The 57,671-nt window shown below is 44.1% G+C and carries 45 protein-coding genes and 2 tRNA genes (2 of these 47 only partly in view); 33 read left to right on the forward strand and 14 right to left on the reverse strand.

The window, feature by feature from the left end; genetic code table 11:
• The 5 genes in view from WIG73_RS10915 to WIG73_RS10935 are tightly spaced (at most 11 nt apart) and all read right to left on the reverse strand, a layout consistent with a single transcriptional unit that may run on beyond the window.
• On the reverse strand, positions 1–49 hold the 5' end (the start) of the coding sequence (locus WIG73_RS10915) for an HAD-IIA family hydrolase (protein WP_337400558.1). It extends 776 nt beyond the left edge of the window; 49 of the gene's 825 nt are visible here — the first part of the coding sequence; it begins with the start codon at positions 47–49; its stop codon lies off the left edge, out of view.
• Positions 50–59: 10 nt separating this feature from the next.
• Positions 60–605, reverse strand: coding sequence for a glycerol-3-phosphate responsive antiterminator (locus tag WIG73_RS10920; protein WP_337400559.1), 546 nt, complete (start codon positions 603–605; stop codon positions 60–62).
• 11 nt (positions 606–616) lie between these two features.
• On the reverse strand, positions 617–967 hold the full coding sequence (locus WIG73_RS10925; protein WP_337400560.1) for a DUF1667 domain-containing protein: 351 nt from the start codon (positions 965–967) through the stop codon (positions 617–619).
• Positions 964–2,214, reverse strand: coding sequence for an NAD(P)/FAD-dependent oxidoreductase (locus tag WIG73_RS10930; protein ID WP_337400561.1), 1,251 nt, complete (start codon positions 2,212–2,214; stop codon positions 964–966). Before WIG73_RS10930 ends, WIG73_RS10925 begins: the two co-directional genes overlap by 4 nt.
• Positions 2,211–3,647 (reverse strand): NAD(P)/FAD-dependent oxidoreductase, encoded by a 1,437-nt coding sequence (locus tag WIG73_RS10935; protein WP_337400562.1) that lies wholly within the window; start codon positions 3,645–3,647, stop codon positions 2,211–2,213. The genes WIG73_RS10930 and WIG73_RS10935 overlap by 4 nt, the downstream gene beginning before the upstream one ends.
• Positions 3,648–3,849: 202 nt before the next feature.
• Between WIG73_RS10935 and spoIIID the strand changes: the two genes are divergently transcribed.
• The 7 genes from spoIIID to WIG73_RS10970 all read left to right on the forward strand — a co-directional run bounded on the left by spoIIID (position 3,850) and on the right by WIG73_RS10970 (position 8,687).
• On the forward strand, positions 3,850–4,116 hold the full coding sequence (gene spoIIID / locus WIG73_RS10940) for a sporulation transcriptional regulator SpoIIID (RefSeq protein ID WP_177680216.1): 267 nt from the start codon (positions 3,850–3,852) through the stop codon (positions 4,114–4,116).
• A gap of 80 nt (positions 4,117–4,196) precedes the next feature.
• Positions 4,197–4,988, forward strand: a complete 792-nt coding sequence (locus WIG73_RS10945) for an HAD-IIA family hydrolase (protein WP_337400563.1) — start codon at positions 4,197–4,199, stop codon at positions 4,986–4,988.
• Positions 4,989–5,112: 124 nt separating this feature from the next.
• Positions 5,113–5,745 (forward strand): hypothetical protein, encoded by a 633-nt coding sequence (locus WIG73_RS10950; RefSeq protein WP_337400564.1) that lies wholly within the window; start codon positions 5,113–5,115, stop codon positions 5,743–5,745.
• 22 nt (positions 5,746–5,767) lie between these two features.
• Positions 5,768–7,105, forward strand: coding sequence for a chromosomal replication initiator protein DnaA (gene dnaA / locus WIG73_RS10955; RefSeq protein WP_337400565.1), 1,338 nt, complete (start codon positions 5,768–5,770; stop codon positions 7,103–7,105).
• A gap of 3 nt (positions 7,106–7,108) precedes the next feature.
• Positions 7,109–7,330: an RNA-binding S4 domain-containing protein gene (locus WIG73_RS10960; RefSeq protein ID WP_249310612.1), complete on the forward strand. Its 222-nt coding sequence runs from the start codon at positions 7,109–7,111 to the stop codon at positions 7,328–7,330.
• A gap of 4 nt (positions 7,331–7,334) precedes the next feature.
• Positions 7,335–8,408 (forward strand): DNA replication/repair protein RecF, encoded by a 1,074-nt coding sequence (gene recF, locus WIG73_RS10965; RefSeq protein ID WP_337400566.1) that lies wholly within the window; start codon positions 7,335–7,337, stop codon positions 8,406–8,408.
• 15 nt (positions 8,409–8,423) lie between these two features.
• The gene (locus WIG73_RS10970; RefSeq protein ID WP_177678633.1) at positions 8,424–8,687 is read left to right on the forward strand and encodes an extracellular matrix/biofilm biosynthesis regulator RemA family protein; all 264 of its coding nucleotides are present in this window, start codon (positions 8,424–8,426) and stop codon (positions 8,685–8,687) included.
• On the opposite strand, the gene sigG is transcribed toward WIG73_RS10970, so the two are convergent.
• The gene (gene sigG, locus WIG73_RS10975) at positions 8,684–9,454 is read right to left on the reverse strand and encodes an RNA polymerase sporulation sigma factor SigG (protein ID WP_177678631.1); all 771 of its coding nucleotides are present in this window, start codon (positions 9,452–9,454) and stop codon (positions 8,684–8,686) included. The genes WIG73_RS10970 and sigG overlap by 4 nt on opposite strands.
• A 175-nt stretch (positions 9,455–9,629) precedes the next feature.
• On the opposite strand from sigG, the gene WIG73_RS10980 reads away from it, so the two are divergent.
• The gene (locus WIG73_RS10980; protein WP_337400567.1) at positions 9,630–11,930 is read left to right on the forward strand and encodes an ATP-dependent Clp protease ATP-binding subunit; all 2,301 of its coding nucleotides are present in this window, start codon (positions 9,630–9,632) and stop codon (positions 11,928–11,930) included.
• A 49-nt stretch (positions 11,931–11,979) separates the two neighbouring features.
• Here the strand turns inward: WIG73_RS10980 and ytfJ are convergent, their stop codons facing one another.
• From ytfJ to WIG73_RS11005, 5 genes are read right to left on the reverse strand one after another with little or no spacing between them, the layout of a single operon-like run.
• Positions 11,980–12,417 carry a GerW family sporulation protein gene (gene ytfJ / locus WIG73_RS10985; protein WP_177678627.1) on the reverse strand — a complete coding sequence of 146 codons (438 nt, stop codon included), beginning with the start codon at positions 12,415–12,417 and terminating at the stop codon, positions 11,980–11,982.
• A 14-nt stretch (positions 12,418–12,431) separates the two neighbouring features.
• A complete protein-coding gene (locus tag WIG73_RS10990; RefSeq protein ID WP_337400568.1) occupies positions 12,432–13,028 on the reverse strand; it encodes a DUF2953 domain-containing protein in 597 nt (198 codons plus the stop codon).
• Between the two features lie 42 nt (positions 13,029–13,070).
• Complete coding sequence (gene scpB / locus WIG73_RS10995) at positions 13,071–13,625, reverse strand: SMC-Scp complex subunit ScpB (RefSeq protein ID WP_337400570.1); 555 nt, start codon at positions 13,623–13,625, stop codon at positions 13,071–13,073.
• Positions 13,615–14,373 carry a segregation/condensation protein A gene (locus tag WIG73_RS11000; RefSeq protein WP_249310602.1) on the reverse strand — a complete coding sequence of 253 codons (759 nt, stop codon included), beginning with the start codon at positions 14,371–14,373 and terminating at the stop codon, positions 13,615–13,617. Before WIG73_RS11000 ends, scpB begins: the two co-directional genes overlap by 11 nt.
• 3 nt (positions 14,374–14,376) lie before the next feature.
• A complete protein-coding gene (locus tag WIG73_RS11005) occupies positions 14,377–15,024 on the reverse strand; it encodes a site-2 protease family protein (protein ID WP_177678619.1) in 648 nt (215 codons plus the stop codon).
• A gap of 205 nt (positions 15,025–15,229) precedes the next feature.
• Between WIG73_RS11005 and WIG73_RS11010 the strand changes: the two genes are divergently transcribed.
• From WIG73_RS11010 to WIG73_RS11035, 6 genes are all read left to right on the forward strand, one after another.
• Complete coding sequence (locus tag WIG73_RS11010; protein WP_249310600.1) at positions 15,230–15,787, forward strand: XRE family transcriptional regulator; 558 nt, start codon at positions 15,230–15,232, stop codon at positions 15,785–15,787.
• A gap of 240 nt (positions 15,788–16,027) precedes the next feature.
• Positions 16,028–16,519, forward strand: a complete 492-nt coding sequence (locus WIG73_RS11015; protein ID WP_177678615.1) for an NAD(P)H-dependent oxidoreductase subunit E — start codon at positions 16,028–16,030, stop codon at positions 16,517–16,519.
• 15 nt (positions 16,520–16,534) lie between these two features.
• A complete protein-coding gene (locus tag WIG73_RS11020; RefSeq protein ID WP_337400573.1) occupies positions 16,535–17,080 on the forward strand; it encodes an ATP-binding protein in 546 nt (181 codons plus the stop codon).
• A 31-nt stretch (positions 17,081–17,111) separates the two neighbouring features.
• On the forward strand, positions 17,112–17,486 hold the full coding sequence (locus WIG73_RS11025) for a (2Fe-2S) ferredoxin domain-containing protein (RefSeq protein WP_177678610.1): 375 nt from the start codon (positions 17,112–17,114) through the stop codon (positions 17,484–17,486).
• A 19-nt stretch (positions 17,487–17,505) separates the two neighbouring features.
• Positions 17,506–19,302 (forward strand): NADH-quinone oxidoreductase subunit NuoF, encoded by a 1,797-nt coding sequence (gene nuoF, locus WIG73_RS11030; RefSeq protein ID WP_249310598.1) that lies wholly within the window; start codon positions 17,506–17,508, stop codon positions 19,300–19,302.
• Positions 19,303–19,323: 21 nt separating this feature from the next.
• Complete coding sequence (locus tag WIG73_RS11035; protein WP_337400574.1) at positions 19,324–21,072, forward strand: NADH-dependent [FeFe] hydrogenase, group A6; 1,749 nt, start codon at positions 19,324–19,326, stop codon at positions 21,070–21,072.
• Positions 21,073–21,136: 64 nt separating this feature from the next.
• On the opposite strand, the gene WIG73_RS11040 is transcribed toward WIG73_RS11035, so the two are convergent.
• Complete coding sequence (locus WIG73_RS11040) at positions 21,137–21,622, reverse strand: QueT transporter family protein (protein ID WP_337400575.1); 486 nt, start codon at positions 21,620–21,622, stop codon at positions 21,137–21,139.
• Positions 21,623–21,805: 183 nt separating this feature from the next.
• Here WIG73_RS11040 and WIG73_RS11045 point away from each other — a divergent pair, with 183 nt between their 5' ends.
• The 10 genes from WIG73_RS11045 to WIG73_RS11090 all read left to right on the forward strand — a co-directional run bounded on the left by WIG73_RS11045 (position 21,806) and on the right by WIG73_RS11090 (position 47,510).
• Complete coding sequence (locus WIG73_RS11045; protein ID WP_337400577.1) at positions 21,806–22,477, forward strand: hypothetical protein; 672 nt, start codon at positions 21,806–21,808, stop codon at positions 22,475–22,477.
• A 56-nt stretch (positions 22,478–22,533) separates the two neighbouring features.
• A tRNA-Leu gene (locus WIG73_RS11050) sits at positions 22,534–22,622 on the forward strand.
• Between the two features lie 363 nt (positions 22,623–22,985).
• The gene (locus WIG73_RS11055) at positions 22,986–27,290 is read left to right on the forward strand and encodes an S-layer homology domain-containing protein (RefSeq protein WP_337400578.1); all 4,305 of its coding nucleotides are present in this window, start codon (positions 22,986–22,988) and stop codon (positions 27,288–27,290) included.
• 22 nt (positions 27,291–27,312) lie between these two features.
• A complete protein-coding gene (locus WIG73_RS11060; protein ID WP_337400579.1) occupies positions 27,313–30,012 on the forward strand; it encodes an SGNH/GDSL hydrolase family protein in 2,700 nt (899 codons plus the stop codon).
• A gap of 85 nt (positions 30,013–30,097) precedes the next feature.
• A complete protein-coding gene (locus tag WIG73_RS11065) occupies positions 30,098–32,935 on the forward strand; it encodes a hypothetical protein (protein ID WP_337400580.1) in 2,838 nt (945 codons plus the stop codon).
• Between the two features lie 120 nt (positions 32,936–33,055).
• On the forward strand, positions 33,056–35,116 hold the full coding sequence (locus tag WIG73_RS11070; protein WP_337400581.1) for a carbohydrate binding domain-containing protein: 2,061 nt from the start codon (positions 33,056–33,058) through the stop codon (positions 35,114–35,116).
• 28 nt (positions 35,117–35,144) lie between these two features.
• On the forward strand, positions 35,145–39,584 hold the full coding sequence (locus WIG73_RS11075) for a carbohydrate binding domain-containing protein (protein ID WP_337400582.1): 4,440 nt from the start codon (positions 35,145–35,147) through the stop codon (positions 39,582–39,584).
• A gap of 4 nt (positions 39,585–39,588) precedes the next feature.
• The gene (locus WIG73_RS11080) at positions 39,589–41,355 is read left to right on the forward strand and encodes an S-layer homology domain-containing protein (protein WP_337400583.1); all 1,767 of its coding nucleotides are present in this window, start codon (positions 39,589–39,591) and stop codon (positions 41,353–41,355) included.
• Positions 41,356–41,396: 41 nt separating this feature from the next.
• On the forward strand, positions 41,397–44,237 hold the full coding sequence (locus WIG73_RS11085) for an S-layer homology domain-containing protein (RefSeq protein WP_337400584.1): 2,841 nt from the start codon (positions 41,397–41,399) through the stop codon (positions 44,235–44,237).
• 75 nt (positions 44,238–44,312) lie between these two features.
• On the forward strand, positions 44,313–47,510 hold the full coding sequence (locus WIG73_RS11090; RefSeq protein ID WP_337400586.1) for a polysaccharide deacetylase family protein: 3,198 nt from the start codon (positions 44,313–44,315) through the stop codon (positions 47,508–47,510).
• An 85-nt stretch (positions 47,511–47,595) separates the two neighbouring features.
• Here the strand turns inward: WIG73_RS11090 and WIG73_RS11095 are convergent, their stop codons facing one another.
• Together WIG73_RS11095 and WIG73_RS11100 are read right to left on the reverse strand one after the other, a co-directional pair.
• Positions 47,596–48,402 (reverse strand): hypothetical protein, encoded by an 807-nt coding sequence (locus WIG73_RS11095; RefSeq protein ID WP_337400587.1) that lies wholly within the window; start codon positions 48,400–48,402, stop codon positions 47,596–47,598.
• Positions 48,403–48,507: 105 nt separating this feature from the next.
• Positions 48,508–48,594: transfer RNA gene (locus tag WIG73_RS11100), tRNA-Leu, on the reverse strand.
• 344 nt (positions 48,595–48,938) lie between these two features.
• On the opposite strand from WIG73_RS11100, the gene WIG73_RS11105 reads away from it, so the two are divergent.
• From WIG73_RS11105 to WIG73_RS11145, 9 genes are all read left to right on the forward strand, one after another.
• Positions 48,939–49,211: an HU family DNA-binding protein gene (locus WIG73_RS11105; RefSeq protein ID WP_177680244.1), complete on the forward strand. Its 273-nt coding sequence runs from the start codon at positions 48,939–48,941 to the stop codon at positions 49,209–49,211.
• Between the two features lie 70 nt (positions 49,212–49,281).
• Complete coding sequence (locus WIG73_RS11110; RefSeq protein WP_337400588.1) at positions 49,282–51,378, forward strand: DNA topoisomerase; 2,097 nt, start codon at positions 49,282–49,284, stop codon at positions 51,376–51,378.
• Positions 51,379–51,557: 179 nt separating this feature from the next.
• Positions 51,558–52,427, forward strand: coding sequence for a 16S rRNA (adenine(1518)-N(6)/adenine(1519)-N(6))-dimethyltransferase RsmA (gene rsmA, locus WIG73_RS11115; RefSeq protein WP_337400589.1), 870 nt, complete (start codon positions 51,558–51,560; stop codon positions 52,425–52,427).
• A gap of 164 nt (positions 52,428–52,591) precedes the next feature.
• A complete protein-coding gene (locus tag WIG73_RS11120) occupies positions 52,592–54,361 on the forward strand; it encodes a phosphoenolpyruvate carboxykinase (GTP) (RefSeq protein WP_249310572.1) in 1,770 nt (589 codons plus the stop codon).
• 67 nt (positions 54,362–54,428) lie between these two features.
• On the forward strand, positions 54,429–54,692 hold the full coding sequence (locus WIG73_RS11125) for a hypothetical protein (protein WP_249310570.1): 264 nt from the start codon (positions 54,429–54,431) through the stop codon (positions 54,690–54,692).
• 197 nt (positions 54,693–54,889) lie between these two features.
• Positions 54,890–55,540, forward strand: a complete 651-nt coding sequence (locus tag WIG73_RS11130) for a bifunctional 2-keto-4-hydroxyglutarate aldolase/2-keto-3-deoxy-6-phosphogluconate aldolase (protein WP_177679324.1) — start codon at positions 54,890–54,892, stop codon at positions 55,538–55,540.
• Between the two features lie 16 nt (positions 55,541–55,556).
• Positions 55,557–56,579, forward strand: coding sequence for a PfkB family carbohydrate kinase (locus WIG73_RS11135; RefSeq protein WP_177679326.1), 1,023 nt, complete (start codon positions 55,557–55,559; stop codon positions 56,577–56,579).
• 67 nt (positions 56,580–56,646) lie between these two features.
• Positions 56,647–57,432: an amidohydrolase family protein gene (locus WIG73_RS11140; RefSeq protein ID WP_249310565.1), complete on the forward strand. Its 786-nt coding sequence runs from the start codon at positions 56,647–56,649 to the stop codon at positions 57,430–57,432.
• Positions 57,433–57,546: 114 nt separating this feature from the next.
• Positions 57,547–57,671 carry the 5' end (the start) of an S-layer homology domain-containing protein gene (locus WIG73_RS11145; RefSeq protein ID WP_337400590.1) on the forward strand. The gene runs 1,132 nt beyond the window's last position, so the window shows 125 of its 1,257 coding nt (coding positions 1–125); it begins with the start codon at positions 57,547–57,549; its stop codon lies off the right edge, out of view.

Genomic DNA, 57,671 nt, shown 5'->3' on the forward strand with positions numbered 1-57,671 from the left:
GTTTTAAACCGGATATTTCTTTTCTGAAAAATTTCGCATAGTTCTGCATGGGTTTCTCCTTAACTGTTCCATAGCTCCTGTTTGCCGGTTGAAATGGCTTTTGCTCCCGCGCCAAGTGCCTGGTAAATTTCATTTTTCGTCTTAATCAGCCCGCCGGCAATGATGGGAATGCCTATGTTTCGGTTAAACTCTTTTATGATTTCCGGAAGAATTCCGGGCATCATCTCCACCATGTCGGGGGCGGAGCTTTTTATGTTTTCTATGGCTGTGCCAATGGAGTGGGAATCAATTACAAAAAAGCGCATTACGGTGAGCAGACCGGCTTCTTTCGCGGCTTTAATCAGCGCCGGCCTGGTGGAAATAATGCCTGCCGCGCCAAGGGCAGCCGAAAACGCTGCGCCTTTTTTGTCTTTCCCAATGCCGTCCGCCATATCAATGTGCACAAACACTTCTTTTCTAACTGTTTTTGCCTGAAGAATTTGCTCCTTAAGGGTTAAAATGTCTGCATGGAGCAGAAAAATGGTTTTCACAGGGCTTTTTAAAGCTTCAGCAAATTCTTTTTCCGTCCGCACAGCGGCAATTACCAATGACTCGTCAAAATTCAAAATTAAACACCTTATTTCATGGATTTTGTTGCAACAACATCTGCGCCGCTGCCTCCAATATTATATATCAAAACGTCGCCGATTTCAACAGGTGTTTTCGCGGTTGTTTGATTGATAATTTCCATACATTCAAACAGCTTTGCTTTGGGAACGGGCGCAGCGGTTTTCACAGGCAGCAGCGCTCCGTTTTCGGTTTTCATGGTGGTTGTAAGTGTTCTTACGGGATTTGTCACTTCGTTTTTGCCGTAAAGTTCGCCTCTTTTACAGGCATTGCCCTGAACCGACACAGCCACGCCGCTTTCCGTGGTGACGTTTAGGGCGCATCCCCTGGGGCAGATTACACAAACTAAATTTTTTGTCATTGTTTTATCACCTCAACAATCAACTCTCTGCCGGACATTTTTTCAATGAGATCGTGCTTCAGCGTAACTGTTTCCATTTCACCCGGCGCAACCTTTTGTTTTTTACGGCTTAAAATCACCCTGCCGCCGTCTTTTATCTGAATTGTTACATCGCGGCACACGTCCGATACGCGGAAATAAAGCTTAACGTCGCATGCGCGGGTTATTTTTTGCGGCACGACGTAGCGTGCTAAACCTTGAGGAATAACGGAAATATCTGCCTGGGAAAATCCGTCTGTTTTTTTTATAAATGCCGCTGCGCTCACACCTGCGGTTTCTGCCTCTTCCGAAACAAAATCCACCAGGTCGTGAACGTGCAGCACATTGCCGCAGGCAAAAATTCCGGGAACATTCGTCTGCCTGTCCTGACCAACAACAGCTCCGCTGGTTGTGCGGTCTAACAAAATTCCTGCCTGTTTTGTCAGTTCGTTTTCAGGGATAAGTCCCACAGAAAGCAACAGGGTGTCGCAGGACAGCTCCATCTCCGTTCCGGGAATGGGTTTTCTGTTTGCATCCACCTCCATCACGGTAACACCTGTTACGCGCTCTTTCCCGTGAATTTCCGTCACCGTGTGACTTAAGTAGAGGGGAATATCAAAATCGTTTAAACACTGCACAATGTTTCGGGTCAGTCCGCCGGAATAGGGAAGAAGCTCGCACACCGCTTTCACGTGCGCGCCCTCTAAGGTCATTCTGCGGGCCATAATAAGGCCGATGTCGCCAGAGCCTAAAATAACAATTTCTTTACCGGGCATGTAGCCTTTTATGTTTACAAACCGCTGGGCCGTTCCGGCACTGTAAATGCCTGCTGGCCGCGTCCCGGCAATATTCAGCGCGCCGCGGGGCCGCTCCCTGCAGCCCATTGCCAAAATTACGGCGTCCGCCTGAATTTGAAAAATGCCTTCAGTTTCGTTTGTGGCGGTAATTACTTTCTCGCTCGTTACGTCAAGCACCGTGGTTTTTAGCACATAGGGAATTTTCAGGTCAAAAATCTGCTGTTCATACCGCGCCGCATATTCCGGGCCAGTTAATTCTTCGTTAAACTTATGCAGGCCAAATCCGTTGTGAATGCACTGGTTTAAAATACCGCCCAGCGACTCGTCCCGCTCTAAAATACACAAATTGTCAATTCCGTTTTGTTTTGCAGCGACAGCCGCACTCATTCCCGCCGGACCGCCGCCGATGATTACAAGACTGATATGCTTCATTGCCTTACCTCCTTGGTTTTGCCAAGCGACAGCTTGGATCCTTTGCCGCATTTGGTAATCTCCCCAAAATCCACGTGCTGTTCCCGGGCCAAAAGTTCCGTGATAAAGGTGGAACAAAATCCGCCCTGGCACCGCCCCATGCCGCTTCTGGTTCTTCGTTTCACACCGTCTAAATCGGCTGCGGCGGGGTTTCTGCGAATGGCTTCTAAAATTTCACCCTCCGTGACCTGCTCACAGCGGCAGATAATTCTGCCATAGGCGCTGTCCTTTTTAATTACCTTGTTCTTTTCTTCCATTGTCAGCTGACGAAATTCGTGGTATGACGGCCGATTGGGGTTAAAGCCAGAATTTTCATAAAGCGCAAGCCCCGCTTTCTTTAACAGCCCTGCAACATACTCAGCGATGGCAAAGGCGGAGGAAAGCCCCGGCGACTCAATGGCCGCGGCGTTAATGAAATTGGGAATGGGATTATTTATAATGAAATCGCCGGTGTCGCCTACTGCACGCAGTCCGCAAAAGGAGGTAATAACCGTGTTTGTCTGAACGCCGTCTACCATGTCCGGCACGCGCTTTAAAACGCTTGAAAGCCCGTTTGCAGTGGTAGCGGTGTCTGTTTTATCAAGCGCATCCTCCGATGTGGGACCTAAAATGGTATTGTTGTCCACCGTGGGAGAAACCAAAATTCCTTTTCCCATCTTGGTGGGGGTCGTAAAAATAGTGTGACTTACCTGCGGTTTTTCCGTTTTATCCAGCAGAAGATATTCCCCCTTGCGCGGATGGATATGAAAAGAGCAGTCCCCAGCCATTTTGGCAATTTCGTCTGCAAAAAGCCCGGCGGCATTTACAAGATACCGCGCCGCTGCCTGCTGCTTGCCGTCGGAAACAATAAAGCAGCCGTCACGGTGGCTAATTGCTTTCACTTCAAAATTTCGTATCAGGTGCGCACCGTTGTCCATGGCATTTCCAACGCAGGCAACCGCCAGCTCATAGGGGCACACAATGGCCCCCGTTGGAGCGTAAAGTGCGCAAGTGACGTTTTTGTTTAAGTTTGGCTCTAACGCAATTGCTTCGCTTCCTGTTAAAAGGCGCAGGTTCTGAACGCCGTTTTGAACGCCCCGCTGAAAAAGTTCTTGCAGCATTTCTTCATCTTTTTCGCTGAAACCAATTACCATAGAGCCATTGTTTTTATATTTCACATGAAGCTCTTTTGCGTTCTTTTCCATTAGATGCGACCCGCGCACATTCATTTTGGCTTTCATGGAACCTTCCTTCGCGTCGAATCCTGCGTGAACGATGGCACTGTTGGCTTTTGTTGCGCCAGTGGCCACGTCGTTCTCCTTTTCCAGTATGCATACAGAAAGCTGGTAACGCATAAGCTCCCTTGCCACGGCGCCGCCAATTATCCCAGCGCCGATAACGATAACGTCATACATGACAAAACCTCCCTAAAATTAAAAAAAGACACAACAAAACAAAGGGACAAAACCCTTGTTTTGTGCGTCTCATCATCTCTGCACTATTTTAATTTTACCACAAATTCTGCCAGTGTCAAGCAGAAAATGAAAAAAAGAAATTTTAGCATATGTGGAAAGCAGAGCACATATATTTTACCAATAGAAATTTTGGGGTGGAAGCATGAAAGCCTATATTGAAGAAAGAGCAGTGACTCTTGCAAATTATATTGTTGAAAACAAGGCTACAGTCAGAGAAGCGGCAAAGGTATTCGGCATTTCAAAATCAAGCGTACACAAGGACGTGGCCGAGCGCCTTTGGGAAATTAACCAGCCGTTGGCAAAATCAGTTCAGCTGATCCTATCCGAAAATAAAGCAGACAGGCACATAAGAGGAGGCCAGGCAACAAAACATAAATATGAGATAATTAAATCCACATTATCACACTAATTTTTATTCAATCAGCCCATTTTATTTTTACGTCGGATGTGATATACTACTTCCAACATAATGAAAAGGGGCTGACATTTTTGTCGATTGATAAAAAAAACGGATTTATCTGTGATATGGACGGTGTTATTTACCATGGAAATAAACTCCTTCCCGGCGTAAAAGAGTTTGTTACATGGCTGAATGACAGCGGGAAACGTTTTTTGTTTCTCACCAACTGCAGTGAACGCTCGCCCAAGGAGCTTTCTCAAAAGCTTGCAGGAATGGGGCTTGCGGTTGGCGAGGAGCATTTTTACACCAGCGGCTCGGTGACCGCAGACTTTATCAAAAGCCAGAACCCCAGTGCCACAGCATATGCCATCGGTGGAAACGGATTGACAGATGCACTTTGCGACGCGGGCATTGCAATTAATGACGTCAATCCCGACTATGTGGTTCTTGGTGAAACCAGTAACTACGACTACGGCAAAATTGAAAGAGCAATACAGTTGGTTTTACACGGCGCAAAGCTTTTGGGAACCAATCCGGACTTAACGCTTCCTTCGGAAAACGGTCTGATTCCCGGTTGCCGTGCGCTGCTGTCACCCATTGAGCTTACTACGGGAAAAAACGCATATTATTTAGGAAAACCAAACCCGTTGATGATGAAGGCAATTATCAATATTCTCGGCGTGAAGCCAGCGGAAACGCTTCTTATCGGCGACAGAATGGACACGGACATTATTTTCGGTATTGAATCTGGAATTGAAACGGCTCTGGTTCTTTCGGGAATTACAAAGGAAAGCGACGTGCAAAAGTTTGCATTCCGTCCTACCTATGTCTTTCAGAGCGTAGGCGACGTCCTGACAAACAGCACCGTTAAGGTGGTTTAGTAAAATAAAGTCCTTCTGCCTTTTAGCAGAAGGATTTTTTATTTGAATACAATTAACCATTTGACATTTTTCAGTTTATGTAGTATGATTAAAAATAGTCTTTAAATTTAAGTGAGGAATTTTAATGGTTGTAGATTTTAACAGAACTGTGGCATATATGTGCCCCGGCTGCGGGGATATGACGTTCGGAGAGTTTTCCCTGTTTGAGCTTTCGGGCGAACGGGGTATTTCTGTGAAATGCGACTGCGGCAAGTCGCAGCTTAAAATATTTCCGAAAACAAAAACGCTGTATTCGGTTTCGCTCCGCTGTCTGGTGTGCGACGAGGAGCACGAGTTTGACGTTCCGCTGATCGATTTTATGCGGCAGAGCTGCATTGATTTTTCCTGCCCGGACATTTTAATCGGTTTGGCCTATATTGGGAAAAAAGAAGCGGTTATGGACGCGGTGAAGGAAAACGATACATATATAGAAGAAATTGTGGCTGCCTGCGGCCTGGAGCACACAGGGAAAAACGGCATTACCATGCTGAAGGCTCTTGATAAAATTCAGGAGCTTTCTGACGACGGGAACCTGACGTGCGCGTGTGGCTCCGCCATGATTGACGTCGATGTGTTAGAAGACGAGCTGGTGTTAGAGTGCTGTATGTGCGGCGCTACGGTGTCGTTTACGGCAGATGAAATCAGGAACGGCAACTTTTCAGATATTTCAGAAATTGAAATTCAGAAAAGCCCGGAATCGGCAAAAGATAAAAATTAGTTGAAAGAGGTAGCGGAAAAATATGAAAGCGCAATTATCTTCCATTTGGAATTCGTCACTGAAACTATTGAAAGAAGCAGTTAGCGAAACGTCTTATGAGCATTGGATTGAGCCGTTAAAGCCCTTGGGTATTCACGAGGGCGTGCTGTATATTAAAATGCCCACTGAGGTGCATTTAGAAATTATTAAATCCATGCATTTAGACCATATTCAAGAAGCGGTGAACGCCGTTTCCGACAGCGACTTGAGATTAGAACTGGTAGATTATAACGAGCCGGTTCCTGCGTGTTTAGAATATAATGTATCTTACAACACCAGAAGCGACGACGCCGTTACCTTAAATCCGAAATATACGTTTTCTTCGTTTGTGGTGGGGGAGTCTAACCGACTGGCCCACGCTGCGGCAAAGGCTGTTTCTGAACGCCCGGCAGACGCGTTTAACCCCCTGTTTGTTTACGGTGGTCCTGGGCTTGGCAAAACCCATCTGGTTCATGCCATCGGCAACAAAATTAAAGAAACCAGGCCGGATTATAACATTTTGTATGTGACAAGCGAAAAGTTTATGAATGAGTTTATCAGCACTATTATCAGCGAAAACAGCACCATTGAGTTCCGCAACAAATACCGCACCTGCGACGTGCTGATCATAGACGATATTCAGTTCATCTCCAATAAAGACCAGACGCAGGTTGAATTTTTTCACACTTTTAACGCGCTGCACGAGTCTAACAAGCAAATTATCATCACGTCGGACAGGCCGCCTAAGGAAATTAAAGAGCTGGAGGAGCGCATGCGCAACCGGTTCGAGTGGGGCCTGATTGTGGACATTAAGCCGCCGGATTTGGAAACCAGGGTGGCCATTTTAAAGAAAAAAGCCAGCGAGGAAAACTTTGCTGTGTCAGACGACATCATGTTTTACATAGCAGAGCACTTAAAATCCAACATCAGAAATTTAGAGGGCGTGTTAAAACGCCTTATGGCATATAACGTTCTCATGGGCAAGCCCATTACCATGGAACTGGCAGACGAGGCAATTAAAGAATTTTTAAACAAATCTGACGACCCGCACATCAACACGGAATATATTTTATCGGTGGTCGCAAATTATTTTAACGTGACCTCAGATGAAATCTTATCGTCGAAGCGGACCCAGGAAATTGCTTATGCACGGCACATTGCCATGTATTTAATCCGCGAGTTCACCAACTTGAGCCTGCCGAAAATTGGAAAAGAGCTGGGTGGGAGAAACCACGCCACTATTTTAAATGGCATTAACAACATAAAAGCAAGCATTGAAAAAAACGAAGACACCAGAAAAATTATTGATGAGCTTGTGAAAAACCTTGAAAACAGGGAGTAAGAAATGAAAATTGAAATTTCTACGGAATTTATAAAGCTGGATTCTCTATTAAAATTTTCCGGTGTTGCAGACAGCGGAAGCGTTGCAAAGGAATTGATTGCGGAAGGGTTTGTAACCTATAACGGCACGGTTTGCCTAATGCGCGGCAAAAAGGTCTATCCGGGAGACCGGGTATGCGTGAACATACCAGATGAATGCAGCGAAGAAATTTGTGTGGAGAAATGATTTTATGTATGTAAAAGAACTAAGGCTGAGCGGTTTTCGCAACTATAAGGAAGAATCGTTTTCGTTTTGCTCCGGCACAAATATCATATACGGAAACAATGCCCAGGGCAAAACCAATGCTTTAGAGGCTGTTTATTTGTTTTCCATCGGAAAATCTTTTCGGACACAGCAGGACAGGGAGCTAATTCGCTTTGATGAAGCCTTTACGAAAATTGACGTTTGCTTTGACGACGCGCAGCGGGAAAATGAAATTGAAATCGTAGTGCGCAGAGATCGGAAAAAGCAGATTAAAATTAACGGCGTTCCCATTAATAAAATGGGCGAGCTCATTGGCTGCTTCACCGTTGTCTTGTTTTCACCGGACGAGTTGAATTTAACCAAAGGCTCGCCCAACGCAAGAAGACGGTTTTTAGACATTGCCGTAAGCCAGATGCGCCCGAAATATTACCATCTTTTAAGACGGTATAACAAGGTTTTAGAGCAGCGAAACAACTTGATTAAAAAGCTTCGTCATACCAACGACGAAACGCTGAAGGAAACCTTAGGCGTTTGGAACGAAAAGCTGTCAGACTACGGCATGGCGGTGGTAACTTACCGCAAAAAGTTTGTAGAAACCCTTAAGACCTATGCCAAAGAAATTCATTTGGAAATTTCCGGAGAAGAATTTGGCCTTGACTATAAAACCGGCTTTTCGTCAAAAGAAGAATTTTTAGAAAAATTAAACCACTCGCTGAACCGGGAACTTGAAATGGGTTTTACGCTTTACGGCCCCCACAGGGATGACTTAGATATTGACATAGGGGGAAAAGACATTAAAACCTATGGCTCCCAGGGGCAGCACCGAAGCGCAGTGCTGGCCTTAAAGCTGGCTCAGGCGGACATGATTTTTGAAGACACGGGGGAATATCCCGTTTTGCTGTTAGACGACATCATGTCGGAGCTGGACGCGGGAAGGAGAAGCTACCTTTCAGGGAAAATAAAAAACAAGCAGGTCATCATCACCTGTACGGATGCGGAAGACCTGCCTGAAAGCGCAAACGCGAAACTCATTCACATTGAGAACGGAAAAATTATTTAAAAGAGGAGAAGTTACATGTTTTTGCATCTTGGCGGCGATACGGTAGTTGCGCTAAAAGACGTAATCGCCATTTTTGACTTAGACATTACCAGCATATCCAAAATTACCAGAGAGTTTTTGCACGTCGCAGAGGAGGAAGGGTTTGTGATAAACGTTTCCGAAGATTTGCCGAAATCCTATGTCTTAGCCGAAACAAACAGAGAAAGCAGAGTTTATGTTTCTCCTATTTCCGCAGCAACGCTTTTGAAGCGCGCAGGCAGTTTTACAGTGAATTTTTAGATATATTTTTTCATGCGTTCTAAGGCGCCTTTTTCAAGGCGCGACACCTGGGCCTGGGATATGCCGATTTCATCGGCAACCTCCATCTGTGTCCTGCCGGAGAAAAAGCGCAGGTTCACAATGTGTTTTTCCCTGTCGGAAAGGTGTGTCATGGCTTCTTTTAATGCAATCTCCTCCAGCCACATTTCGTCTGAATTTTTTTCGTCTTTTACCTGATCCATAACAAACAGCGTGTCTGTGCCGTCGTTATAGGCAGGCTCAAACAGCGAAACCGGGTCTTGAATTGCCTCTAAGGCAAACACAATGTCCTCTTTGGGAATTTCTATGATTTTTGCAAGCTCCTCAACGGTGGGTTCTTTGGAATGAAGATTAATATATTCTTCCTTTGCCTTTAAAGTTTTATATGCAATGTCCCGCAGCGACCGGCTTACCCGAATTGGAGTGTTGTCCCGCAGATAGCGGCGCAGCTCGCCGATAATCATGGGCACCGCATAGGTTGAAAACTTTACGTTATGGGACGTATCAAAATTATCAACGGCCTTAATCAGGCCGATACACCCAATTTGAAAAAGGTCGTCCACATTTTCACCACGGTTGTTAAAGCGCTGAATTACGCTTAAAACAAGCCTTAAATTTCCGCCGATGAACTTGTCCCTGGCCGCCATATCACCCGCTTTAATTTTTTCAAAAAGCTCCATCTTTTCTTTATTAGACAGAAGCGGCAAATTAGCCGTGTTAACTCCACATATTTCCACTTTGTTCGTCATAGTTCATTAACCTGCCTTTTTTGGATTGTAAAAACATTATTACCAAAACAAATTTGAACTATTCAATTGCAAAGGAATTATTTCTAAGATGTTAACTTTTTGACATACCCCTTTTTAAAATAAAAATGATATGCTATAATAACCATAGGAAATCAAATAAAGTGAGATGATAAATATGTTGTGTGTAAGATGCAAAAAAAATCCGGCCATGCTTTTTGTAAATCGGCTCGACCCTGCCACAAACAAGCAGACCAATGAAGGGTACTGCTTAAACTGCGCGCGGGAACTGAATATCGGCCCGGTGGACGAGATTTTGAAAAACATGGGCATCACGCCGGAACAGTTTGATGAAATAAATAATGGTATGAACGAAATCATCACTTCCATGGGTGAATATGAGCCTGCGGGTGAAGAGGACGGGTTTGACGTTGAAAATTCTCCGTTGGCAATGATGAACGGCCTGAGTAATTTTTTTGGTAAAATGGGTTCAAATGAACCTGCCCGTCACGAAAGCCCAAAAACGGTGAAGACGGCGAAACGCCCGCCCAAAAAGGAAAAACGTATCTTAGACAGCTTTGGCACAAACCTGACGGCAAAGGCCGAAGACCAGCTAATTGACCGGATTATTGGCAGAAATCAAGAGATTGACCGGGTAATTCAGATTTTAAACAGACGGTCGAAAAATAACCCTATTTTGTTGGGCGAGCCCGGCGTGGGGAAAACTGCCATTGCAGAGGGACTTGCTGTGCGGATTAGCGAACGGCGCGTTCCAGCCAAGCTGTTTGACAAAGAGGTTTATCTGCTGGACTTTACAGCCATTGTTGCAGGAACACAGTTCCGCGGACAGTTTGAGGCGCGTTTAAAAAAGATTTTAGAAGAGGCCAAACGGCTGGGCAATATTATTTTGGTAATTGACGAAATTCATAACATAGTCGGCGCAGGCGATGCAGAGGGAGCCATGAGCGCGGCAAACATTTTAAAACCATCTTTAGCCAGGGGCGATATCCAAATTTTAGGCGCCACAACGCTGGATGAATACCGAAAGCACATTGAAAAGGACTCGGCCTTAGAGCGACGTTTTCAACCGGTTATTGTGGATGAGCCGAGTGTTTCCGATACCATAGAGATTTTAAAGGGTATTAAGGACTATTTTGAAAAATATCACAGAGTGACAATCTCAGACGAAGTTATCAGCCAGGCGGTGTATCTGTCAGAACGCTACATTACAGACCGGTTTCTGCCGGACAAGGCAATCGACGTTATTGACGAAGCAGGTTCTAAGGCAAATCTTTCCAACATGAAGCTGATTGAGCTGAAAAAGCTGACGGACGAGCTGAAACGCATTCAGGAGGAAAAAGATACTGCCGTTTCCAGCGACTCCACGGAGGACTATAAAAAAGCGGCGGAATTAAAGGCAGCGGAATGTGCGTTAATTGCCAAAATCGACGAACTGAACAATTCCGGCATTGACACGCCGATTACCGTTGAAAACATTGCAGAGGTTATTGAAGACTGGACAAAAATTCCCGTTAAAAACCTAACGGAATCGGAAAGTGCAAAGCTTTTGGATTTGGAAAACAGAATTAAAAAGTATGTAGTGGGGCAAGACCATGCAGTTGACACTGTTTGCGAAGCAATTCGCAGAAACCGTGCCCACTTAACAAAGGCCCGCCGGCCGGTTAGCTTTATCTTTGCAGGCCCCACTGGCGTGGGAAAAACAGAACTTGCAAAAACGTTGGCCCGCGTTATGTTTAACAGCGAAGACGCGATGATTCGCATTGACATGTCAGAATATATGGAAAAGCACACCGTTTCGAAGCTGATTGGCGCGCCTCCGGGATATGTGGGATATGACGACGCAGGACAGCTGACGGAAAAGGTCCGCAGAAAACCTTATTCCATTATTCTGTTAGATGAAATTGAAAAAGCCCATGCAGACGTGTTTAATATCCTGCTGCAAATTTTAGATGACGGCAGGGTGGCGGACAGCCATGGCAGAATTGTGAACTTTGAAAACACGGTTATTATCATGACGTCTAACGCCGGGTCTGAGTCGAAAATTTCTACCTATGGTTTTAACAAAACGGAGGACGATTCAAATTCCGCCCGGACAAAGGCGGCACTGAAAGAAATTTTCCGTCCTGAGTTTTTAAATCGTGTTGACGATATCATCACGTTCCACGCACTGAGCAGGGAGAACCTGGAAAGAATTGTGGAACTGATGGTGTTTGAACTTGCAGGTGAGCTGTTTAAAAAGGATATTATTTTAGAGCTGACGCCGGAGGCAAAAAGCCTAGTGCTTAAAAAAGGTTATGAACCAAAATTTGGCGCACGGCCCTTAAGAAGAACCATTGAAAAATATATTCAAAATCCCATTGCGTCATTGGTTATTCGGGGCGAAGCAAAAAAACACTGCAAAATTTTAGTTGATGCAGATCAAAATAATTTTAATGTAAAATGTGAAAATTTAATCTAACGAAAAAAACATCCGGCATTCCCCGGATGTTTTTTCGTTATTTAAAATATTAAACCGTTTCAACCTCTTCCGCGCTGTCGGCGGCTTTCACTTCTGTTTTTTCCGGCTTGTCCTTTTTCTTTTTAATCGCCTTAATTACTTTATCCAGCAAGGTGGGAACACTGTCAATAATGTCTTCCACCGGCGAGGTGTTCTTTTCAATGGGCATCAGCTTAATTTGCTCCTGTCCCACTACCATAAACGCAACAGGCTCTATAGAAGCGCCGCCACCGGAACCACCGCCGAAATTTGCGTCGGAATTTCCAACATTTTTCTGACCGAAATCCGAACCGCCTGCGCCAAACCCAAAGGAAACTTTGGAAATTGGAATAATAACCGTTCCGTCTTTCGACTCAACCGGTTCTCCCACAATTGTGTTTACGTCTACCATATCTTTAATACTTTGCATTGCTGTTTGCATCAGTCCGTTTATCGGATGTTCTGACATAAATAACACCGCCTTTAATTTATTTTTGTTTTAATATATTTGATTGTATCACGAATCTGATTTACTATCATTATAAAATGAATGGGCTGCATAATCAAGATGCTTTTCAAATAAATCTCAAATTTTTTTTCGTTAAAATCGGGATACACGTTCATTTTAATTTTTTTTATGCCGATTAACGTGTCAATTAACTTTAACAAAAAGGTTCCCGAAGTCCACACAGCGCCGGTGGCAATCCCAGTTTTTGCCGCATCGTCCAGCCCAAAGCGGATGTTAAAGTCAACCTCTTTGCAGCTTAAGTGCTTCCGCGCAAAGGAAAGCATGTTTTTCAGTTCGTTTTTTGATACTTCAAACACTTCGCCAAAGGCGTCAACATGCTCTTTAAAAGATGCAAACGTAAGCTCCTGTCCGGAACGCTCCTGCAATTTACCTTTGTCCTTGTCCGTATTCTTTGTGCCGCGTTCTTCTTTATTATGAATCGGAATTCGGATTAAAATACCAAAAACACTGACATAAACATGAATTTTCTCTAAAGCCGCTGTTTTTTCATAACGAATGCCAAACCGCATGGGCATAAACAAAAGCAGCAGAATAAGAAAAACAACACCCAATATAATCAATCCAGCAACCAAATCCATCACCCGTCCGTTATCTTATTGTGCCGTTTCTTCCAAATCCTCCTGCTGGGGCTGAGGAACAGCTTCCTCCAGCGTTTCTGTGTCTGGCAGGTCGGCAAGAGAACGAAGCCCGAAACTCCGCAAAAACTCTTTTGTGGTGACATATAAAATCGGCCTGCCAGGCGCGTCAAGCCTGCCGTTTTCCTCAATCAGCCCGCGCTCCAACAGCTTTCCCATGGGACCGTCGGAATTTACTCCCCGAATAAATTCAATGCTTGACCGAGTAACTGGCTGGTGATAGGCCACAATGGACAGCACCTCCAAAGCGGCAGGGGACAGGGGAAGCTTTTTTTTCGATTCTGCAAGTCTGTTTACATAACCAAAATTTTCTTCAACGGTTTTCAGCTGCACATATTCATCATACTGCACCACGGTAATACCCCGCCGGTTCGTTTCATAAAATGTTTTTAGCTCTGTAATCTGCCCCAAAACATCATCTGCTGAAAGCTCCAGAATTTCGGCAAGCTGAGAGATGGTAACACCATCGCCCGAAACAAACAGCAGGCTTTCCAAAACCGAACTAATATTCATCTACAATGTCACCCTCCTTGAGCTGTTCAATGTAAAGTTCGCCGCCAATGCCGTTGGCCTGAATAATTTCCAGCTTAATCATTTCCAAAAGCGCTAAAAAGGTTGCAATGACAGCCGGACGCGAATCAATGCCGTTAAAAAGGGAAGCGAACGGAACCCGTTTTTTGCGTTTTAACCGTTCCTGAATAAAATCTGCCCTCGATTTTACCGAAACCGTTTCACGGCCGACAATGCCGCCGAATGCCGTTTTAGAAGGCGGCTCTTTCCGTTCTTTTTTGTCCAAAACCGTTAGAAATGCCTGCCAAAGCCTGTCAATGTCAAACCGTTGGTCAGAATAGTCCGGCGCAAGTTTTGGCAGGGGTTCCGGGCGTTTATAAAAGTTGTGAAAATCGGAAAATTCTTTTGTCTTTAAAAGTTCAGAAATGAGTTTCATTTTCTGATATTCTAAAAGCCGTTTAGCCAAATCGGCCCTGGGGTCTTCTTCCTCTGCTTCCTCACGTTTGGGCAGCAACATTTTCGATTTTATGTATAGAAGTTCTGCCGCCATAACAATAAATTCACTGGAATATTCAATGTCAAATTCCTTGCAGGTTTCCATATATTCAAAATATTGCTTCGTAATTTCTACAATGGGTATCTCATAAATGCTGACCTTGTTTTTTTTCAGAAGGTGCAGCAAAAGCTCTAACGGCCCTTCAAAAACAGACAGCTTCACCGCGTGCCTGTCTGTTTCATATAATTCCTCCATCGGTTAAAAGCCACCTCCGGCCAGAAACTGAAGCCCGCTGGTAATTGCATTGTTGCAAAAATATAAAAACGGGTCAAGAACGCCCAGATAAAGTGCGATAATCAAAATCAAAAATCCAAAACGTTCATAACGCATAATTTCATAATAAATTTTCTGTGGCAGAAGCGTTAAAAATATTTTTGAACCGTCCAAAGGCGGAATCGGCAGCAAATTAAACACTGCAAGATTGACATTCAGCAAAATAAACATACGGATAAACATGGTAAAATAGGCATTGTGCAAAACCGGAACCAGATGCACCCAAAAAAGCATGCCCACAAACGCCAGCAATATATTAGAAACCGGACCGGCAAGGGCTGTAAGAGCGGTGTCACGCTTTAAATTTTTAAAGTAATTAGGGTTAATCATAACAGGTTTTGCCCAGCCAAATCCAAAAAAGAATAGGCTAAGAGCGCCAATGGGGTCAATGTGCTTTAAAGGGTTTAATGAAAGCCGGCCGTCATACTTGGCGGTAGGGTCGCCAAGCTTATAGGCTGCAAACCCGTGAGCCGTTTCATGAATGCTAAGAGCCAACAGCACAACCACAGCCAGTATCAGCACATAAATAATGCTTTGAAAACTAAAACCAGAATACATTAATTGTCTAAACAAATTCGACACTCCCGAAACTTTTATTATCTTCATTATAGTTTATTTTATCCAAGCTGTAAATAGAAAACCGCGAAATTTCATACCAAATTCATATTTCCTGCCGCTTATTAATAAAAAAATAAAAAAAGAGCAAAAAACTCTTTTCATGTGCGTACAAATTTGATATAATAATATCGAAGAAAGAAATGATGAGGGGTTGATGGCAATGACAGAACAGGTAAAACAAATCGCACAGCGTTTGGTGGGCCTGAGGGAAGCGGAGGACATGACATGCGAACAGCTTGCCTCTGTGATTGGTGTGCCGATTGAAACGTATAAAAAATATGAAAATGCAGAGGAAGACATTCCTGTGAGCGTTTTATATGATGTTGCAGGCCATTTCGGGCTGGAACTGACCGAGCTTTTGTCGGGTTCTGCGCCGAAGCTGAAGGATTTTAGCTTTATTAAGCAGGGGAAAGGGCTAAACGTAACCAGAAGAAAAGAATATACATACCAGAGTTTGTCTTATAATTTTGCCCATGCGCACTCTGAGGCGCTGCTGGTAACCGTTCCCGTGTCCGATGAAAACGAGCCCATGCAGGAAACGGTTCACACCGGGCAGGAGTTTAACTACATGCTTGAGGGCAGAATGGAAATTATGATCAACAAAAATATTGTGATTTTAGAACCTGGCGACAGCTTGTATTTTGACTCGAGCTATCCCCATGGCATGAAAGCGTTAGACGGAAAGCCGGCAAAATTTGTCTGTGTCATTATGCGCTAAACGCTATTTACGAAAGAGAAACCGGCTGCCAAACTTTGGCGGCTGGTTTTGTTTTGCTTATTTTTCTGCAATTCTGTGGTTTTCACCGAAAAAAGACGGAATTTAGACAAAAAAATAGTAAATTTCTATAGACAGCATGAAATTTTTCTGTTATACTATATACGTTGATTTGTGATTATTTGTTATTTTATTCACAATGTTTTTAATTAATACTTATATAAAACTAAGGGGGTAAATCACTTGAGCGAGCAAACAAAAGTCGCGTTTTCCGGCACGAAAGAGCAGGAAGAAAAGTTGATTCAGGTCATTGAAAAGCACAAAGGCAAGGATGGGGCGCTGATTCCAGTGCTGCACGAGGCACAGGAAATTTACGGCTATCTTCCCATTGAGGTTCAGGAAATCATTTCAGAAAATCTGAAAATTTCCATGAGCGAAATCTACGGCGTTGTAACCTTTTACACACAGTTTACCACCAATCCGAAGGGACAGTATAAAATTGCTGTCTGTCTTGGAACGGCGTGCTATGTGAAAGGCTCCGGCATCATTTTAGACAAAATTAAGGAAAAGCTCGGCATTGAAGTCGGCGAATGCACGCCCGACGGGAAATATTCCATTGATGCAACACGCTGTATCGGCGCATGCGGCTTAGCGCCGGTTCTGACGGTAAACGACGACGTTTACGGCAGGCTTACTCCTGACGATGTAGACGGTATCTTAGAAAAGTACATGTAATTTTGCGAGGTTGTCATGCTTGAATTGTCGCTGCATATTTTAGATATTGTGAATAATTCCGTAAAAGCCGGCGCCAGCCTTATTCAGGTGACTGTTGAAGAGGCAATTCGTAACAATTTGCTTAAAATCTCAATTGAGGACAATGGCTGCGGAATGGATGAAGACTTTTTAGCCCACGTGACAGACCCGTTTCAGACAACAAGAACAACCCGTAAGGTTGGAATGGGGCTTTCTTTATTTAAGGCGGCGGCGGAGAGCACCGGCGGCGGTTTAACTATTGACTCGAAAAAAGGCGTTGGAACACGCGTTTTGGTGGATTTTGTTTACGACCATATCGACAGGCAACCATTAGGAGACATGGCGGAAACCATGCTGACGTTAATTTCCGGCAACACAACGGTGGACTTTGTCTACACGCATATGGTAAACGACAAGACATTTTCGCTTGACACTCGTGAAATCAAACAGATTCTGGGAGAGGAGATCAGTCTGGGCAGTCCTGAAATTGTGCTTTGGCTCAGGGAATACATTAAAGAAGGACTGAAAGAAATCTCGTTATAATTTATTCATTTATGAAGAGAGGTAATTAGTAATGAAAAGCTTAGCAGAACTTGAAGCAATTAAAAACAAAATAAAAAACCAGGTTGATGTGCGTAAGGATACCGATGAAGACACCATCAGAATCGTTGTCGGCATGGCGACCTGCGGTATTGCGGCAGGCGCAAGGCCCGTTCTTTCCGCTCTGGTGGACGAGGTGGGAAAAAGAGGGCTGTCCCACGTTACGGTGGCGCAGACAGGGTGTATCGGCATGTGCCGTTTAGAGCCCATTGTTGAAGTGTTAGAGCCGGGAAAAGACAGGGTTACATATGTGAAAATGACGGAAGAAAAAGCGAAAAAGGTTATTGCTGAGCACATAGTAAACGGCAACGTTGTTACCGAATATACTATTGGCGCAGCTGAAAAATAATCAGGGAGGGTAACAGTAAATGGATTTTGCAAGAGCGCACGTGTTAGTCTGCGGCGGTACGGGCTGTACCTCGTCAGGCAGTGCAGTTATCATTGACGAATTTGAGAAAAGCCTTAAAGAAAACGGTTTAGATAAAGAAGTAAAAGTAATAAAAACGGGTTGCTTCGGTCTTTGCGCGTTGGGTCCGGTTGTGGTTGTATACCCGGAAGGATCATTCTACAGCATGGTGAAGCCGGAAGACGTTGAAGAAATTGTAACCGAACATTTGCTGAAGGGAAGAATTGTAAAACGTCTTTTATATGATGAAACCGTAGAAGACGATACCATTAAATCCTTAAATGAAGTTGATTTTTATAAAAAGCAGCTTCGTATTGCGCTGAGAAATTGTGGTGTTATCGACCCTGAAAACATTGAAGAATATATCGCCACAGATGGTTATAAAGCTTTGGGTAAGGTGCTGACGGAAATGAAGCCCGCCGAAGTGATTGAAGTGATTAAAGCCTCCGGTCTCCGCGGACGCGGCGGCGCAGGCTTTCCTACAGGATTGAAATGGATGTTTACGGCAAACGCAGACGGCGCAAACGGAAAATATGTGGCATGTAACGCCGACGAGGGTGACCCCGGTGCATTTATGGACCGTTCTGTGCTTGAGGGAGATCCCCATACAGTAATTGAAGCAATGGCCATTGCGGCCTATGCGGTTGGCGCAGACCAGGGCTATATTTACATTCGTGCAGAATATCCCATTGCCGTAAAACGGTTGCAGATTGCCATTGACCAGGCTAAGGAGTATGGCCTTTTAGGTAAAAACATTTTTGGAACAGACTTTAACTTTGATTTAGAATTACGACTTGGCGCAGGCGCGTTTGTCTGCGGTGAGGAAACAGCGCTGATGACGTCAATTGAAGGACACAGGGGCGAACCTAGACCGAGACCGCCGTTCCCTGCCAACAAGGGTCTGTGGCAAAAGCCTACCTTGCTGAACAACGTTGAAACTTATGCAAACATTACGCAGATTATTTTAAACGGCGCCGAGTGGTTTAATAAAATCGGCACCGAAAAGAGCAAGGGAACAAAAGTGTTTGCACTGGGCGGCAAAATTAAAAACACCGGCCTGGTTGAAATTCCTATGGGAACAACACTGCGTGAAATTGTAGAAGAAATCGGCGGCGGAATTCCAAACGGCAAGAAGTTTAAGGCAGCGCAGACAGGCGGCCCCTCCGGCGGCTGTATCCCCGCATCGTTAATCGACACGCCTATCGATTACGATTCCTTAATCGCAATTGGTTCTATGATGGGTTCCGGCGGCTTAATCGTTATGGACGAGGACACCTGCATGGTGGACATTGCGAAATTCTTTTTAGAGTTCACCGTGGACGAATCCTGCGGTAAATGTACCCCCTGCCGTGTGGGCACCAAAAGAATGCTTGAAATTCTTGACAAAATTACAAAGGGCAAAGGCACCTTAGAGGACATTGACAAATTAGAGGAGCTGGCGGAAGCCATTAAAACCACTGCACTCTGCGGATTGGGACAGACTGCACCCAACCCTGTTTTGAGCACACTTCATTATTTCAGAGACGAATATGTGGCGCACGTTACAGAAAAGAAATGTCCCGCTGGTGTCTGCAAGGCGCTCCTTTCTTATAAAATTGACCCTGAAAAATGTAAGGGCTGCAGCATTTGTGCGAAAAATTGTCCTGTTGAAGCAATCTCGGGACAGGTCAAGAGTCCGTACTCAATTGATCCTGCGAAATGTATTAAATGCGGTGTTTGTGAATCAAAGTGCCCATTTAAGGCAATCAGCAAACAATAATCAAAGGAGGAGAAACCAACAATGGATATGGTAAATATAAAAATCAACGGGATTGACCTCAGCGTACCGCAGAACTATACAATTTTGCAGGCAGCCAGAGAAGCGGGAATTAACATTCCCACACTCTGTTATTTAAAAGATATTAATGAAATCGGTGCATGCAGAATGTGCTTGGTGGAAGTGAAAGGCGCAAAGGGCTTGGTTACTGCGTGCGTTTATCCCGTTAATGAAGGAATGGAAGTTTACACCAACACAGCAAAGGTGAGAAAGGCAAGAAAAACCGTTTTAGAGCTGACGCTTTCCAACCATGACAGAAAGTGCTTAACCTGCGTCCGCAATCAAAACTGTGAACTGCAAAAACTTTGTGACGACTTAGGTGTGAAAGACATTGCGTTTGAAGGTGAAATTTCCCACCACGAGATTGACAACTTGTCGCCGTCCATCGTCCGCGACAATAATAAATGCGTTCTGTGCCGCCGCTGTGTAGCTGTTTGCAAAAAAGTGCAGACTGTGGGCGCAATCGACGCGCAGGGCAGGGGATTTACAACAAAAATCGGCTCTACCTTTGGCATGCCTCTTTCCGCAACAGATTGCGTAAACTGCGGACAGTGCATCGTGGCATGTCCTGTGGGTGCGTTGTATGAAAAGGACAGCGTGAAAGACGTTTGGGCTGCTTTAGCAGATGATTCAAAACATGTGGTTGTGCAGACGGCTCCGGCAGTTCGCGCAGCGCTGGGTGAGGAGTTTGGCATGCCCATTGGCAGCAGAGTTACCGGAAAAATGGCAACCGCTTTAAAATATTTGGGATTTGACAAGGTGTTCGATACTGACTTCGGTGCAGATGTAACCATTATGGAGGAAGGAACGGAACTGATAAACCGCATCAAAGAGGGCGGAAAGCTTCCGCTTATCACCTCTTGCAGCCCCGGCTGGGTGAAGTTCTGTGAGCACAACTTCCCGGATTTTCTCGAAAATTTGTCGAGCGCAAAATCGCCGCATGAAATGTTCGGCGCAATTTTGAAATCCTACTATGCAGAAAAAACAGGTATCGACCCGAAGGATATTTACGTTGTTTCAGTAATGCCCTGCACAGCAAAGAAATTTGAGGCACAGCGTGACGAACTGACAAACGGCGGATATGCTGACGTAGACGCGGTTTTAACAACCCGCGAGCTTGCGAAAATGATTAAAGAAGCGGGTCTGGAATTTGACAAACTGCCTGATTCTGTGTTCGATAATCCCTTTGGCGACGCGGCAACCGGCGCAGCCGTTATATTTGGCGCAACCGGCGGCGTTATGGAGGCTGCACTGCGTACTGTTTCAGAGGTGCTGACAGGCAAAGAGCTTGAAAAAGTGGAATTCAGCGACGTAAGGGGAACAGAAGGCATTAAAGAAGCAACCGTTCAAATTGGCGACATGGACGTAAAAGTTGCTGTTGCCCACGGTTTGGGGAACGCAAGGGAACTGTTGGAAAAGGTTCGCGCTGGCGAAGCCGACTACCAGTTCATTGAAATTATGGGTTGCTCGGGCGGCTGCGTTACCGGCGGCGGACAGCCGATTGTTTCTTCAAAAACAATGTGCGAGGTAGATTTAAAAGCGGCCCGTGCAAAAGCGCTTTATGATGAAGACGAAAGTCTTCCCATCAGAAAGTCCCACGAAAACCCGTTTGTAAAAACGCTATATGACGAGTATATGGGTGAACCCTGCGGACATAAGGCCCACGAACTGTTACACACACACTATGTAGCGCGTGAAAGAATTCAAAAATAATGTTCTAAAATAATGTTCTAAAATAATGCAATGAAAAAGAGCTGCTAATTAGCAGCTCTTTTTTCTACCAATTTATTCGGTTTTCTAATTTGTTTACCGCGGTGATGAGCAAAATCCCTAAAATACCGCAGGAAATTACTTCTCCGGCCCCAACGGTCAGCATAAAATATCCGATACGGCCCGGTGCGCCGTAGGCGTAGCGCAAAACAAATGGAACAATAAGTGTATTTGCAATAATTGGTGGCAGGGGAGCTAAGTATTTATGCTTCTTTAAAGCGTATGTGCCGAGCGCTCCGAGCAGCGTTGCCAGGCTTCCGAACAATATGTCCCAAACTACGCCGCCGGCAAAAATGTTGGAAAGGAAACAGCCAATAAACAATCCAGGAATTGCCGCTGGCGTGTAGGCGGCGAGCACGGTTAACGCTTCTGAAAACCGGATTTGCACCGCGTTGCTGGAGAGTCCCAAAAGCGTGGCAAGATACGTCAGCACCACATAAAGTGCCGCAATGATGGATGCATGCGCAAGAAACCTTGTTTTTTTAGAAATCATTTTTTTAATCTCCTTTAGTTTTGTTTTAAGTGAGGAAGGTCTCGAACTCACTAATTGGATATTTTACCACGAAGCAAAAAAAATGTCAACATTTAAAATAATTGTAAACGAACTTCCATTTTGATTGACATTGTTAAATTCGGGTTTTATAATGTTTGATAGGAATGAAGGGTGCGTGAGAACATGGCAGAAATGTTTGAAAAACCAAAAAAATTCTCCGGCGAGTGGTTCCGCTACGTCTGGGATTATTATAAGGTCCATATTCTTGTTGCAGTTGCAGTGATTGCGTTAATAGCAGTTACTGTGGTTGAGGTTTTAAACACAGTTCACTACGATGTGAATATCAACTATATTGCATCCAATGTCTTATCATTTGACGTTTCGGACAATTTGGCAAATAAAGCAGCGGAGCAGATTGAAGACGGGAATGGAGATGGTGAAAAACACGTTTCAGTCACACAGCTGAATTTTACAGATGAAGCAATGCAAAATGCGAACCAGATTATGGCGCTGGAAAATAAGCTAATGACAGTGTTTGCCTCAGAAGATGAAATGATGTTTGTTTTTGATGAAGCCATGCTGAAAGATGTTCTTGACATGAGCGCTACAGAAGGCGTGTTCGTTCCCGTTTCCCAATGGGCAGATGGGGATCTTTCAGAGGAACTGCTCTATGAGTATGGCGGCGGAGTTTACGCAGTCAATTTAAAAAACAGCGCCATTTTAAAGGAAATGGGAATTGACGCTTCGGATATGTTTGTTGCGGTGAGAATGAACTATAAACCAGAGGATGAAAAGCTGCAGAAAAGCTTTGAAAATTGTGTTACGCTGGCAAATAGTCTGATAAAAGAATCGTAAAAATATTATTTTGGTATTGACAAACCATGCCAATTATGTTATACTAATTGAGTAGTGCTCGAGTGGCGGAACTGGCAGACGCCCGGGACTTAAAATCCCGTGAGATTTACCTCTCGTACCGGTTCGATTCCGGTCTCGAGCACCAACGGCGGGCATTGCCCGTCTTTTTTATGCACTTTAGCTTGCTATGCTAAAGTGCTTTTTATTTTGGTATAATAATTCTGCTTGCAAGAAATGTTGTAAAATATTGCCTGTAAACGCAAGATTTGTATTGTATAATGTGTAAAAATATTATAAAATAGATATAATTTAATAGAAGCATTTTGTGAGTAATGCCAAAACAAACAATTCACAAAGGGGGTACCCCCTTTGTTGTATGCATATATGCATACAACAAATATGATTTGCTAACCATGTTTATTTGCAGAATTCCAATGCAAAACGGTAAATCTGCAGCAATAAATTAAAAGCCTGAAAAGGTAAAGAAGAATTAAGGCGGTGTTATTTAATGACAAGAAATTTTAAACGTGCAGCGTCATTGATGGTAACCATGCTGATGCTTATCGGCTTATTGGTGCCTGCTGCGGCTGAGGGCGAGACGAATTTAATCTCGAACTACGACTTTTCATCTGGCACAGGCAGCTGGAAGGTTGAAGCAGCCACAGCAGAAGTTGACGAGGCTGAGAGCTACGGCGGTCTTTTGACAATGCGTTATACAAAGCAGTCGAAAGCCGGTAAGCTGTGGTCCAATGAGGTTACACTGAACGAAGGCGAACGGTATCTGATTGCCGTAAATGTTAAAGTCGGCGAGGGAGAATCGGCGCTGGTTGCTGTAGAAATGAAACATTTACTTGGCGAAGTTACATATGATGAAGCCGTTCAGGCAACGGTGGGTTCTTCGTGGAAGACGCTGAAAAAAATCTATACCTGCACGAAGCAGGGCGGAGATATAATTCAGTTTGCCTTAAAAACAGACAACAACACGATGAACGACAAGACCTACTATTTTAATAATTTTAGAGTAATTCCCTTAGACCAAGTTGCAGGCGGAAACGCAAAGCCGGAGGAGGAAGAAAAGAATACCGGCGAATTCCGCAGCGAAATTTATGTCGATGGTGTAAAGGGCAGCGATTCCAATGCAGGTACTTTGCAGTCGCCCTATAAAACTATTGAGCACGCCCGTGATGTCATTCGGACATTTAATAAGGAAATGGAATCGGATATCAACGTTTATCTCAGGGGCGGGAACTACGATATAACTGAGCCTATTGAGTTTAAAAGGACAGACTCCGGTACAAACGGACATAAAATCATCTGGCAGAACTATGAAGGTGAGGAACCGTTTGTAAGAGGACCGAAGGTAATAGAAGGCTGGAAGATTTTCGACGCCTCTAAAAATATCTACTGCGCAAAAGCCGACGGCCCCATTGAAACGAGATCTTTATATGTAAACGGTGAGCGCGCGGTACGCGCTAAGAGTAACACCGGTCTTTCCGATGCGGAAAGAACCGATGAAGGATTGATCACTTCCGATACGTTCTTGGCAAACTGGAAGAACCAGAGCGACATCGAGATGGTGTTTGCCCAAAACTGGACGCTTCCGCGCCAGGGGGTAGACAACATTAAAATCGGCGATGACGGACGCTGCTACATTACTATGAAGCAGCCGGGCTGGGCATCTGCCATCAATAAAGGTCAAACCTCTGCAAAAACACCGTGGTATTATGAAAACGCATTTGAACTGTTAGACGAACCCGGAGAATGGTATTTGGACAGAAGCACCTACACGTTCTATTATATGCCGCGTCTGGGTGAAAATATGGACACCGCGGAGATTATTGCACCCACGCTGGAGGAGCTTATGAGCGTGCGGGGCGACTCTGAGGACAAACCGGTTGAAAACTTAGAATTTAGGGGAATTCAGTTTGGATATTCCACATGGCTTAGACCGAACAGTGAATGGGGTGTGTCTGACGCGCAGAACAACCATATCAGAGACTCATCTGCAAAACCTGCCGGTGTATCCGGCGACTGGCTGCCTCCGGCTGCGGTGAATGTGCAGTACGGCCATGGGATTAATTTTGAAAGCTGCGTCTTTTCTAAAATTGGACTAAACGCACTTCAGTTAATTGACGGCATTCAGGGGTGCACGGTAAACGGCAACCTGTTTTATGATATTTCGGCCGGCTGTGTAAACTTGGGAGAGCCATATACTACTGAAGATAACTATAATCCTAAGGACGAGAAATATTTAATTAAGGATAATAAAATTACCAACAACTACATGCATGACGTGTGTAAGGAATATATGTCTGCGGCGGCGATTTCTGCCGGATTCCCGCAGGATACGTTAATTTCCCACAATGAAATTTTTCACATTCCATACAGCGGAATGCATTTGGGATACGGCTGGGTCAGCATTTCCACCAGCGCAATTAAAAACTTTGACGTAACTCACAACTATATTCACGATTTGTTCTATACCAAGCTGTATGACGGCGGCGGCATATATACAATCGGGCCTACAAGCGGCACAGCAGAAGACCCGAATATGCTGGCATATAACTACATTACCGACATGAACAACGACGGCGGTCCCATTTACAATGACCAGGGTTCGACCTATTATAAGGTATATAAAAATGTAATGGATCAGAGCCGGGCTATTGACTGGGTAAGCGGTAAGCCAAAATGGTTTAAAGGCTGGGGGAAAGACATCAGCCATTGCTTTGCAGATGAGAACTACACCAACATTTCCCATGTGGTTCGTGATGGCGGCGACTATAATGAAATTACAGGCACAATCTACTGTCCTCAGGGGTGGCCGCAGGAAGCATTGGATATCATTGACGAAGCAGGTTTAGAGTCTGAATATCTGCACATGTCCCAGGTGCCTCAGAAAATATTACTGGATAAGGAACTGTTTACATTAAATTCCGGCGAAACAGAAAAAGTTTCTTACCGGGTTGAAACTTCTAAAAATAAGGATTTTGACACGTCGAAAGCTGAAGTGCTTTACGGATCGAGAGATGAAAATGTTGCAAAGGTGTCGCAGGATGGAACGGTTACGGCAGTTTCACGAGGCAGCACACATGTAGACATCTTAATTCGGTATAATGGAATTACAGTAAGAAACAGCGTGCTTGTCCAGGTGGACGACACAGCTGAAAAAGTGAACATCGTATCAGAAAAAAATGGCGTTTTAAAAGGCGATGATTTAACTGTTTCTGTTGAGGGTGAATCGCTGTTCGGAACAAAACTGCCTGTATCGGACGTGACGTATGAATCCAGTAACTCAAGTGTGCTTGCAGTTGTTGGCGACGGCGTGCTCCGCGGCATGCAGGAGGGCTATGCAACTGTAACAGCAACTGCTGTTTGCGGCGGAAAAACATTTACAGATTCAATGGAAATCCGCGTGGTAGATTATGTTTCTTCATCTCCTGCCAGCTTCACGCCTTATGACATCTCCCCGATATTAAGCGATGTGAATAACTGGACGGTTGAGGGCAGCGGCACAAAGACGGCCAAAGACGGCGGAATTGTGTTTAATACCCCCGGAGGATCTGCAAACTATACCGGACAGAAATTCACAAACGAAATCTTTGACTTTGATATTAATATCGATAACCAGGGCGGCTGGCCGTCAATCCAGTTCAGAATGCAGGAAGGCAACAAGACGGCAAACAACAGCACAGGATATATTATGGTAATTAAGGAATCGGAAATTGAGCTTCAAAGATTTAATGGCGGAAGCCGCAGGGTGTTCTTTGGCGATGTTGAAGGTGCGCTCGCCTTTGGTGGAAAAGCATATCCCAACGGACCGAACGTGTTGCCGTATAAAAAAACGGTGCATGTTCAGGCAGGCGCAATGAACGAAGCAAGTGGTGTTCGCCTGGTGCTGACTGTTGACGGCAAGAGAATTTTTGACTATTTAGACACGGATGCAGGCCGAATCACCCAGCCTGGTTACTTTGGTATTGTTTCAAGAAATGGTACCGTTACGGCAACGCCCCACAGCCAGGAGGTTGTGACAGGAGGAGAATCTGCCGGCACCAACGAGCCGCAGAAACCAGACGACACAATGACTGGAAATGAAGAAGTTTACGATGCATTAAAAGATAAATATTCTCCTGTGAAGCCTCCGGTTGAAATAGAAACGCCCGAGGTGGAAGAGCCGATAGTCGCTACTGGTGAATTCCAGGATACCAAAGGTCACTGGGCAGAAAACTTAATCTATAAAATGTACCGTAACAACATGATAACGGGTGTCAGCGATACAATGTTCGAGCCTGACCGTCCGATTACCCGCGCAGAATTTTTAACGCTGACGCTTCGTTGGCTGAAGTATGAAAAAGATATGGAGTGGTCGCGCCACGCATCCTCTTGGGGCACACCGACCTTCCAAGCGAAGATAAAAGCGCAGCAGGCAGTCTTTGACAAGGCGGTTGCCAGCGCAGGAACAGAGAACTGGTACCAGGAAATTCTAACAGGGGCGCAGTTTGCCGACCTGATAGACGGAGCATTGCTTAGCGCAGACTATGATTTAAAAGCAGACATTACCCGCGAGGAAATGGCTTCTATGCTGATGCGTGCATACCGTTACCTCACCTTTGAAACCATTTATGGCAACGGAAAAGATTTTGCCGACAAAGCACAGATTGCCGATTGGGCGCAGGATGACGTAAGGTCCCTCTCTGCAATTGGATATTTAGAGGGTGATGAAACCGGAAACTTCCGTCCAAAAGCAACTGCAACAAGGGCAGAAGCCGCAGCTCTGATTCAAAGGGTTTATGAAGTTGTAGAAATCAGATAAATATTAAGGAGATGTAGTGTTTATGGTTGGGCTTAAGAAAAAACTATCTGTTTTTCTGACAGCAACACTTATCGCCACAACAGTGTCAGGCGTTGCATGTGCAACGACGCCTGGCGCTATGGGGGATAACATTGTTGTTAACGGGAACTTTAAAGAAGACGCAAAAGGCTGGAATGGACTTGGCACCTCAGGTGGAAGAACTTCCAGCTGGGTGGACGGTGTTGAAGGCACAAATGATGGATGCCTGTCTATCGTTTATAGTGAAGATGCAACGCAAAACAACGGAAACCCTGGATTTACGCAAGGCGTAAAATTGGAACGCGACGCTTGGTATGTTATGTCCGCCAGAGTGAAAATAATGGATTTTGACCCATCAAACTCTAACACGCCGAAAGACAAGGTTGCGGCATCAATTTATATGACGGATCTTCCTGAACTAACAAACGAAGAAAAGCAATGGCATGCATATGCGGTTGTGGCGCAGGATACGCCGATTCCGGTGACGGAGTATGAGAAAGACGGCAAAACAATGTGCTCCACCGAGTGGACAACCGTTCGGGGATATTATAAATACTCCGGACCGGAAAGCTATGATAACGCCAACTGTAACCTTCAGGTTCGCGGCTCCCGCGACAACAATACAAAAATCAGCTATTATGTAGATGATATTGAGGTTTACAAAATTGCTAACCCCGTTGCCAACGGCGGATTTGAAGACACTGGGTATTCTACGTCCGGCAGAATTTCCAGCACTGCCGGAAACACAACCTCGTTTAACCCCTGGGGTGTACATGCCAGCGGAGATGTTGTTTTTTCTGAAGAAGCAGCACAAACGGGAACATTGGGAGCACACGTAAAGATGACCGGCGCAACTACTTCCACACTTCCGGCGCTGTCGCAGGACGTCAGTCTTCCCCTGGGACAAAATGTGAATATATCTGCTTCCATGAAAATTGCAGACGGATATACACTTCCCGAAGGTGTTACCGAAGCGAAAGCTCAAATATTGTTTACACACAATACCTATGCTACGGATACCGAAACAGAAGAACGCAAGCTGATGGACTGCGGAACCGATTACGTTGCGACGGTGAATATTGCAGACGGTGAATGGCATCAGCTTACGAAAGACTATAACACTTCATGGAATATTGAAGCAACGAGCAGGGGAAAAGCAAAAGACCCCGCAAACTGCAACGGACGCATGTATTTCAGATTGACTGCGGTTGTGGACGGAGTTGAGAATAGGGATATTGTGATTCCCTATTATGTGGATGATGTAGCCATTACTGCGTCGGACATTCAGGTTGGCCAGATGGAATTTTTTGAATCTCACGATATGGCTCCGATTGAATATCTGACCGAAACAGATGAAATCTTCGGGAGAGTAAATATTACAAATAACACAGGGAAAGAGAACAGTGTGAACGTGATGATGGCTGGCTACAACTATAAAAACCAGCTTGTTCAGCTTATTTCTGAACCACTTACAATTGGAGAAAATGAAAACTCTGTAACCTATAAAACACAGAATGCACTGAATATTTCAAAAGGCATTACAAAAGCAAAGCTTATGGTTTGGTCCTCTAATTTTGAAACTGCAAACCCGTATGCTGCTCATTGCGAAATCACAGGAGATTTTAATAAGATTAATAATTCTTTAAACAAACTATATTCTACAGGCAAACTTTGTGTTGGATTTATCGGCGGTTCCATTACACAGGGGTCTGGCGCAAGCGCGAGCACGACTTATGGCTACGCTTATCAGACAATCAAGTGGATGAAAGAACGTTTTTCACAGTATGAAATTGAAGGCCATGTTGCAGGTGTTGGCGGCACAGGCTCTGACCTAGGCACATGCCGCTTAAACGAAGAACTTTTAGTTTACAATCCTGATTTGGTGTTTGTTGAATTTGCAGTGAACGACGGCGGCGACCCGGGCAAAAAAGCTTCTACTGAAGGAATTATCCGTCAGGTGAAAGAGCATAACCCGAATGCAGACATTGTGTTGATTAACACACTTCAGCTTCCGGGATTTGCAAATGACTATGGTGCTAAGAAAATTCCGACGGCAGTGCAGTATAAGAACGAAGTGGCCGACCATTATAATTTGGGCGTAATCAACGTGGGCAAAGCTCTTTACTACACTTATACGGACGAAGGCAAAACAGAACCAGGCTATTATATGAAGGATAACGCTCATCCTGATGATCCTGGACATACAAATTATAAAGACACCATTGCCAGATGGATTGACTCCATGATCGCAAACGCAGATTTAAGCGTTGAATCTTCGGTTTTGGTTGATCCCATGGATGAAAACTACTTTACGGGCAGTGTTGTTGGACTTGATCAGGAAGGTGTAAAAAAGACCGGAACCTGGGCGGAACAAAACAGAAAAGCCGGCAAGCATAACCTTTGGGACTCCAACAATCCGGGTGATACTATTGAATATACCTTTACAGGAACAGGTCTTGGACTTTACATGCGTGTAGCGCCAGACACCGGAATTATTAATTACCAGATTGACGGCGGTGAAATCAAACAGTTTGACACCTGCGACCAGTATGTAAAGCAGGGTATGGACCGTATTTTCTACACGTTCTTGGAAACTTCGTTAGACAGAGCAGAGCACACCGTGAAAATTTCAGTCAGCGGTGAAAAGAATCCTGCCTGCAACGACTGCACATTAAGTATCGGAGCACTATTAATTAAAGATTAGTGAAGTAACGCAGGACGGTAAAAAGCCGCCCTGCGGAGGGAATATAAAAACTCACCAAAAGTGAAAATGAAAGGGGCGGACACAAATGAGATGTCTGAAAAAACTTTTAACAGTTTGCATGGCAACAGCGCTGTTGGTATCCACAGCACCAATGGCGCTCACATCAGCCGCAGGGCTGGAACCCTTAAGCAAAAACCTGATTGCAAACGGAAATTTTGAAAACGGCCGAACGGGCTGGAAAACCGAAGGAAACACCACAACGGAGGAAACAACAGGCCCTGACGGCTCAAAAGCCATAGCCGTTACCCAGGACGCCGGCGGCAAACGTTTTTTAATGGACAGCAAAATTGCAATTGAAAGAAATGCACTCTATAAACTTTCAGTTGATGTAAAACTGTCGCAGGATTTAGTAAACAAAAACACATCAATTAGTATTCTCGATTCTGCAGCAACGGATTTGATTGGCGACGAAGTAGGCAGGGAATATGATGTAAATCGTAGAATTGCCATGGATTACACAGGTAACTTGCCTGCCGATCAGTGGACGACACTTTCGGGCTATTACCGTTACAATGGCGCCAAAGCGAGTGGCTTTACAACAGATTTTGGTCTTGAAGTGAATAATGTAGGAACCTATGCTGTTGATAATTTCAGCATTGTGAAGGTGTCTGAACCAGAAAAACTGGTTATCGACTACACAATAGACGATACCCCCAACCCCTGGGTAGCTCCAGCAAGCAATCCTAATATGACTGTTAAAAGCGTATCAATGGAAAAACAGAATGGTTCTACCGGCAATGTGCTTCATTTTGCCAGAAACAATAAGAGTTCCAGTTTCTCTGAATATTACCTCCCAGTTGAGGTGAATCCCGACGGAACAGACAGAAGATATATGGTTTCGTTTTATGCAAAGCTTGACGAATCCACAGCTGTTGTGCAGGATACAGAGTCGCCGGCAGATGTTGGACTGTATCCGATTTTAAAATCCCGCGGTTCGGGTGACTATAGCACAGGCTATGGTTCTCCTACAAAAATTACATCTGACGCATGGACGAAATTCTCCTTTACGGTGACCAAAAAATCGTCTTTTGCATTGGAATTAAGACCGCTCAGAGCAGATGCGGAAGGCAAATTTTCAAACACCAATCCAGACACAGACGCACGGAAGTTTAGCTATTATCTTTCTGACTTATCTATCATGGAAGTTGGCAAGCCGGATGATTTAAACAAAAATAATCAATTGATTTATGGCGAGTTTAACAACAACGAAACACTTAGCGGTTGGAGCTATTCAGGTATTACCTCAAAAGAGTGGATTTCTGATGAAAACGGCAACGGTTATGTAAAGCTTATCGGCGCCGGTATGAGCGACGGCGGTGCAAAAAATATCATTGCACAGAACCTTCGGCCGTCTAATAATCAGCTGATTAAACGCGACACATGGTATCGGATATCTTCAAAAATTAAACTGGAAGCGGCAGAAGCCGACGCTGTAAACGCTCAGATGTATATATTTAACACATCTGAACCAAAGTTTGTCAATGACGCCTGGACAGATCAATCCTACTACAATACCGATTCTTTCCAAGTGAAAAAGGCTGATGGCTGGACGGAAGTAGTTTCCTATTTAAGATTCAGTGGAATTGAAACGGCTCCGGCTACAAAAGAGGGATATTACGAAGAGGGAAAACCCGTTCAATATTTAAATAATGAAAATACGGTGTTTGCATTCCGGCTGTATAACAGTGCAATTCAATCCTGCGACGTTTCCTTTGATGATATTATCATTGAGGAAGTTGGAGCATTTGCAAATGGCGGTATGGAAGATGTAAACACAGTTCGGTTTAATAACAACCATGTATATGGCGATGCAATAAAAAAAGGCGATGGTGCAAGTAACGATTCTCTGACACAGGGAAATGCTTATACTGATTTAAATAACGCAACGTTTACAAAAGAGGCTGCACACAGCGGCAAATATGGCCTTTTGGTAGAGGGCTCTAAGGCAAATCAAACGGCTGGCGCAGCAAAACAGCATGTTATGCTGGATGCATCACTGGATAAATACTATAAGGTTTCCTATTGGATTAAACTAAAAGACCCAGAAGCGGCAAAAGCTGCCTTGTTGGAAATTAATCCCGAAAATACGGATGCAAAAATTTATGCAAGACTGCTGGCCGGTTATATGTCTTACTACGACAGGCCGCTTGCAGAAGGCGGAACAATCCGCGAGATTGGCGATGTTGGAACCATGTATCCGACTGCAAATGACATTTCAGACGGTGAATGGCACAATGTGTCCTTTGTTTATAATCCATCTCATTATAATCGTTTTGTTTCTGCAACGGAAGGAACGGAAACCATTTATAACTGCAAGTGGAAAGTTCCTGCTGATAGCTTAGCTGCGGCAAACATGGAAAAGATCGGGTTCTATCTCTATCCGCGTATCAGCTCAACCAATTATATCACCGGAGCAGATACAGAAGTTAAACTGGGACATTTTAACGACAGCAACCCACAGGATAAGGGGTTTGACTATTATCTGGACGATGTTACCATTGAAGAAATTCCGGCCAACCAGTTTGTTGTGACGTCGGAACTGAAAACGGACTATGCCGGAAACGGTAACGTGAAAATGGAAGTGGGTCTGGCAAACACTTTGGGCAAAGACCAAAGCGCTACTATTTTGGTCGCGCAGTATGACAGCAACAACGCGCTGGTTTCTGTTAACAATGTTGTGGCAACCACAATTTATAAAGACAAAAATGGATATGGTAATGACGATAAGTTCTTTACCGGTGCTCATAACTTTGAGTTTGAGGTTCAGGCAAATGCAGCAGCAGAGTATATGAAAGTGTTCGTTTGGGATGGGTTGGATAATGCAATCCCACTTTCAAAATCAAATATCTATTTTAAAAAATAAATAAAGATTTGTATCGGGTTAAGCTGCCAAAAGGCAGCTTAACCTATGCAAAATTATGAATCTGGCACCCCTTGCGGCGATTCACAAGGGGAGTCCCTATCGAAGGGAGCTTTTAAGCTTATGAACAAAGTAAAAAAATTAGTATCTATACTTGCGTCTTTAACTGTGCTTATGACCTGCACGCAGTTTGTTTTGCCTGCCTCTGCATCGGTGCTGACCGACAGGGTGTTGTCTAAAAACGGCGGGTTTGAAGATAATATTGACGGCTGGACTCCGGGAGGCGCAACCTGTACCTGGCAGGAGGGCGGCGCGGACAACTCGAAAGGCTGTGTGAAAGTTGATGTCATCAATGGTTTTAACGACATCAGCCAGAAAGTTAATTTAGAAATCGGGAAAAAATATTATATCACCTTTAAGGCAAAGCTTACAGAGCAAAACAACACCGGGAAGTCTGCGCCTGTAACGCTGTTATTCTCGTATGATAACAAAAAAACAGAATATCCCATTCAGACCAAATATGATTTAAATCATGAAACATGGACAAAGGCGGAAGTTATCTACTCACCGAAAAATGAACCAGATAATTATGGCGGTTCGGCAAAAATGTATATTCGTGTTGGCCCACAGCCGCAAAATGAATATTCCTTTGACTACTATCTGGACGATTTCTATTGTGTTGAACTGAATACAAGGGAAAACCTGCTTGTAAATAACGATTTTGAGTATGGAACAGTTGGCTGGAATCCGGGTGGCTGTATTGTTACTTCCGTTGACGGAGGCGCCAACGGCACGGAGAAAGCCGCTAAAGTGACGGTTGACAGCGGAAAAGTGAACAACAATGTTTTATTTACACAGAGCGTTTCCTTAGAACACGGGCGGTATTATGAACTGTCTTTCTGGGCGAAGCTGGAACAGGGCGAGACAAATAAAGGCGTGGTGCTCATGAACCATGAGGCCACAGGAAAAACAGAAAATATTTTGTCGAACATATCGCTGGGGACAGAATGGAAAAAAATTAAGCTTTATTATAAATATGACAACACCTCGGACACAGGAACGCATAGAATGTTGTTCCGGCCCAGTGACGACTCGGCAGTGACCAATTACTTTTTTGACGAAGCGGCAATCAGACCTGTTTCTGATGATGAAGTAATTTTAAACAGTGATTTTGATTATAATACCTCCATGTGGAATGCACAAAATGCAGCGCTCGCTGTCAGCGATGACACGTATGCAGGCTCTGGCCAGTCATTAAAAGTTGAGGCACAGGCAGGCGGCTCGCCCGCACAGAACGTAAGCTTAAAGGCCGGCGAAAGCTATACAGTAAGTTTTTGGGCAAAGTCTGACGCGGCATTAAGCCTCATTCCCAAGGTTGGCGAAACTGCGTTATGTGAGGCCATTGAAGTTGGTACCAACTGGAATAGGCATACGTTTTTATATACACCGGAAGAAGATGTGACTGATCAGCCGTTTACCTTTGAGGCAGCGGACGGAAATGCGCACACCTACTATCTTGATGATGTGGAGTTTGGTAAAAGCAAGCCAAAAGCAGAGGATATTTCAGTTACAGGAAATCCTTTGGTTGGCGAAACAATCTCAGTTGATTATACCTTTGATAATGCTGGACTCAGCGACGAAGGGGAATCCAGATACAGAATCCGCATGGCAGACAGTATTTTCTATGAGGAGCTGGAAAGCGGAACGACCCAGTCGGGAAAACCGGTTACACTTGCATTAACAGAGCAGTTTGAAAATAAACGTTTGGTGATTGACATTACACCTGTAGACAGCAACGGTGTTGTTGGAAAAATGCAGACAATTGCCTTAGCGAGAATTAAAAGAGCATATGAAGCAAATATTTCTTTTGATGGAACAATTGAACCGAACGGTGCAATTAAGCCTTTGGCAACCATTGTTAACAATACGTCGGAAGATAAAACCATTACAGTTGTTATGGCCGTTTACGACGCTAACGGGACAATGCGTGGCGTTGTGGCCGACAAGCAGGAAGCGGGCCAGTTCGGCGGAAAGGCTGAATTTGTGTTTCAAACACCGGTGACACTGCCGGAAGACGTAACAGGTTATACTGCAAAAATTATGATTTGGGAAGCTCCTTTTGGAAAAATCGGAATTACCAACATGGTTTCTCTGTTAGACAGCATTTCTTATCAGAATGAATAGCAGCGCGATGGCGTAAAGGTGGAGTTAAATGTTGAAATTGGGGTTAATAAAGCGAATAACAGCAGTATCGTTAATGGTTCTTGTGGTTCTTTTAACTTTACCGAGCGTTATAAATGGAACTGAAATATTGTCTGCCGCCGATAATGCGGGGAACGAAAATCTAATTCAGAATCCGGGTTTTGAAGCGGAGCTGGAAGGCTGGGATATCAATGCCGGAAAGTTGCTAAACCAAAACGGCGGTTTTGAAAAGGATGTGGCCTCCTGGAACGTCAGCGGCGCAAGCTGCACGTGGACGAAAGGCGGAGCTGACAACTCTTCCGGCTGTGCCTTTGTGGAAGTTACAAACGGGTTTAACGACATCAGCCAGAATGTTATGCTTAACATTGGCACAAGCTACCGGATAACCTGCAGCATTAAACTTGCTGAAAAGAACGGAGAATATACCGAATCGCTGGCCACAATGCTGTTTTCTTATGACAAGAAAAAAACGGAATATCCCAGAAATATACCTGTGAACAGCGAAACCTGGTCGAAATTTGATTTTATCTTCACACCAAGAAACGACCCGGAAAATTACGGTGGATTGGCAAAAATGTATGTCCGGATCGGCCCGACAGGACAGCAGAATGAGGCTGATTTTGATTATTACATTGACGATTTCAACTGTGAGGAACTAATCTCTGACGCAGAGGTTACATCTGCTTCTCCTGGCGCTGATGGAACCGGGAAATGTGTAAAAGTGACCACTGGAAATTCGGCACCTTTTGTTCCAACTCAGTATGTTCCTATGGAGCAAAACAGCTGGTATATTATTTCGGCAAAGGTAAAAATGGAAAGCGGCAGCGCAAAGGTGCAATTTGCCGTTCGCCACGACAACTATACCGTGGAATATATTGGAAATACTTTTACCATAACCGACCAGTGGACAGATGTGAAAGCATTTTATAAATCCTACACAAGAGAAATCGGCGCTATGAGCGGTGACGTATATTTGTGTGTCGGGGGGAAAAATAACACTTCGGTATTAACCTATTATATTGATGATGTATCTGTTACAAAAAACACAAAGCTCTACATAAACGGTGATTTTGAGTTAGAAAACGACGTTACCGGCTGGATAGAAAGCTATAAAGATGCCAACGGGAAAACCATATGGTCCTCTTCTAGGCCCCAATGGGTAAGCGAGCCGACGCACTCTGGCTCAGGCGCTGCGAAAATTGTTCCAATAACAAATAACTTGCAGCGGTGTGCCCAGTTTGTTCATTTGGAAAAAGATGTTTGGTATCAGGTGTCTTTCTGGGTGAAACTGGAAGAGGGACAGGGCGACAGCGAAGCGGAAATTATTCGCACGCAAATCAGCGACGATGTTGATACCGGAAGCATGTATATGGCCTCTGGCACGCCGGTGAACGACCGGGAATGGACTGAAGTAAGCTCCTATTTTAAATATAACGGAACAAACAGAGTAGCAGACTGTCAGCTGTTTTTACGAATAGGAAGCGATCCCAAAAATTCTAAAATACCATATTATTTTGACGACTTTTCTGTGAAACCTGTGGAACCGGACCAAATCACGTTCCGGGGAAATACAAAAATTATCATTCCGCAAAGTGGTGAAAAGCAGGAACCGTTCAGCGCTGTTGCGTCAAAGGAGTTTGATGGCATTACCTATGAGTTTGACCGGGACGAGTTATTTTTTCAAATAACCGATGCTCTGCCAAGCGGCATTACTTTTGCCGGAAACAAACTCACTGTGCAAAGCAGCGCACCTGAATGTGAACTGAATTTAATCGTAACGTCTAAAACCTATCCGAATTTAACAAAAAATGTGCAGATAAAAGTGGTTTCGGAGCTTACAAATTTGAAAGATACCATTCACCGTGCAGAGACTGTTTATGAAGAAACTGACGAAATTATTTCCGGCTCGAAAAAACGGTTTTTGACGGAAATTGACAAGGCTCGTCAGGTGCTTTTATCTCAGCCAACGCTGGAAGAAGCAGCATTGGCATCGGCTGCGTTAGAAGACGCCACAGAACGTTTTTTGCGCGCGGCAGACCGAAACGTGTTAGAGCCTGTTTTGGAAAACGCACGTTTCGTTTATGAAAGTACGCCGGTGGGCACCGCGCCCGGACACAGTTCAGAGCAAAACAAACAAACGCTGCAAGCGGCAATTTCCTCTGGAGAAGAAATAATAAATGGCACAAAAGAACTTTTTTATGAAGAAATTGTTGAAATAAAACGCATGTTAAATGATGCTGTATATGACTTTCAGCGCGGTCTTGTGCCCTTTGCAGAATTTTTTGTGGATCCGGTAAATGGAAATGACGGAAACAGCGGAACCAAAGAGGAACCGTTCCTTTCAATAGAAAGGGCCAGAGATGCGGCGCAGACCATTTCGTACCAAATGGACGGCGACATCATTGTCAATCTGCTTGGCGGAACTTACGACTATAGCGAAAAGGATTTAACTTTTACAGCGCAGGACTCCGGAAAAAACGGATATTATATCGTATACCGGGCCCCCAGCGGCGAACTGCCGGTGATTAACGGCGGCAAACAAATAAACGGCTGGACGCTGTTCGACAGTGATAAGAACATATACCGTGCACCGGCTGAACATATTCAATCAAGGCAGTTTTACGTAAACGGTATCCGCGCAACGCGCGCCCGGAAAGATATTGATTCTGCCGGATGGACTTACGATAGCGGAGAGTTTGGGCATACCGCCCCTGCGGAGTTTTCTTATTTAAAGGATCTTTACAATTTGTCCGAGGCGGAACTTGTTTATTATTCGGCATGGACAAATCCACGTTGCAAAATAAAGTCTGTGTCGGTGGACGAAGACGAAACGGTGAAAGTGGAAATGCAGCAGCCTGGCTGGAATTCCATTCGCAACAAGGGCGGAAGCTCTGCAAAAAATCCATGGTATATTGAAAATGCCTATGAGTTTTTAGATGAAGAAGGGGAATGGTATTTAGACACTGCTGACGGTTATCTCTATTACAAACCTCGTCAGGGTGAAAATCTTGAAAATGCCTATACCGTTCTTGCGGCAAACGATGGGGAAATGGTAACGATTTCCGGCAGCTCACCCGACAACGTTGTCAAAAATCTACTGTTTTCAGGCATTACCTTTTCCTATTCCACCTGGATGCGGCCAAGTACAGCATACGGCCACTCAGACGCTCAAAATAACCACCTAAGAGACTCGGCGGACAAAACGCTTTCCGGCGATACGCTTCCGCCGGCGGCTGTATCTGCACAGTATGCCCACTCTGTTGACTTTGCAAATTGCGAATTTTCGCATTTGGGCATATCGGCTCTTAAAATGATTCGGTGCATTCAGGATTGCAGAATTTATACAAACCGGTTTTACGACATTTCGGGCAGCGCCGTGAATGTCGGCGAACCTGCAACCGGCAAAATTGACAATGCATATCCCAATAATTTCAATTATTTGCCGGCACACGAAAAGTATTATATCAGAAACAACAACATTATTAATAATTACATTCACCACACGGCGGTTGATTACAGGAGTGCGGCGGCAATTTCGGCCGGTTTCCCGATTGACATGGAAATTGCCTACAACACTATATCCGATACGGCTTACAGCGGGATGCATATCGGTTATGGCTGGAAAAGCATTCCCACCAGCATCATGCGGAACAATCAAATCCACCACAATCGGATTTTGAATGTTATGAACACCGTAATCAACGACGGCGGCGGAATTTATACCATTGGCCCAACCAGCGGTACGGATCAAGCTCCGAACCTTATTTACGAAAATTATTTTGAGGGCCAGTCCGGATACGGCGGTTCTGTCTATAACGACCAGGGCTCAAGCTTCTGGAAGGTGGAACGCAACGTAAGTAATCTTAGCGGCAGCCCTGCTTGGTCGAACGCCAATCAGGAACACAGATGGCTGAACTATTGGTCGAAGGACAACAACGACATGTTTGCAGACGAAAACTATGCCTCTGATTACCAGCTTTGGGAAGACCACGGGCAGAACAACTATTTGGGTAAAACCTATTATGTGACAGACTTAAACTGGCCGGAAAAAGCCCAAAAAATTATAAACAGCGCAGGAATAGCAGAGAATCACAAAGATTTAACTGCTTATGTCCGCGCATATACAACCCTGAGAGCCGACTCTGACGGCGCAGGCAGCACAGTTCGGTTTGAAAATACTTTGGGAGAACCTGTAAGCGCCACAATTATGCTGGCGGCTTATGACAAAGACGGTGTGCTTGTAGATTTAAAAACAAGTGTTCTTTCTGTCGAACCAGGATTTTCTGAAATACAGGAATACCATTTTAACTTGTCAAACATCGAATGTGAAAAAGTGAAATTGCTGATCTGGGAAGGCAGCAGCATTGGAAATTCAAATTTTGTTCCTCTGGCAGCGGCAAAAACAGTGATGCTAAATAAGCAAATTAACAGTGTGGAAAGGAATGATTAAGTTTATGAAGACTCATAAGCTGAAAAAAATGATAAGTCTTGTCACTGCAGTTAGCCTGCTTCTCGGTTTAATGCTGACATCAACTGTTTCTGCGGCCGAAAAACCAACCGTCAGTCTTTTGGGGGCTCATGTAACCATAAGCGGCAGCGCAGGCGACATGGATAACGTTATCTGTATCGTTTTAAAGCCCGGTTATTCTGATGTGAACCAATTATCGGTTGATGAATTTCAAAAGGCTTGCCATTATTCAAATGACACGACTCCGGAAAACGGAACCTATTCGTTTTCGTTTTTCATGTTAGACGACAGTGAAAGCGGAACATATACAGCAACAGTAGGCGCCAACGGGACCTTTTTTGAAAATGCAGAGTTTTATTATGCCAGCAAGAACGACCGCTTAAGCGCAATCGACAACATTGTTAAGGCGCCAAGCGCCGATGCATTAACCAGCGTTCTGCTTGGTAAGGAAGATGACGACGAAGCACAAAAAGAATATTTAAATAAGCTTTACAACGCTATGGGATTTTTGATCGACAGCTATGCAGCAATGTCTGAGGCGCAGCAGTTGGAAATTAACAAGGCACTGTATGCAAGCCGTGGAGATTACACAGGCGACGATGCATCCGACAAAGCAGCCGTTGTGTTTAACAATGCTATTGCGCTTTCCAATGTGAACCATGCTTCTGACGCGGAAAAAATGATGCAGGTGATCACCGATTATAACTCTGTTTTTAAGTTCGACTTGTCTGAAAAGGGATTATACGGAAGCCTTGCTTCGGAAGAAAAAGAACTTGTTTATAAAGCGGTGTATGGCAGAAAGCCATTTGAAAAGGAAGATGACCTTAGCACAGCTTTTAACGAAGAACTGCGCGTCCCATATTTAAATGCAATTGCATACGGCGATTTTGTGAAATTTGTTGAAGAGAACAACGAATATTTAAATTATGACATGGATCGTTTTGAGGATTTAAATGAGGACAGCCAGACTGCAATTGCAAAAGAAATGGCAAAGGCTGATTTTGACACCATAAAACAGGCCAGAACAAAGTTTGATGACATGTTGGAAAAATATGAAGACGAAGAAGATGACAACCCAGGCGGCGGTTCCTCCGGCGGTGGCGGCGGAAGCTCGGGCGGCGGAGGCAACAGAGGCGGTAACAAAGTTACCGACGTTTATGTCGGCGATAAAGATAAAGATGATACGAGCAATGTTGTGGAACCTTCTAACGAGCCCTATGACGATTTAGAAAGCGTAACATGGGCAAAAGACAGCATCTTGTCCCTGACAGAAAAGGGAATTGTATCCGGTGACGGTAACAAAAAATTTCGTCCCAACGACAATATTAAACGGGAAGAATTTTTAAAAATTGCTCTGGAAGCGTTCGATCTGGTAAGCGATGACGCAGTATGCAAGTTAGATGATGTAGCAGAGAACGCATGGTATTATAAATACATTGCAAGCGGCATGGAAAAGGAATTGGTAAACGGCGTTGACGAAAGACATTTTGGAGTAGGCAGCGAGATTACAAGACAGGACATGGCAACACTTGCTTACCGAATTGCCGTATATGCAGGAGTTGACCTTTCGGGCGGTAACGGAATTGCGTTTTCTGACGAAGCTGAAATTGGAAGTTATGCAAAAGAAGCAGTTGCGGCAATGAGTGCAAACGGTATTATAAACGGCGTTGGAGACGGCAATTTTGCTCCCGGCAGTTTTGCCACAAGGGCACAGGCGTGCAAAATTATTTCACAGCTGTTGTCATTGGCTTAAATTATGATAGAGTAGTCGAAGAGTGAAAGGATGATCACAAAATGAAAATAGCAAAGAAACTACTTGCAGGTGTGCTAGTATTCATGATGTCTGTTTCACCTGTTGCATTTGCTGAGGAGGCCGCCGAGGGCGTGGCTCCGGTGCAGGAGGTAACAGAAAACAGCAACTATACAGCTGCCGCAGAAAAGCTGCAGGCGCTGGGCGTTTTAAAGAATACATCCCTACAGCAAACCACAGTGGTTGGCAGAGGCCAGTTCGTGTCTTTACTATGTGAGGCAATGGGCTATACTACCTTAGGGCATGACAACAAGCAGATTTTTAACGATGTTCCACCCGCTTCTGTTTATTCTGACGCCATCCGTGCGGCTTATGATATGGGAATTATCAACGGTACGGGAGACGGATATTTTTATCCTGACAGGGCTGTGACCTTAAACGAGGCCGTAAAAATGGCTGTAGTGGCTCTGGGTTATGACGTGTATGCACGGGAGGCAGGATATCCCGTTGGTTATTTTAACCAGGCGCAAAAGCTGAATCTGTTAGACAGGGTTGATTGTGCACCAAACGATTTTGTAACGGCCGGCGACGTTTATCAGCTTTTGGTAAATATTGTTGATACGGACCTTCTTCAGCTTGTGGAAGTTGGAGATAAGACAAAGTATCAGCGTATAGAAGGAGAAACAGTTCTATCGGAACACTTTCAGATTTATAAAGTGGAAGGCCAGATAACGGCAAACAGTGTTTCTGCTGTTTCGGCGCTTGGTTCAAAAGCCGGTAGAGATAAAATTATGATTGACAGCACTCTTTATAATGTCGGTGAGACAAACGCTGAAATTTATCTTGGTTATAATGTAGAAATTTATTATTACAAATCAAAAGACGATACGGTTGGAACCATTCGATATATCCGTCCCAGAATGGAGCGAATGGAGTGTGTTGAAGTTGATGCCCGGGATATTGAACCGGGGGAAACAACTTTAAAAACGCTTGCTTTTTATGACGAGAATGAAAACTTAAAAAGAAAAACTGTTTCTCCCACGGCTGACCTTATTTATAACGGAGTGGCGCGGTCGTTAAATTCTAAGTTTTTGCTTACCCCGGAGAACGGAAAGGTTCTGCTGCTCGATTCAGATAACAGCGGCGATTATGATGTTGTTTTAGTGACATCTTATATTATGTATGTAGTAAGCGCAGTAAACGCAGACAGGTTTACAATTTCGGATATGTATGGACAGAACCAAATCATGCTTGACCCACAGGACAGCAGCGTTACATATCGTATTGAACGTGATGGAAAACTTGTAAAAGATATTACAGGTCTTTCTCAATGGGATGTTTTATCTGTTGCTGCAAGCAGTGAATATGTAGACGACGAAGGAATTCGCCGGATTGACAGCGCAAAATCTATCCATTATGATGTTGTAGCGACCACATACAATGAAATTGGTGTAATCAGCACATACGACGAAGATACTCTAACCGTTAATGGTACGGTTTATAACGTGTCGGAGTATTATAAATACCTGATTAAAACGAACAAAATTTACGAACCGAATTTAGGCGCAATTTACACTTTCCACTTTAACAGTGACCACGAAATCGTAACGATTGATGACGAGGGTTTGGAAACAGCGGGCGGATATGGATATTTACTGGGCGTTGATGCAAAATCAACCATCGACAGCACCGTTCGCCTTAAGATTTTAGAGAGCACAGGAAAAATTACTGAATTTGTTTGTAATGATAAGGTAACGCTGGATGGACAACGTGGGGTTAAGGCGTTTGATGGTTCTAAATCTGATGTTTTTACGGCTTTAACTGACAATTCGGGCAAAGCTGTGAAACAGATTATCGGATATTCTACCAACAATGACGGAAAGATTAAGGTTATAGATACGAAAGAACTGGATGCCGGTGGAAACAATTCGTCAAGTTTGGGATATTACGGTGAACTGAAAAATACACTGGGATATAAATCCAGCGATAAAACCCTGGGCGACCGTTTCGTGTTCGACTCAACAGCAGTCCTCTTCTGTGTTCCTGCAAAAGAAACGGTTGAAATTGACGACGGAAACGGCGGCAAAACAACGGTTGAGGTTACCGAAGGCGGCGCATGGGACAATGATAAAAATTTCTCTGTGGGTTCTGTTTCTTCAGTCCTCAGTAACGACGATAAGCCATATCTTGACGTTTACAATGTAGGTAGATCCAACGCCATAGAGCTTGCGGTTATCTACGGAAAAACCAGCGCAAGTATGACTGCCAACACTTATATCAGCGTAATTGAAAAAATTACAACTGCAGTAAATGCTAATGGTGAAAACGTAATTCGAGTTTATGGCATGAAAGACGGCGCAGCATTCACCAACGACCTTTCGCCGGACGGCTTTACAATTAAAATGTACGACGGTACCAATCCGTATCCAGATGCATCTGTAATTTTAAATAATTCCTACAACGGAACTCCTGTTTTAGAAACGGGCGATGTTATCCGGTTCGGAACAGATTCTGAAGGATATATTAAAGAAGTTGAATTTGTTGTTGACGCAAGCAATCCCGAGGCCTATCAAAATCTGAACAATCACGGAGTTGCATCAAGAACTGTATATGGCATGCTGTACGACTGTTACAACGGCTTTGCAGAGCTGGTATTCGACCCGAATGAGGCAGAAAAGGATACTGACCGGGAATCTTATGTATATGCATTAAAATCCGTTCCCATCATGCTCTATGACGGCAATAAAGAAACCGTGCGCACGGCATCTGTTGCAGATTTAACATCTTACAGAGATTGCCGCGACACAACTACCGCGACGAAGATGGCAATTAATGCGAGATACGGCGAGGTTCGTTCTATCGTAATTTATACGAATATGGACTAAGAGGAAGCAATCAAAACGACCATCTTATTTTAAAACGAGATGGTCGTTTTATTTTACAAGGAAATGAGGGGTTTTATGATTAGAAAACAACTTTATTTACTTCTTGCCATTGTATTCATCCTGCCCGGTTTGGCGCTTCCAGCGGCAAATGCGGCGCCGGACGAGACAACGAAAACCTGGCTGGTTGCAGGTGACAGCATCACCAGCGACTTCTACTGCCGCGGTTATAAAAAATATGACGATTATTTAAAATACTATTTTAACATTGAGCAAGGAAATAATTATCGTTTTGTTAAAACAGCAGTTCCGGGCTTTAAGGTTGAGGACTATTTGAATAACTTTGACGATATGCTGGGGAAATATCAGGCGGAAATCGTTTCTGTTTTTCTGGGGACGAATAACAAATCTGACACAGAGGCAGTGTTTACAGACAAATATAGAACGCTGATTGAAAAAATCGTTCCATCAACGGAAAACATTGCAGCTGGTGTGCCGGAAAACCGTAAAATCATTTTGTTTACACCAATCCCCATGAATTCGAACGGTAGTATTCATAAGCTGACGCAAATTTCAGCGGGAATTAAAACGGTGGCGGAGGAGATGGAAGCACAAGGCTACGACATCACTCACATTGACCTGTCCACAGTCTTTGACAATATTGCTTATGGTACAGATGAAAACCTGCCGGAATTTGCGGATTATTACGAGGCCGACGCCTACCACCCCAACCGCTTTGGGCAAGCAGAAATTGCAAAAGCAATTTTAAAAGGTTTGGGTGTGAAAGACAGCAGCGTTCTTTCCTTAACCCCAAAACAAATGAATGAAACGCAAAAAAAGTTAGACTTTAAAGTAGATTTAAAAAGGGGTAAAAAGCGTGCTGATTTTACTGACATTAACAGCAAACTTACAGATTTAAATAACGCTTTTCTGTCAAGCTTAGCGTCCGCCGCATATGATTCTGTTTTGATTACCGGCGGCAGTGCAACAGCTGGTGCAGCGGCGTCAGCCGGCTTTTGCCAGACATATCCCGAATTCATCAGAATGAAGCTCAGAAACGACTCTCGCTATCAAAACAAGAGAGTGGTTGATTTGTCTAACAGCGGTCAGGAGGCGCAAGCAATTGCAGAGACAATCGGTGCGCAATTCGACGCATATCCTGATGTGACTTGCGCGATCGTAATGCCTGAAATCCCGGCGCTTTACCGGGGTGACGGAACAGGCGCGCCAACGGTTTCAGAATATAAGCAAGCCGTTGCAAAAATTATTTCTGCAGCAAAGTCCCGAAACATTGCGCTTATGCTCCTGACGCCTGTGCCAAGCGCCAAACGGGAAAATAATCTTTTGCTGGAAGCTTTTTCTGAGGCGCTGATTGACGCGGCGGAGGAGGCTTACGCGAAAGACAATGGAATTAAGCTTTGCGTTGCAAATGTTTTTCATGTGCTAAAGCCCATTGCAGACGTGGAATATTTAAGCGAAAGCTATTACGACGAACAAGGCTTTTTAAAAGACAGCGCCCACACGCTGATTTATCTTGCGGCAATGCAGGAAACGGCAGTCGATCTGACAAACATGAGAGTGTCTGTTCCTGCGGACACGACGCTGACCGCAACCCAAACCTTAACCTTTCTGCAAAACTACTATGCAGAAAAAGCGGAGAATGCGTTTTCGCAGGTGGATTTCAGTCAATATGGGTCAAATGAGCAGATACAATTGGCCGATTTAGCAGAAAAATATCTGTCTGAAATCAGAGGTGGAATGGTCACTTACCGCATTGAAAACGCTTATGAAGAACTTTTAAGGGAACTGTCTGGGGTAAAAACGAAGAAAGATAGTGCGGCAAATATTTATTTTTCTGCAGCGGATGGAACGGTCTTTATTTCCTCGCCTGTGGACAAGACAGCAAGCATTGTAATCGCGGTGTTTCATGGCGATACGCTGAAAGACTCATTTTTAATTAAGAATGCTACTTTCAAAAAGGACAAATTATATGAATTTAAAACAGGGTTAACGGTAACGGAAACCGATGAAATTAAAATTATTGAGTCCTGCGATTTAGAAAATGGTGTAATTATTCCGAATACCACTGCCACCGTGTCTTTTCAAAACCGGCCTGCCACCTATTCTATGCTGCTTCCCGGCGGAAAAACAAAGGCGTTTACGTTAAGTTACGACGACGCGCTGGAAAGTGACGAAAAACTGGTGAATATGCTGGACCGGTATGGGGTCAAAGGGACGTTTAATGTCATTTCGGGAAAATTAGGGGGCGTTCAGTCCGGCCATAATCTGCTCCAAATGTATGATGTAAAGCGCGTATATCAAAATCATGAAGCAAGTATGCACGGCTACACCCACCTTCCCCTGCGGGACGAAAACATTACAGCAGAGAACATTGAAACGGAAATTACGAAAGACAGACAAAGAATTACAACTCTAACAGGGATTGAACCGGTGGGCTATGCATATCCCGGCGGTGCAGGCTGGAACAATGCGCTTGTTATTGAGCAGCTCAGAAAGAACAATGTTTTATATGCCCGGCCTGTTGCCACCACCGGGGACTTTACATTGCCTAGTGACTTTTTGGCTTGGAAAATGACATGTCACCACAACAGCGCTCTCAGTTTTGTTGAACCGTTTTTGGCGGATGGGGAAGACCTTCGGGTATTTTCCGTGTGGGGGCACACTTACGAGCTGAATGAAAGCACTCCCAAGTCGTGGAATGTCATGGAAGAATTGCTGACAAAAGTGTCGGACAAAAACGATGTGTGGTATGCCACCAACCGCGAAATTGCCGAATATACAACAGCGTTTCGGAATTTAAAGCAGGCAGGACAGGGAGATGCTGTTTATAATCCATCTGACCAAGATATTTATCTCAAATCGAATGGAAAAACGGTTTTAGTGAAAGCAAATGCCATTGTACCGTTGGAAGATAGCGAAACCTGTTTAAACCAAACTTTGTCAAGCGCGCAAACGGCAGTCATAATAGAATTATTAAACAAATGCACCTCAGCAGAAGTTAACGCGGACGGAATCCTTTTGATAACCTCGCCTGCAGGAATTTGCGGCGATGTTTTCATCGCGGCATATGACGAACAGAACAGACTGGTGGGGGGCGTTGTTCAAAAGGATGTTCAAATAGAGACAAATACGCCATATCACGTAGATATTACTTCTCTTTTATCAGAGGAGGTAAAAAGATTAAAGATACTTTTTATCGAAAATTTAACAACGCTAAGGCCCATTGCAGAAGCAGTAAACGTTTTGGTAAAATAAATAAATCCCCCGATTTTCGGGGGATTTTTGCATCATTAGGTCAAAATAAATGCAGGTGAATTATGCGAATAATCCTTGGTATCGACTAAAAATTTCGGCATGCATTTATATATTCATTTACTTGTTGACGATTTATTTTAATACAGGTCTGCTCCTCGCTACGCTCAAGTTCTGCATATATAGCATTGGTAAGGCAGGTAAGGTTTGACCAGAGTGCCTCTTGTGAAAAATCTCTGACAAGAGTCTTTTTTAGAGTATGTAATTCGAATTCCGGAAGTTTATCAACATCTCTGCCGCGTTCAGTATCAAGAGAATATCGCAAGCCGAGCAATTTTACAAGGAAATTACGTGCGATGTCAAGTTCCGCAATTGCTCTAAAGTATTGTCTGCGTTTTATTGCAACCGCACCGTGCATCAGATTGCTCCACACGCGATCGGAACATTCCAAGAGCGCCTTTGCGTATTCGTCTATTTTTGGATCATTTTTTGTTTTCTCCCAAGAAGTTTGCATCGCCTCCTGAACGGTGCCGGTTTTGTCAAACAGCACTTTCCAATGTGCTCGGGTAGCTGCGGCATCGGTATAGACACCGTAGCCAATGTCAATCTCAAGAAAATTATCGCACAAATAAACTTGCAGCGGTATATCGGGGTCTTGCTTAAAGTAGATAATCGACGCTTTCTTGCTAAGCTCATTTGCGACAGAGTCTTTCACTATATTCAAATTCTCGCCGCTGTCAATTGCTACTACAAAATCTAAATCAGATAATTCATCAGTATAACCAAAGGAGCCTGAACCGACAGCAACTAGTGCTACTATATGCTCGTTCTGCTCTGTAAAGGATACGATGTAATCCATAATACTTTTTCTGTCCGCTGGAGTAAACAATGCCATAATATTACCTCCCGAGCTTATATTAACTGTAAATTGAAAAATCTCTTCTTATAATTAAAAAATTAGGACGAAACAGATATTACATCTATTTCGTCCTGACTTTTTTGGTGCCGCTGGCCGGAGTCGAACCGGCACGGTATCGCTACCGGCGGATTTTGAGTCCGCTACGTCTGCCAATTCCATCACAGCGGCAAAAAACCTGACTTAAATAGTTTAGCATTAAATTCTATTTTTGTCAAGATGAAATTAAAAATCCATTGATTTTTTTTGAAAAATGTGGTATAACCAACTTAACGACAAAATGATGGAGAAGAATCGTATGAATTCAAAACAAAAAAGAATAGCAAGAATTTTAAGCTTCATCGTTGCGCTGGCGATGGTGGTTTCTATTGTGGCTTATGCCGCAATTTTAATCATTGGCTCTAGGTAACGTATTATTAAGCCTTTTTTCATAATATTTTTTTAAAAAATCACTTGTTTTTTTTTAGAAAATATGTTAAAATGTTTTCATATTGTAAAAAAATGAGGTGATAATGATGAATAAGACAGAATTAGTATCGGCAGTTGCAGAAAAGACAGGACTTTCTAAGAAAGATTCTGATGCTGCTGTTAATGCAACAATTGATGCAATCACAGAAAGCTTAAAGAATGATGACAAAGTTGCATTGGTTGGTTTTGGTACATTCGAGGTTCGTGCCCGCGCTGAAAGAATGGGGAAAAACCCGCAGACAGGCGAAGCAATTAAAATTGCGGCTTCAAAGGTACCTGCATTCAAAGCAGGCAAAGCGCTGAAAGACGCGCTGAAATAATTGTAAGAAATTTTTAAGGTGAAAGAGCGGCACCGCTCTTTCACTTTTTTACGTTTAAGAGGGCTTCAAAATGATTTTAATTGTTGCAGAAAAACCAAGCCTTGCGCGAAATATTTCTTCTGCCATAGGCGGAATGAAACGTTTCAATGGGTATCTTGAAGGCAATGGCTTTATCGTAACCTGGGCCTTTGGCCATTTGTTTTCTCTGGCAGATGTGGAATATTACACGGGCGGCAAAGAACCTCGGCCAAAATGGACTATGGATAACCTGCCATGCTTTCCAAAAAAGTTTGAGTTTCAGCTCCGCCGCGATGAAAAAAAGCAGACAGACGGCGGTGTGAAAGCCCAGTTTGAAATTATATCTTCCCTCTGTAACAGGGATGATGTTGAGACCATTGTAAACGCCGGCGACTCAGACCGTGAGGGTGAAATTATTATCCGAACGTGCGTGGACAAAGCGCTGAAACAGCCGAAACAGCTAAAGCGTTTGTGGCTGCCGGACCAGACGCCGGAAACAATTTTAGAAGGCATAAAAGAGCTAAAGGACGAAACAGAATATGACAACCTGGCAAACGAGGGCTATGCACGCACTTTTATCGATTGGCTGTATGGCGTAAATTTAACCCGTTATGCAACTTTAAAATCAGGAAAGCTTCTGCGCGTGGGCCGAGTGATTGTCCCCATTGTGAAGGCAATTTTCGACCGGGACATGGCGATTAAAAACTTTGTGCCGGAAAAATATTTTGGAATTTTCAGCAAAGAAGAAACAAACGGCGCGGAAATTGAGCTTCTTTCAAAAGAAAAGTTCTCAAAGGAAAAGCTGGCCGAAGCACAGGTTCTTTGTGCAAAATATAACAATGAAAAGGCAGTTGTCACCTCGGTAAAACGTAAAAAGGACACGTTAAAGCCGGGAAAACTGTATTCTCTTACAAAACTGCAAAATGCGCTGGGGAAAAAATATAAAATGTCTATGGAAGAAAGCCTTAACACGGTGCAGGGTTTATATGAAAAGGGGTATGTGACCTATCCGAGAACAAACTCGGAATATCTGGCTGTGGCAGAGCAGGATAAGGTGAAGAAAGTAATTGCGGCTGTTGGCGGCATTGGCTATCCAGTGGCGTTTCAGTTTTCCAAAACCATTTTTGACGACAGCAAAATTGAATCCCACTCCGCGCTGACGCCAACAACCAAAATACCAAAAAAAGAGCACTTGTCGGACAAGGAATATGCTGTTTACAGCACCATTATGAGAAGGTTTGTGGCGGTGTTCTGCGCGGAAAAGTGCGTTGCAGAAAAAACAGAAATTAAAATCAGCGTCGGCGGCTTAGAAGAATTTACGCTCAGAGGAACAGTGATTTTAGAGCCGGGCTGGACAAAATATGACGATTATTTAAAAAAGGATAAGCTGTTGCCGCCCTTAAAAAAGGGTGACGCGGTAAACATTCACTTTAAGCCGGTGGAAAAGGAAACAAGCCCGCCAAAGCACTATACCATTGAAACGTTAAACAACTATTTAAAAAATCCCTTTCGGGAAGAAAAGGCGAATGCCCAGTCAGAAGATGACTCAGAGGAATACCGCGCGGTGTTCGAGGGCTTGGAGCTGGGCACAGAAGCTACCAGAACAGGAATTATCGACAATGCCAGAAAAAGCGGCTATATTATGCTGAAAAAAGATGTTTATACCATTTTAAAAGATGGAGAATTTCTGATTGAAGCGTTAATGCGAATGGGAATTAACATGGACAAATATAAAACGGCTGAGCTTGGCAAAGCGTTGAAAAAGGTTTACCGATCGGAGTGTTCCATTCTTGACAGCGTTCATCTTGCGGAGCAGGAAATTGCTGCGGTATTTCAAAAAAAGGCAGTGCCGCCGGAACTGGACGCAGACAATGGATTTATGGGTGACGCAGCAGGAACGTGTCCCCTGTGCGGCGGGGAAGTTCGAAGAACAAGCTTTGGATATGGCTGCAGCAAATATAAAGAGGGCTGCAAATTTACGATTAATGGCGTGATTTGCGGCCGGGTAATTTCACTTAGCAATGTAAAAAAATTGCTCTCAGAGGGCGAAACATATAAGATTGAAGGGTTCATCTCTCCCAAAAGCGGCAAGGTGTTCAGCGCCAAATTAAAGCTTGATAACGGCAGGGCGGTATTTGATTTTCGTTAATCATTGCCATCCTGTTGTTTTAACGACTTTTGAATGATTTGTGTCTGAATGGTTAATTTTGTTAGATTTGTTGGAATTTCTAAAAGTAATATGCTATAATGAAACTCGCTGATAAGAATTTGTGCCGGTGTGTGCAAATAGGTTATATACTGAACAGTTAGAATTCGAGGTGTATTATTTTGCTGAAACTGAATAACAGAAATGTGATAAAAGGTCAGATGAACGAACGAGGCCTTAAGTTTAACAAAGCTTTGGGACAAAACTTTTTAATAGACGATTCCATTTTGGATAAAATCGTTGAGGCTTCAGAAATTGACGCAGACACAAATGTTTTGGAAATTGGCCCCGGTGCCGGGGCGTTAACCTGCAGGCTTGCAGCAGCGGCCAAAAAGGTAGCGGCGGTAGAAATTGATACGGGGCTTTTGCCGCTTTTGGGCGAGAATTTGTCCGGGTTTGATAATGTAAATATTATTCATGGCGACATTATGGACCTTTCTTTAAAAGAACTTTTTGAAAATGAGTTTGAGAGCGGCACCGTAAAAGTTGTTGCAAATCTTCCATATTACATCACCACGCCAATTGTGATGAAGCTGCTGGAGGAAAATCCGGGGTTTGAGAGCTTGGTCATTATGGTGCAAAAAGAGGTTGCGCAGCGCCTTACCGCTCACCCTGGTGACAAAAACTGCGGCGCAATTACCTACAGCGTAAACTTTTGCTGCGAGGCCGAAACGGTGATTGATGTTCCACCCGAGGCATTTATGCCCGTTCCAAAGGTTTGGTCCTCCGTCATAAAACTGACGGCGCGTCAAAAACCGCCTGTGGACGTTATAGACGAACAGCACTTTTTTACCCTGATTAAAGCGGCGTTTTTAATGCGCCGGAAAACATTTTTAAACTGTGTTTCGCAAAACGAGGTAATTAACGTGAAAAAAGAGACGCTGCGCGAGATTCTGCGGGAGCTTCATATTTCTGAAAATATCCGCGGAGAGGCGCTGTCGTTGGTACAATTTTCACAAATATCCAATGCGATTCTAAAAAGAAATTTGTAGAATAAAACGGGTTATATTTTTAACAAAGTGCTGTTAATTTTGGGGAAAATAGTGTATAATTAAAATGAATAAATTTACGTGTGATATTTCATGCTGTTGGTACATATATATAAAAATAGCTGAATACTCACGAAAAGCACCCGACGGTGAAAGGAGAAATGAAAATGACGAACAACAAAACAGTGCTTAGCTGGCTTGATGAAATGGCAGCTATGACCACACCCGACGAAATCGTTTGGATTGACGGTTCTGAAAAACAATTGGAGGACTTAAGGGCCGAAGCAGTTTCAACAGGTGAGATGATTCAATTAAACCAGGAAAAACTCCCGGGCTGTTATTATCATAGAACAGCGGAAAACGACGTTGCCCGCGTTGAGGACAGGACATTTATCTGCACCCCCACAGAGGAGGAAGCGGGTCCGGTGAACAACTGGATGGCTCCTGAGCAGATGTATGCAAAATTAAAGGCGCTTTACACCGGCTCCATGAAGGGCAGAACCATGTATGTAATTCCTTATTCCATGGGACCTGTCGGCTCCCCGTTTTCTAAAATCGGCATTGAGCTGACCGACAGCATTTATGTTGTTTTAAACATGGCGATTATGACAAGGATCGGCCAGAAAGTGTTAGACCAACTTGGCGACAGCGCTGATTTTGTAAAATGCCTTCACGCGAAAAAAGATGTGAATCCCGACGAAAGATATATCGTGCATTTCCCACAGGATTCCACAATCTGGTCTATTAACTCCGCATACGGCGGAAACGTGCTGCTGGGCAAAAAATGTTTTGCACTCAGAATTGCTTCTTACCTCGGTAAAAAAGAAGGTTGGATGGCAGAGCATATGCTCATTTTAGGACTGGAAAACCCACAGGGCGAAGTGAAATACATCTGTGCTGCATTCCCGTCTGCCTGCGGCAAAACAAACCTGGCAATGTTAATTCCGCCGGAATATTTAAAAGAAAAAGGCTACAAGGTTTGGACGGTCGGCGACGACATTGCATGGCTTCGGATTGGTAAGGACGGAAGACTCTATGCAATCAACCCGGAAGCAGGCTTCTTTGGCGTTGCTCCTGGCACAAGCGAAAAAACAAACTTTAATGCGTTAGAATCTGCAAAGAAAAATACAATTTTCACAAACGTTGCAATCAATAATGCCGACAACACCGTTTGGTGGGAAGGGCTTGACAAGAACCCTCCGGAAGACTGCACAGAGTGGACAGGAAAGCTTGTTAACGGCAAAACTTATGAAGGCAAGCTTGCACATCCCAATTCCAGATTTACAGCTCCGGCAATTAACTGCCCGTGCATTTCCAGTGAATTTGAAAATCCGGAAGGCGTTCCGGTTTCTGCAATTGTATTTGGCGGCAGACGTGCAAAAACTGCTCCGCTGGTTTACCAGGCAAGAGACTGGCAGCACGGCGTGTTTGTTGGCGCAACCATGGCTTCTGAAACCACAGCGGCCGCTGCAGGTGCGGTTGGCGTTGTAAGACGCGACCCCATGGCAATGAAACCGTTTGTTGGCTACAACATGGCGGACTATTTTGCACATTGGATTGAAATGGGCAAGAAAATGGATGCTGACAAAGCTCCGAAGATTTTCCACGTTAACTGGTTCAGACAGGACGAAAACGGCAACTTTATCTGGCCTGGATTTGGCGACAACATGCGCGTGCTGCTTTGGATTTTAGATAGATGCGAAGGCAAAAAAGACGCAGTGGAAAGCCCCATTGGCTATCTGCCGAAGAAAGAGGATCTTGACGTTAACAACCTCGACATTGACGATGCAACAATGGAAGAATTGTTGACCGTTGACAAAGCAGTATGGCTGGAAGACGTTGAAAATCAGGAACAGTATTTTGCACAGTTCGGCGACAGGCTTCCGAAGGAAATTAAAGAAGAACTGGAAACACTGAAAAAGAACTTGTCAAAATAATTTCATGTTTAATAGGCAGCGTTGTCTGTTAAAAATAAAAATTGAAGATTTATGAGGAGGAAATAGGATGAAGAACAAACTTGTGCTCGGAATCCTCAGCTGTGTAGTGGCTGTTGGCTGTTTAACCGGCTGCGGCAACGGCGATGCTGATTCAGCTGCAACAAACACGGAGGCACCTGCAAAAACAACTGTGTCGCCTGCGGCGTCTGCAAAGCCAGAAACTACAACACCTGAAACCAAATCCTCTGCGGCTCCCACAACAGCGGAAGCAAGCCCCTCCGGTTCTCCGGCGGCAAGCGCTTCGCCGAACGCAGCGGCTGCGGCAGAGTAAATCTACAATTGATAAAATTTTAAAATTACTAAAGATAAGTTAGGCCGTGCACTTTTAAAGTGCACGGCTTTTTTCAGCATTTTTAGGTAAACCTTTCACGGCATGAAAGCAAGAAATTTTATTGACTTTTTTCGCGGAATATGGTAAAGTATAATCTGGATTGGATTTGAGTTAAAATTTACAAGGAGTGACGAAATATGGATAAGGAAAAGGTAATTACCAGAATTTGTGACGCTGGTATTGTTGCTGTTGTCAGAGCGTCTGACAGCGAGCAGGCAATGCGGATTACCGACGCCTGCATTGAGGGCGGCGTTGCTGCAATTGAGCTTACATTTACTGTTCCTGGCGCACATCGGGTAATTGAAGAACTGGCAAAACGATATACCCCTGAAGAAATTATTTTGGGCGCGGGCACTGTGCTGGATTCAGAAACAGCAAGAGTTGCGATTTTATCCGGTGCACAGTATATTGTAAGTCCCTACTTTAATGCAGATTCTGTTAAGCTTTGTAATCGTTACAGGGTTCCGTGCATGCCCGGCGCAATGACGATTAAAGAAGTGGTTGAGGCAATGGAAGCCGGTGCAGACATTGTAAAAGTGTTCCCAGGCGAAGCATTTGGGCCGAAAATCTTAAAAGCAATTAAAGGACCTATTCCGCAGGCAAAATTAATGCCTACCGGCGGTGTTGACGTAAATAATGTTGGCGAGTGGATCAAAAATGGTGCAGTTGCAGTTGGAGCCGGCGGCGCGTTAACCGCAGGCGCTAAAACAGGCGACTATGCGCAGATTACGAAAACTGGCCGCGAGTTCATTCAAAAAATTAAAGAGGCCAGAGGCCTTAATTCATGATTGGAGGTAAATAAATATGGCAAAGGTAGTAACATTCGGCGAAATTATGCTCAGACTGCAAACGCCGGATTATCAGAGATACATACAGGCAAAAAGTTTTGATGCCGTTTACGGCGGCGGAGAAGCAAACGTTGCAGTTTCCCTTGCAAACTATGGACACGACGCTTACTACGTAACCAAGCTTCCGGAAAATCCGCTGGGAGCGGCATGTGAGTCGGAGCTTAGAAAATACGGCGTTCATACCGATTATATTGCCCACGGCGGCGAGCGTTTGGGCATCTATTTTGTTGAAAAGGGCGCGTCACAGAGGGCGTCTAACGTTGTGTATGACCGGGCACATTCTTCCATTTCTACAGCAAAAACAGAGGATTTTGATTGGGATAAGATTTTTGACGGTGCAAAGTGGTTCCACTTTACCGGCATCACTCCGGCTGTTTCCGATGATGCAGCGAAAATCAGCCTTGAGGCCTGCAAAGCTGCGAAGGCAAGAGGCGTGGAAATAAGCTGTGACTTAAACTTTAGAAAAAAACTTTGGTCCAGCGAAAAGGCCGGCAAGGTAATGGGCGAACTTATGCAGTATGTTGACGTGGTCATTGCCAATGAAGAAGATGCGGAAAAGGTGTTTGGCATTAAAGCCTCTCAGACGGACATCACATCAGGAAAGCTCAGCGACGAAGGCTACAAAGAGGTTTGCCAGCAATTAATTGACAGGTTTGGTGTGAAAAAGGTTGCAATTACACTGCGTGAGAGCATTTCGGCTTCTGTGAATAATTGGTCGGCACTTCTTTATGATGGAAAAGATTTTTATAAATCAAAAAAATATACCATTAACATTGTAGACAGAGTCGGCGGCGGCGATTCTTTCGGCGGCGGTTTAATTCACGCGCTGCTGGAGAATTACAGTATGCAGGATACCATTGAATATGCGGTTGCTGCGTCTTGCTTAAAACATACCATCGAGGGTGACTTTAATTTAGTTTCTGAGTCCGAAGTAAAAGCTTTAATGGGCGGCGACGGTTCAGGACGGGTACAGAGATAGTTGATTCTGTTTTATCAGCGGCGCAGCTTTTGTAAGCTGTGCCGTTTCATGTTTGGGAGTGAAAATATTGCCTGAAAAAATAGTAGATATTCATGCACATGCGTTTGACGACAAAATTGCGGTAAAAGCAACTGAAAATTTGCACCATTATTACGACATTCAGCCGGCAGCAGACGGAAGGCTGGTGCACCTGACGGAGAGCGCGAAAAAAAATAAAATTGATAAGCTGGTGGTTTGTGCAACCGCCACAAAACCAAAACAGGTGCAGATGATTAACGACTATGTTTCCTCGCTTTTAAGCGAACACATTGTTGGCTTTGGAACGCTGCACTGCGATTTTGACGAAATGGACGCTGAAATAAACCGTTTCAAAGAACTGGGCCTATCGGGGATTAAGTTTCATCCGATTTTTCAAGGCTTTAAAATTGACGATGACAAGGCCATGCAAATGTATGAAAAAATTGGCAGCAAGTTTCCCGTGCTGATTCACGTGGGCGACAAAAACGTGAAAGACGCAACGCCAGGGCGGTTGGCAAGCGTTATGAAAGAGCTGCCCCAGGTGACCTTTATCGCCGCTCATTTAGGCGGATATGGCGAGTGGGAGGAAGCAAAAAAATACCTTATTGGTAAAAATGTGTATATTGATACCTCAAGTTCCATTCGGTTCCTGCCGCCGGAAGAGTCTGCGGCCATTATCAGGGCTCATGGGACTGACAGGGTTCTATTCGGAACGGATTATCCGCTTTCAAATCATAAATTTGAATTTGAATGTATGAAAAAGCTAAATTTAACAAATGATGAATATGAAAAAATTTATTGGAAAAATGCATTCCAATTATTAAATTTAAAATAATATTCTTACAAAACTGTTAAAATGTATCGGGAATATATTTGCTTTGCATGCAGAAATTAAATGTATGAAAATATCAACATTAGATGTTTTCAAATTTAATTTTGGAGGTGTGAAATGAAAAAATTATCGGTAACATTTATAACAGTTTTTATGTTTCAGTTGTTATTATATCCACTGACGGCGTTCGCACAAACTTTGGTTGCAAACGATTTTACAAAATCTACCCCCAGGGATACGAC

It is taken from the genome of Congzhengia sp. (assembly GCF_037235575.1).
Taxonomy (GTDB): Bacteria; Bacillota; Clostridia; order UBA1381; family UBA9506; genus Congzhengia; species Congzhengia minquanensis.

What these genes read in the sequence shown, in the direction of transcription:
- WIG73_RS11035 (WP_337400574.1), top strand. Translation starts at nt 19,324, where the DNA reads ATGGATATGGTAAATATAAAAATCAACGGGATTGACCTCAGCGTACCG.
- WIG73_RS11025 (WP_177678610.1), top strand. Translation starts at nt 17,112, where the DNA reads ATGAAAAGCTTAGCAGAACTTGAAGCAATTAAAAACAAAATAAAAAAC.
- WIG73_RS11130 (WP_177679324.1), top strand. Translation starts at nt 54,890, where the DNA reads ATGGATAAGGAAAAGGTAATTACCAGAATTTGTGACGCTGGTATTGTT.
- WIG73_RS11120 (WP_249310572.1), top strand. Translation starts at nt 52,592, where the DNA reads ATGACGAACAACAAAACAGTGCTTAGCTGGCTTGATGAAATGGCAGCT.
- WIG73_RS11085 (WP_337400584.1), top strand. Translation starts at nt 41,397, where the DNA reads ATGAAAATAGCAAAGAAACTACTTGCAGGTGTGCTAGTATTCATGATG.
- WIG73_RS11000 (WP_249310602.1), bottom strand. Translation starts at nt 14,373, where the DNA reads ATGGAGGAATTATATGAAACAGACAGGCACGCGGTGAAGCTGTCTGTT.
- nuoF (WP_249310598.1), top strand. Translation starts at nt 17,506, where the DNA reads ATGGATTTTGCAAGAGCGCACGTGTTAGTCTGCGGCGGTACGGGCTGT.
- WIG73_RS10980 (WP_337400567.1), top strand. Translation starts at nt 9,630, where the DNA reads ATGTTGTGTGTAAGATGCAAAAAAAATCCGGCCATGCTTTTTGTAAAT.
- WIG73_RS11110 (WP_337400588.1), top strand. Translation starts at nt 49,282, where the DNA reads ATGATTTTAATTGTTGCAGAAAAACCAAGCCTTGCGCGAAATATTTCT.
- WIG73_RS10970 (WP_177678633.1), top strand. Translation starts at nt 8,424, where the DNA reads ATGTTTTTGCATCTTGGCGGCGATACGGTAGTTGCGCTAAAAGACGTA.
- WIG73_RS11090 (WP_337400586.1), top strand. Translation starts at nt 44,313, where the DNA reads ATGATTAGAAAACAACTTTATTTACTTCTTGCCATTGTATTCATCCTG.
- WIG73_RS11020 (WP_337400573.1), top strand. Translation starts at nt 16,535, where the DNA reads ATGCTTGAATTGTCGCTGCATATTTTAGATATTGTGAATAATTCCGTA.
- WIG73_RS10935 (WP_337400562.1), bottom strand. Translation starts at nt 3,647, where the DNA reads ATGTATGACGTTATCGTTATCGGCGCTGGGATAATTGGCGGCGCCGTG.
- WIG73_RS11075 (WP_337400582.1), top strand. Translation starts at nt 35,145, where the DNA reads ATGTTGAAATTGGGGTTAATAAAGCGAATAACAGCAGTATCGTTAATG.
- recF (WP_337400566.1), top strand. Translation starts at nt 7,335, where the DNA reads ATGTATGTAAAAGAACTAAGGCTGAGCGGTTTTCGCAACTATAAGGAA.
- WIG73_RS11060 (WP_337400579.1), top strand. Translation starts at nt 27,313, where the DNA reads ATGGTTGGGCTTAAGAAAAAACTATCTGTTTTTCTGACAGCAACACTT.
- spoIIID (WP_177680216.1), top strand. Translation starts at nt 3,850, where the DNA reads ATGAAAGCCTATATTGAAGAAAGAGCAGTGACTCTTGCAAATTATATT.
- WIG73_RS10960 (WP_249310612.1), top strand. Translation starts at nt 7,109, where the DNA reads ATGAAAATTGAAATTTCTACGGAATTTATAAAGCTGGATTCTCTATTA.
- WIG73_RS11080 (WP_337400583.1), top strand. Translation starts at nt 39,589, where the DNA reads ATGAAGACTCATAAGCTGAAAAAAATGATAAGTCTTGTCACTGCAGTT.
- WIG73_RS11045 (WP_337400577.1), top strand. Translation starts at nt 21,806, where the DNA reads ATGGCAGAAATGTTTGAAAAACCAAAAAAATTCTCCGGCGAGTGGTTC.
- sigG (WP_177678631.1), bottom strand. Translation starts at nt 9,454, where the DNA reads ATGACGAACAAAGTGGAAATATGTGGAGTTAACACGGCTAATTTGCCG.
- WIG73_RS11135 (WP_177679326.1), top strand. Translation starts at nt 55,557, where the DNA reads ATGGCAAAGGTAGTAACATTCGGCGAAATTATGCTCAGACTGCAAACG.
- WIG73_RS10930 (WP_337400561.1), bottom strand. Translation starts at nt 2,214, where the DNA reads ATGAAGCATATCAGTCTTGTAATCATCGGCGGCGGTCCGGCGGGAATG.
- dnaA (WP_337400565.1), top strand. Translation starts at nt 5,768, where the DNA reads ATGAAAGCGCAATTATCTTCCATTTGGAATTCGTCACTGAAACTATTG.
- WIG73_RS11095 (WP_337400587.1), bottom strand. Translation starts at nt 48,402, where the DNA reads ATGGCATTGTTTACTCCAGCGGACAGAAAAAGTATTATGGATTACATC.
- WIG73_RS11010 (WP_249310600.1), top strand. Translation starts at nt 15,230, where the DNA reads ATGACAGAACAGGTAAAACAAATCGCACAGCGTTTGGTGGGCCTGAGG.
- WIG73_RS11105 (WP_177680244.1), top strand. Translation starts at nt 48,939, where the DNA reads ATGAATAAGACAGAATTAGTATCGGCAGTTGCAGAAAAGACAGGACTT.
- WIG73_RS11065 (WP_337400580.1), top strand. Translation starts at nt 30,098, where the DNA reads ATGAGATGTCTGAAAAAACTTTTAACAGTTTGCATGGCAACAGCGCTG.
- WIG73_RS11125 (WP_249310570.1), top strand. Translation starts at nt 54,429, where the DNA reads ATGAAGAACAAACTTGTGCTCGGAATCCTCAGCTGTGTAGTGGCTGTT.
- WIG73_RS10950 (WP_337400564.1), top strand. Translation starts at nt 5,113, where the DNA reads ATGGTTGTAGATTTTAACAGAACTGTGGCATATATGTGCCCCGGCTGC.
- WIG73_RS11040 (WP_337400575.1), bottom strand. Translation starts at nt 21,622, where the DNA reads ATGATTTCTAAAAAAACAAGGTTTCTTGCGCATGCATCCATCATTGCG.
- ytfJ (WP_177678627.1), bottom strand. Translation starts at nt 12,417, where the DNA reads ATGTCAGAACATCCGATAAACGGACTGATGCAAACAGCAATGCAAAGT.
- WIG73_RS11055 (WP_337400578.1), top strand. Translation starts at nt 22,986, where the DNA reads ATGACAAGAAATTTTAAACGTGCAGCGTCATTGATGGTAACCATGCTG.
- scpB (WP_337400570.1), bottom strand. Translation starts at nt 13,625, where the DNA reads ATGAATATTAGTTCGGTTTTGGAAAGCCTGCTGTTTGTTTCGGGCGAT.
- WIG73_RS11070 (WP_337400581.1), top strand. Translation starts at nt 33,056, where the DNA reads ATGAACAAAGTAAAAAAATTAGTATCTATACTTGCGTCTTTAACTGTG.
- WIG73_RS10925 (WP_337400560.1), bottom strand. Translation starts at nt 967, where the DNA reads ATGACAAAAAATTTAGTTTGTGTAATCTGCCCCAGGGGATGCGCCCTA.